The 56,686-nt window shown below is 58.2% G+C and carries 53 protein-coding genes and 1 tRNA gene (1 of these 54 cut by a window edge); 29 read left to right on the top strand and 25 right to left on the bottom strand.

All coding sequences use genetic code 11. The annotated features are described in order from the left end of the window. Positions 1-113: 113 nt before the first annotated feature. The 5 genes from QEH54_RS19955 to QEH54_RS19975 form a co-directional block, all read right to left on the bottom strand. Entirely contained in the window at positions 114-1,085 is a 972-nt protein-coding gene (locus QEH54_RS19955) for an ATP-binding protein (RefSeq protein ID WP_309020479.1), read from the bottom strand. 422 nt (positions 1,086-1,507) lie between these two features. Continuing rightward, a complete protein-coding gene (locus QEH54_RS19960; RefSeq protein WP_309020480.1) occupies positions 1,508-4,405 on the bottom strand; it encodes a glycosyl hydrolase 115 family protein in 2,898 nt (965 codons plus the stop codon). 191 nt (positions 4,406-4,596) lie between these two features. Further along, positions 4,597-6,027 (bottom strand): nucleoside hydrolase-like domain-containing protein, encoded by a 1,431-nt coding sequence (locus QEH54_RS19965; RefSeq protein ID WP_309020481.1) that lies wholly within the window; start codon positions 6,025-6,027, stop codon positions 4,597-4,599. 263 nt (positions 6,028-6,290) lie between these two features. Next, positions 6,291-8,522 (bottom strand): VWA domain-containing protein, encoded by a 2,232-nt coding sequence (locus QEH54_RS19970; RefSeq protein WP_309020482.1) that lies wholly within the window; start codon positions 8,520-8,522, stop codon positions 6,291-6,293. 17 nt (positions 8,523-8,539) lie between these two features. Next, positions 8,540-9,073 (bottom strand): sigma-70 family RNA polymerase sigma factor, encoded by a 534-nt coding sequence (locus QEH54_RS19975; protein ID WP_309020483.1) that lies wholly within the window; start codon positions 9,071-9,073, stop codon positions 8,540-8,542. Between the two features lie 187 nt (positions 9,074-9,260). On the opposite strand from QEH54_RS19975, the gene QEH54_RS19980 reads away from it, so the two are divergent. The 4 genes from QEH54_RS19980 to QEH54_RS19995 are packed head-to-tail and all read left to right on the top strand — an operon-like array spanning position 9,261 to position 15,298. Further along, entirely contained in the window at positions 9,261-10,046 is a 786-nt protein-coding gene (locus tag QEH54_RS19980; protein WP_309020484.1) for a ParA family protein, read from the top strand. A 33-nt stretch (positions 10,047-10,079) separates the two neighbouring features. Further along, positions 10,080-10,877 carry a ribonuclease III gene (gene rnc, locus QEH54_RS19985; RefSeq protein WP_309020485.1) on the top strand — a complete coding sequence of 266 codons (798 nt, stop codon included), beginning with the start codon at positions 10,080-10,082 and terminating at the stop codon, positions 10,875-10,877. Beyond that, positions 10,874-14,293, top strand: a complete 3,420-nt coding sequence (gene mfd / locus QEH54_RS19990; RefSeq protein WP_309020486.1) for a transcription-repair coupling factor — start codon at positions 10,874-10,876, stop codon at positions 14,291-14,293. Before rnc ends, mfd begins: the two co-directional genes overlap by 4 nt. 24 nt (positions 14,294-14,317) lie before the next feature. After that, entirely contained in the window at positions 14,318-15,298 is a 981-nt protein-coding gene (locus QEH54_RS19995; protein ID WP_309020487.1) for a peptidylprolyl isomerase, read from the top strand. 80 nt (positions 15,299-15,378) lie between these two features. Here the strand turns inward: QEH54_RS19995 and QEH54_RS20000 are convergent, their stop codons facing one another. Then, positions 15,379-16,125, bottom strand: a complete 747-nt coding sequence (locus QEH54_RS20000; protein ID WP_309020488.1) for a ThuA domain-containing protein — start codon at positions 16,123-16,125, stop codon at positions 15,379-15,381. A gap of 166 nt (positions 16,126-16,291) precedes the next feature. Between QEH54_RS20000 and radC the strand changes: the two genes are divergently transcribed. From radC to ilvB, 9 genes are all read left to right on the top strand, one after another. Continuing rightward, positions 16,292-17,008 carry a DNA repair protein RadC gene (gene radC, locus QEH54_RS20005; protein WP_309020489.1) on the top strand — a complete coding sequence of 239 codons (717 nt, stop codon included), beginning with the start codon at positions 16,292-16,294 and terminating at the stop codon, positions 17,006-17,008. Positions 17,009-17,076: 68 nt separating this feature from the next. Further along, on the top strand, positions 17,077-17,853 hold the full coding sequence (locus tag QEH54_RS20010) for a hypothetical protein (RefSeq protein ID WP_309020490.1): 777 nt from the start codon (positions 17,077-17,079) through the stop codon (positions 17,851-17,853). Between the two features lie 29 nt (positions 17,854-17,882). Beyond that, positions 17,883-18,485 (top strand): sigma-70 family RNA polymerase sigma factor, encoded by a 603-nt coding sequence (locus QEH54_RS20015; RefSeq protein WP_309020491.1) that lies wholly within the window; start codon positions 17,883-17,885, stop codon positions 18,483-18,485. Continuing rightward, positions 18,478-18,930 (top strand): hypothetical protein, encoded by a 453-nt coding sequence (locus tag QEH54_RS20020; RefSeq protein ID WP_309020492.1) that lies wholly within the window; start codon positions 18,478-18,480, stop codon positions 18,928-18,930. Before QEH54_RS20015 ends, QEH54_RS20020 begins: the two co-directional genes overlap by 8 nt. Positions 18,931-19,150: 220 nt before the next feature. Continuing rightward, a tRNA-Tyr gene (locus tag QEH54_RS20025) sits at positions 19,151-19,236 on the top strand. 70 nt (positions 19,237-19,306) lie between these two features. Then, positions 19,307-20,380, top strand: coding sequence for a tRNA preQ1(34) S-adenosylmethionine ribosyltransferase-isomerase QueA (queA, locus tag QEH54_RS20030; RefSeq protein WP_309020493.1), 1,074 nt, complete (start codon positions 19,307-19,309; stop codon positions 20,378-20,380). A gap of 58 nt (positions 20,381-20,438) precedes the next feature. Beyond that, positions 20,439-20,816 carry a tetratricopeptide repeat protein gene (locus tag QEH54_RS20035; RefSeq protein WP_309020494.1) on the top strand — a complete coding sequence of 126 codons (378 nt, stop codon included), beginning with the start codon at positions 20,439-20,441 and terminating at the stop codon, positions 20,814-20,816. A gap of 80 nt (positions 20,817-20,896) precedes the next feature. After that, complete coding sequence (locus tag QEH54_RS20040; protein WP_309020495.1) at positions 20,897-21,901, top strand: acetyl-CoA carboxylase carboxyltransferase subunit alpha; 1,005 nt, start codon at positions 20,897-20,899, stop codon at positions 21,899-21,901. A 45-nt stretch (positions 21,902-21,946) separates the two neighbouring features. After that, entirely contained in the window at positions 21,947-23,725 is a 1,779-nt protein-coding gene (gene ilvB, locus QEH54_RS20045) for a biosynthetic-type acetolactate synthase large subunit (RefSeq protein ID WP_309020496.1), read from the top strand. A gap of 104 nt (positions 23,726-23,829) precedes the next feature. On the opposite strand, the gene QEH54_RS20050 is transcribed toward ilvB, so the two are convergent. From QEH54_RS20050 to QEH54_RS20060, 3 genes are all read right to left on the bottom strand, one after another. Next, the gene (locus QEH54_RS20050; protein ID WP_309020497.1) at positions 23,830-24,366 is read right to left on the bottom strand and encodes a hypothetical protein; all 537 of its coding nucleotides are present in this window, start codon (positions 24,364-24,366) and stop codon (positions 23,830-23,832) included. A gap of 95 nt (positions 24,367-24,461) precedes the next feature. Then, on the bottom strand, positions 24,462-25,316 hold the full coding sequence (locus QEH54_RS20055) for a protein phosphatase 2C domain-containing protein (protein WP_309020498.1): 855 nt from the start codon (positions 25,314-25,316) through the stop codon (positions 24,462-24,464). Then, on the bottom strand, positions 25,294-25,740 hold the full coding sequence (locus QEH54_RS20060) for a serine/threonine protein phosphatase (protein ID WP_309020499.1): 447 nt from the start codon (positions 25,738-25,740) through the stop codon (positions 25,294-25,296). Before QEH54_RS20060 ends, QEH54_RS20055 begins: the two co-directional genes overlap by 23 nt. Before the next feature lie 187 nt (positions 25,741-25,927). Here QEH54_RS20060 and QEH54_RS20065 point away from each other — a divergent pair, with 187 nt between their 5' ends. After that, positions 25,928-26,947: a glutamine synthetase beta-grasp domain-containing protein gene (locus tag QEH54_RS20065; RefSeq protein WP_309020500.1), complete on the top strand. Its 1,020-nt coding sequence runs from the start codon at positions 25,928-25,930 to the stop codon at positions 26,945-26,947. 255 nt (positions 26,948-27,202) lie between these two features. Beyond that, on the top strand, positions 27,203-27,448 hold the full coding sequence (locus tag QEH54_RS20070) for a hypothetical protein (RefSeq protein ID WP_309020501.1): 246 nt from the start codon (positions 27,203-27,205) through the stop codon (positions 27,446-27,448). A gap of 49 nt (positions 27,449-27,497) precedes the next feature. Here the strand turns inward: QEH54_RS20070 and QEH54_RS20075 are convergent, their stop codons facing one another. Continuing rightward, positions 27,498-28,001, bottom strand: a complete 504-nt coding sequence (locus QEH54_RS20075; RefSeq protein WP_309020502.1) for a hypothetical protein — start codon at positions 27,999-28,001, stop codon at positions 27,498-27,500. A gap of 11 nt (positions 28,002-28,012) precedes the next feature. Continuing rightward, on the bottom strand, positions 28,013-28,495 hold the full coding sequence (locus QEH54_RS20080) for an acyl-CoA thioesterase (RefSeq protein ID WP_309020503.1): 483 nt from the start codon (positions 28,493-28,495) through the stop codon (positions 28,013-28,015). Between the two features lie 159 nt (positions 28,496-28,654). On the opposite strand from QEH54_RS20080, the gene QEH54_RS20085 reads away from it, so the two are divergent. Continuing rightward, positions 28,655-29,497 (top strand): HDOD domain-containing protein, encoded by an 843-nt coding sequence (locus tag QEH54_RS20085; RefSeq protein ID WP_309020504.1) that lies wholly within the window; start codon positions 28,655-28,657, stop codon positions 29,495-29,497. A gap of 49 nt (positions 29,498-29,546) precedes the next feature. Here the strand turns inward: QEH54_RS20085 and QEH54_RS20090 are convergent, their stop codons facing one another. The 5 genes from QEH54_RS20090 to QEH54_RS20110 are packed head-to-tail and all read right to left on the bottom strand — an operon-like array spanning position 29,547 to position 33,094. Beyond that, positions 29,547-30,197, bottom strand: coding sequence for a hypothetical protein (locus QEH54_RS20090; RefSeq protein WP_309020505.1), 651 nt, complete (start codon positions 30,195-30,197; stop codon positions 29,547-29,549). A gap of 47 nt (positions 30,198-30,244) precedes the next feature. After that, complete coding sequence (locus QEH54_RS20095; RefSeq protein ID WP_309020506.1) at positions 30,245-30,631, bottom strand: hypothetical protein; 387 nt, start codon at positions 30,629-30,631, stop codon at positions 30,245-30,247. 9 nt (positions 30,632-30,640) lie between these two features. Then, the gene (locus tag QEH54_RS20100) at positions 30,641-31,204 is read right to left on the bottom strand and encodes a GNAT family N-acetyltransferase (protein ID WP_309020507.1); all 564 of its coding nucleotides are present in this window, start codon (positions 31,202-31,204) and stop codon (positions 30,641-30,643) included. Between the two features lies 1 nt (position 31,205). Beyond that, positions 31,206-31,778, bottom strand: a complete 573-nt coding sequence (locus QEH54_RS20105; RefSeq protein ID WP_309020508.1) for a nucleoside 2-deoxyribosyltransferase — start codon at positions 31,776-31,778, stop codon at positions 31,206-31,208. An 11-nt stretch (positions 31,779-31,789) separates the two neighbouring features. Continuing rightward, positions 31,790-33,094 carry a nucleoside transporter C-terminal domain-containing protein gene (locus tag QEH54_RS20110; protein WP_309020509.1) on the bottom strand — a complete coding sequence of 435 codons (1,305 nt, stop codon included), beginning with the start codon at positions 33,092-33,094 and terminating at the stop codon, positions 31,790-31,792. Positions 33,095-33,525: 431 nt separating this feature from the next. On the opposite strand from QEH54_RS20110, the gene malQ reads away from it, so the two are divergent. The 4 genes from malQ (at position 33,526) to QEH54_RS20130 (ending at position 40,149) form a co-directional block, all read left to right on the top strand. Beyond that, a complete protein-coding gene (gene malQ / locus QEH54_RS20115; protein ID WP_309020510.1) occupies positions 33,526-35,076 on the top strand; it encodes a 4-alpha-glucanotransferase in 1,551 nt (516 codons plus the stop codon). Positions 35,077-35,424: 348 nt separating this feature from the next. After that, positions 35,425-37,710, top strand: a complete 2,286-nt coding sequence (gene pflB, locus QEH54_RS20120) for a formate C-acetyltransferase (RefSeq protein WP_309020511.1) — start codon at positions 35,425-35,427, stop codon at positions 37,708-37,710. 97 nt (positions 37,711-37,807) lie between these two features. Then, a complete protein-coding gene (pflA, locus tag QEH54_RS20125) occupies positions 37,808-38,596 on the top strand; it encodes a pyruvate formate-lyase-activating protein (RefSeq protein ID WP_309020512.1) in 789 nt (262 codons plus the stop codon). A gap of 38 nt (positions 38,597-38,634) precedes the next feature. Then, positions 38,635-40,149 (top strand): OFA family MFS transporter, encoded by a 1,515-nt coding sequence (locus QEH54_RS20130; protein WP_309020513.1) that lies wholly within the window; start codon positions 38,635-38,637, stop codon positions 40,147-40,149. 190 nt (positions 40,150-40,339) lie between these two features. Here QEH54_RS20130 and QEH54_RS20135 read toward each other — a convergent pair whose 3' ends face one another. Further along, positions 40,340-40,915 carry a crossover junction endodeoxyribonuclease RuvC gene (locus tag QEH54_RS20135; protein WP_309020514.1) on the bottom strand — a complete coding sequence of 192 codons (576 nt, stop codon included), beginning with the start codon at positions 40,913-40,915 and terminating at the stop codon, positions 40,340-40,342. Positions 40,916-40,918: 3 nt separating this feature from the next. Next, positions 40,919-41,668, bottom strand: coding sequence for a sulfite exporter TauE/SafE family protein (locus QEH54_RS20140; RefSeq protein WP_309020515.1), 750 nt, complete (start codon positions 41,666-41,668; stop codon positions 40,919-40,921). 159 nt (positions 41,669-41,827) lie between these two features. Between QEH54_RS20140 and QEH54_RS20145 the strand changes: the two genes are divergently transcribed. Continuing rightward, the gene (locus QEH54_RS20145) at positions 41,828-42,862 is read left to right on the top strand and encodes a Gfo/Idh/MocA family oxidoreductase (RefSeq protein ID WP_309020516.1); all 1,035 of its coding nucleotides are present in this window, start codon (positions 41,828-41,830) and stop codon (positions 42,860-42,862) included. Positions 42,863-42,888: 26 nt separating this feature from the next. On the opposite strand, the gene QEH54_RS20150 is transcribed toward QEH54_RS20145, so the two are convergent. The 5 genes from QEH54_RS20150 to QEH54_RS20170 all read right to left on the bottom strand — a co-directional run bounded on the left by QEH54_RS20150 (position 42,889) and on the right by QEH54_RS20170 (position 46,925). Beyond that, positions 42,889-43,860, bottom strand: coding sequence for a hypothetical protein (locus QEH54_RS20150; protein ID WP_309020517.1), 972 nt, complete (start codon positions 43,858-43,860; stop codon positions 42,889-42,891). A gap of 127 nt (positions 43,861-43,987) precedes the next feature. Continuing rightward, positions 43,988-44,758, bottom strand: a complete 771-nt coding sequence (hisA, locus tag QEH54_RS20155; RefSeq protein ID WP_309020518.1) for a phosphoribosylformimino-5-aminoimidazole carboxamide ribotide isomerase — start codon at positions 44,756-44,758, stop codon at positions 43,988-43,990. A 23-nt stretch (positions 44,759-44,781) separates the two neighbouring features. Then, positions 44,782-45,513: a lysophospholipid acyltransferase family protein gene (locus QEH54_RS20160; RefSeq protein WP_309020519.1), complete on the bottom strand. Its 732-nt coding sequence runs from the start codon at positions 45,511-45,513 to the stop codon at positions 44,782-44,784. Positions 45,514-45,613: 100 nt separating this feature from the next. Beyond that, positions 45,614-46,459 carry a glucosaminidase domain-containing protein gene (locus QEH54_RS20165; protein ID WP_309020520.1) on the bottom strand — a complete coding sequence of 282 codons (846 nt, stop codon included), beginning with the start codon at positions 46,457-46,459 and terminating at the stop codon, positions 45,614-45,616. A 58-nt stretch (positions 46,460-46,517) separates the two neighbouring features. Beyond that, positions 46,518-46,925 carry a hypothetical protein gene (locus tag QEH54_RS20170; protein WP_309020521.1) on the bottom strand — a complete coding sequence of 136 codons (408 nt, stop codon included), beginning with the start codon at positions 46,923-46,925 and terminating at the stop codon, positions 46,518-46,520. Between the two features lie 286 nt (positions 46,926-47,211). On the opposite strand from QEH54_RS20170, the gene QEH54_RS20175 reads away from it, so the two are divergent. The 5 genes from QEH54_RS20175 (at position 47,212) to QEH54_RS20195 (ending at position 50,668) form a co-directional block, all read left to right on the top strand. Then, positions 47,212-47,994 (top strand): ABC transporter permease, encoded by a 783-nt coding sequence (locus QEH54_RS20175; RefSeq protein WP_309020522.1) that lies wholly within the window; start codon positions 47,212-47,214, stop codon positions 47,992-47,994. After that, positions 47,991-48,707 carry an ATP-binding cassette domain-containing protein gene (locus QEH54_RS20180; protein WP_309020523.1) on the top strand — a complete coding sequence of 239 codons (717 nt, stop codon included), beginning with the start codon at positions 47,991-47,993 and terminating at the stop codon, positions 48,705-48,707. Before QEH54_RS20175 ends, QEH54_RS20180 begins: the two co-directional genes overlap by 4 nt. 12 nt (positions 48,708-48,719) lie before the next feature. After that, complete coding sequence (mlaD, locus tag QEH54_RS20185; protein WP_309020524.1) at positions 48,720-49,184, top strand: outer membrane lipid asymmetry maintenance protein MlaD; 465 nt, start codon at positions 48,720-48,722, stop codon at positions 49,182-49,184. Positions 49,185-49,310: 126 nt separating this feature from the next. Next, entirely contained in the window at positions 49,311-49,916 is a 606-nt protein-coding gene (locus QEH54_RS20190) for an ABC transporter substrate-binding protein (RefSeq protein WP_309020525.1), read from the top strand. 8 nt (positions 49,917-49,924) lie between these two features. Further along, a complete protein-coding gene (locus tag QEH54_RS20195) occupies positions 49,925-50,668 on the top strand; it encodes a VacJ family lipoprotein (RefSeq protein WP_309020526.1) in 744 nt (247 codons plus the stop codon). A 109-nt stretch (positions 50,669-50,777) separates the two neighbouring features. Here the strand turns inward: QEH54_RS20195 and QEH54_RS20200 are convergent, their stop codons facing one another. Next, the gene (locus QEH54_RS20200) at positions 50,778-52,748 is read right to left on the bottom strand and encodes a phospho-sugar mutase (protein WP_309020527.1); all 1,971 of its coding nucleotides are present in this window, start codon (positions 52,746-52,748) and stop codon (positions 50,778-50,780) included. Between the two features lie 153 nt (positions 52,749-52,901). Here QEH54_RS20200 and QEH54_RS20205 point away from each other — a divergent pair, with 153 nt between their 5' ends. Beyond that, positions 52,902-54,596 carry a putative manganese-dependent inorganic diphosphatase gene (locus QEH54_RS20205; protein ID WP_309020528.1) on the top strand — a complete coding sequence of 565 codons (1,695 nt, stop codon included), beginning with the start codon at positions 52,902-52,904 and terminating at the stop codon, positions 54,594-54,596. A 21-nt stretch (positions 54,597-54,617) separates the two neighbouring features. Here the strand turns inward: QEH54_RS20205 and QEH54_RS20210 are convergent, their stop codons facing one another. Continuing rightward, the gene (locus QEH54_RS20210) at positions 54,618-55,139 is read right to left on the bottom strand and encodes a chemotaxis protein CheX (protein ID WP_309020529.1); all 522 of its coding nucleotides are present in this window, start codon (positions 55,137-55,139) and stop codon (positions 54,618-54,620) included. A gap of 205 nt (positions 55,140-55,344) precedes the next feature. Between QEH54_RS20210 and QEH54_RS20215 the strand changes: the two genes are divergently transcribed. After that, complete coding sequence (locus tag QEH54_RS20215) at positions 55,345-56,109, top strand: putative 4-mercaptohistidine N1-methyltransferase (protein WP_309020530.1); 765 nt, start codon at positions 55,345-55,347, stop codon at positions 56,107-56,109. A gap of 44 nt (positions 56,110-56,153) precedes the next feature. Further along, positions 56,154-56,686 carry the 5' portion of a transporter substrate-binding domain-containing protein gene (locus QEH54_RS20220; RefSeq protein WP_309020531.1) on the top strand. It continues 265 nt past the right edge of the window, so 533 of the gene's 798 nt are visible here — the first part of the coding sequence; its start codon is at positions 56,154-56,156; its stop codon lies off the right edge, out of view.

Consider the following 56,686-nt stretch of genomic DNA (forward strand, 5'->3'; position numbering starts at 1 on the left):
ACGCTTCCTGACTCTCACCGGCAAACCGCTTCGATGTCTCGCGACTTCATAAAGTCGCTCGAGTGTCGCTGCGCTCGGTACCGGCCCACGCCTCCGCGTTTCACACAACCCTCCTACCCGGAGGGCTTTTCCGCCTTCCTCGATGAAGTGACGGAAACGGTCTCCTTGGAGCCGCCTCCTGCCCCATTCACCTCTACAGGCACGGGAAGCTTGATCTCCACGCGAGTGCCATCCGGACTGGAATCGATCCACATGCGCCCGTTGTGCTGACGCGTCACCCAGTAGGCCTTGGTCAATCCGAAGCCGCCTCCTCGCGTTGGCCTGCTTGAAACGTTTGCGCCGCGGTATCCGAAGCGAATCACATCTTCGATCTCATCCGGCGAGATGCCAATTCCGGTGTCCTCCACCACGTAGCGCAAGCTTCCACCACCGAAGTGCAGTCCACCGTTTATCTTGCCTCCTGGTCGCGTGTATTTTCGAGCGTTGGCTAAAATGTCGCGCATCACATCCTGGAACACAATCGGCATCCAGAGCGACTCGCCCTCTTCAGACGTGAGCTCGAAGTTTATTAGGTAATCGCGGTCGTGCTTGTCTGCCAGATTGCGGACGATGCGATAGCCGCCATGGCTATTCTTTTCCACCGCTTGCAGAAACTGGTCGAACCGAGACTTAAGATCGGAGATATCGTGCTCCACCCAGGCCCGCTTGGCTTCGAAACGGGATTGGATCTCTCCGGCTCGAACCTGGATAACCCGAAAAATGTTCCTGAGGTTTTCGCGGCGCGCTTTGACCTGCGCGATCCCGTGCTGCCCGCGCTGCAACTCGATCGCATCAAGGGCCGCCTCCAGCCTGCCAACGAATCCCTCTATTCCCGCCACAAGCAATTTCGACTGAGTGGGATTCTTGAGCATCTCGGCCGCGTCAGCCACCTCGTCCATGAGGAGATCAGCCTCGTCCGAAGCGTCGAGCAATACGCCGATTTCGAGTATCTCGAAATTCACTACGTTCAACACATTGAGAACGCTGTGCATGTCGACCAGCGACTCCTCTTCAGGCGATAAGATCAAAGGGACTGAAATCTCCATAGGAATTAGCTAGCGTAATAGTCATGCGTCCCGCTCAGGAGGCCAGCCTAAATGATCAAGCCAGCGACATTCATCCGTTTTTAAAACCCAGGGAAGGCCTCACTACAGGGAAAACGCTCATCACGCCGATGTGAGATCATTTAGCGCAAAGCGCTTCACATAGGGTCGAAAACCAAGATCCCGCTTTCGACGCTTAAATTCGATCATGAATCTCTTTCAAAAGACACGGTTCGAATGGCCGCCCTTCGTTTCCGACCGTTCGAAGGAATGAAGGGAAGCGAGTAACCTGAAACTGAATACGTTGCCAACAAGCCTTCAACTCGCATTTCGAGTTCCGCCAAAAGCGCCAATCAGGTGGTCTAAGCCTTCCACGATCGGACGGAGAAACAGGTCTCCAACTGAAGTCCGCCAACATCGCCGAACTACTTCAACGTCGACTCGGGGCCGTGATAGGAAGGTTTCAGGCCTCCGAGATCGATCAGGACCTTTTGAACAATCATACCTGGATCCTCGCAAAAGATCTTGAGCGTATGCCTGCCAGGCTCGTCGATGGCGACTTCGAAGCTATTGATCGCAGCATTGCGCATTACATTGTGCGCCCAGTCCATCGAGTACTCCTTAACGTCATTGTCGAAGACGCGATACTCCGTATCGTCGACCTGAATACCGTAACGCGTTCCATGTTCGCGATCTTTCGCGAATAGCGGCAGCATGAAAACCTTCACCGTCGCCGTACCGGATGAGAACGTATAAAAATCGTATTCGACGTACGAGCCGTTTCCTTCGTCCAGAACCGAACTGCCAAGCTGCAGCGCCTTGTTGCTATAACCCAGCCCTTCGATCACCTGAAACGTCACCTCGCCATGCTCCTCCTTGCGCTGGAAATCCGCCGGAGCAATGCTCACTACGCCCGCGTTTTCGACGAAGAGTCCCTCTAGATCAGCCGCGTTAGGTGAAGCGGGGTTGAAAACGGACACCTCGATTTCCCGGCGCTCTTCCCCTGACTCGATGACGATGGATCCGCCCACCGCTTCGCCCACCGGCGCTTGCTCCCAATCAATACTCACCGCGACACGATCCGTACCATAGGTTTCACCCTGGGTTCGGCTTAATAGAATCCATTCATTCGTCGCTTTCGCTGACCAGTGAATAGACTTGAGCGACTTGCTAAACACCTCGATAGCGTATTCAGACGGTGTATACTTGCTAAAGGTGGGAAGCTTAGGCTTCCCATTTTCATCCGAGCCTCCCTCTTCGACAAATACGTCCCACTGCGGCTCATCCGCGAGCGAGACAGTGTCAGTGAGCGGCAGTTGAGGTTCAGGCAGGAATCCGGGGGCGGTCATCATGCCTTTCCACTTGCCGTCCAGCAATGAGTTATATTCTTCCGTTAGGTGGGCGAGCGCTTGCTGCGACTGAACAATCAACGACACCAGACCATTTGCCGAAGCCCGGCCTTGCGTCGCGTACCAGCGATTCTTCGACCCCAATAGCATTTGGGAATTATAGAGCATGGCTCCCTTGACGGGATAATACACCAATTGGAAAAAGGCCGCTTTCTTTTCCGGCGGCAATTCCTCCAAAATACCTTCCGCCTTGTCGGCGATGCGCTGATACTCCGCTAGGCGATTCTCGGCTTCATCATAGCTCTCAAAGGAAAATCCAACATCCTTGATGTCCTCTTTTTCGAAGAGGCTGTTCCAGCGATAGTCACCTGTCATGAACTCCGGCTTGCGGAGAAATCCGTGATAGTAATAGCGATCGAATATATAAGCGAGATCCTCTGTGTACTTTTCTCCAAACAGCTGCGCGAGCTGCTTGGCCTGATAGTCGTGCGCCATCCCAAAATCGAAGGAGGAAAAGTCCCAAGCCATATCGAGAAACTGCTGCATCCCCATCTCGCCAGGCTTGATGTCCCCCACATTTAGCAACCAGTACTTGTCCGCGCCGAGCGAATACGCCCGCTGCAATTCGGAGTACATCAACGCAGGCGGTGTTGAGTTCAACCAAAGATAATCATTCGGCCAACCAAGGTATGAAATATGATAATACACGCCAGAGCCGCCGGAGCGTTTGCGTTCCTCGCTGTTGCTAAGCTTCTTGATGTATCCATAATTATCATCCGGCCACACAATGGTAATCTCTTCAGGCAGCTTCATGCCTTGCTCGTAGATTCCCAGCACTTCCTTATACGGCACGAAGATCTGCGGAATCTCCTCGATCGGCCGGTCGATGTGCTTCGCTAAAATACGCCTTTGATCTAGAGCAGCCTGTTCCAACACCTTCACCTTGCTCGAGTCCTCCACCCCAATCATACCCTCATCATGCATTCCTCGAAGGGCGATGGTGTAGATGTTCTCGTTGCCAGCGGCCTGAGCGACTCGCTCATCGAGAGAACGCACGATCTCATGCTTGTTTTCCTGATAGTTCCATTCGCCTTGGGTCGCCTTGTCCCACTCGCTGGCATTGTTGTAGAGCAGTGGCTCGCAATGGGAGGTCGTGATCATGATCCCGTAATCGTCCGCCATCTCCATGTTCCCGGGAACCGTGAAGAAAGCCTGCGTGCACTCATGCATGGCGGGCGCCACCATGTTAGCTTTCAAGCGTAACAACAATTCGAATACCTTTTCGTAGGTTCGCGGACCGATATCTCCGACCTCCGGCTCGAAGGTTTGCGCGGCCCATGGCTGCAATCCCCAATCCTCGTCATTGAGAAAGATTCCGCGATACCGAACCGTTGGCGCTGGCGAAACCTCACGCTCGCCTGTTACGAAAACGGCCGCCTTGCGCTCCACTGGCACATCCGCCCAGTAGTACCATGGCGAGACTCCCATGGCCTCCGAAATACTGAGAACGCCGTACGCGGCGCCGCGACGATCGCTGCCCACGATCACCAAAACTTGCTCCACACCTGGAAAGGGATTCGCTACGGTTTGCACGATATATCGCTCCCATTTTCCTTCGATGTCCGAGACGTCCAGTTTACCTGACTCCACGAGTTGACGAATCCGCTGGTTTCCATCGATGGTACCGATGAGGATCGATCGTTCAGGAAACGTTTGGGCCGCATCCACGACCTTTGCCTTTTGCCTAGTCACTCGTTCGATGTCCTGCGCGAACAGGCGAGCCACCTTATCGACGAGCGTGGCATCATGCGAATCCACCACCAAGCGAGCGGCCGATCCGTCATTGAATATAGGAAATCCACTTTCCTGGGCAGCGAGTTGCTCGACGATACGAACCTCGCCGAGCGCGGGCGAGGTAAACGCTAGGATGATCGACCAGACAGCGAATAGGTGGAGTTTGCGAAGCGATTTCATAGGGGTACGGTTTTGGTGTGAGGGCGAAGGGCAATCATGTTGCAAACAGAAAGCCGCGGCACAAAGCGGCTACGACTGTACGTTGATCTGACAAGGGAAGGTCGTGCTCCAGTCAGCCCCGCGGAGTTTTCTTCCGATGTGAAACCGGACCCAACTCTCCCCAGCGAATTCGCGTCAGTCAGCTTCAAAACTTATGGTTCGATCGTCACGATCACCCGCTTGTAGCGCGAGAGCGACGGCGTTCCCTTGTCGCTCACCCTCAGTACGAAATGAGCCGTGGCGGCCTCATCGACCTCCGGCGCGGTGAAACTGAATCGGTCGACGTTTTCCGCTCCTTCAACGTTGATCGGCTTCGTATAGGTTCCCGCTTCCGGATAGTTGAACCAAAGAAAACTAATGCTGTCGCCATCCGGATCGCTGCTTCCGTAGGCGTCTAATGTCACTTGTTGACCTGACTTCACGGTGAGCTCTTCCGCATGGTTCAAGCGTGGCGTTGGTGGATGGTTTGCCTCTTCATAGCTCGTCAAGCACCAGTCCATACGGGCGGCGAAATCTCTTTGAAAATCGTCCCGCCAACGCCAGAGAGTCACCGCGTTTCCGCTGTAGCTCTGTTCGCTTCGCTCGATGGCCCGCTTGTACTCACTTCTTCGATACGGATAGAACGTGTCCGACGTATCCGTCCATAGAGGACGCGTTTCCGGTTCTGGGACCACCACCGAGGCACCGTCTTCAAACGCATCGACATCAGGAATGCTCAACTCGTAACGACCTCCCCAGCCGCCCCAGTCTGGATGTTCTGGATCGCTTAGCCCGTTTGGGATGAGACCCAAAAACGCCGGCGTGTCGCCCTCCATGCCCCAAGCGGTATCCGGATAACTTGCTCCAAGCGGGCCATGTCCCTGCTGTATGTTTTCCGCCAGCCATGGATTGCTGACAAACGTATTGTCGCTGCCTTCGTGGTTGTTGTTGATCGCGATCCAGGTCGACTTTCCGTAGTCATCGGTAGGCGTCGCGATGTAGAACAGGTCAGGGAAGCGCTTTCTCATCCACATGGCGCTATCGTCCTGATCGGAAATGGTATACACGCGAAGCTTCGAGATCAGGCGTTTCGCTTCCGACTCGGATTTGGTTTTGTCAATCTTGTATAAGGCCTGAGCCAACACATTCGGACCGCCCCAGACGGAAATCCAAAGCGGACGCGCGTCGTCTCGCTCCAGAGACTCGATGATCCAATCAGACCCCTCCGAGTCCATCCCTTCGCCCACACCTTGCATCCCGTATTTCGGTATTCCCTTTTTAGATACGGCTCTCAGCTCATCGGCTGTCGGATAGCCAGACTCGTGCAAAAGCAAGTTCGGCTGAACCCTTTCGTAGGCGTGCAAAATGCTATGAATGAAATCCGGGCGGATCGCATTCTGTTGCCAGCAGGAGGTCGTCGCGACAAGACCTTCGATGTCGATCTGATTCGCGTACAGAAGCAGCCGTACCAACGATTGTTCGTCATCAGGATCGGCCCCCATATCCGTCAGTACGATCACGCGATGGCGTTGACTCGCGGTTTCAGCGGCGGCAGCGACGCATATCATCTGGAGCAGAGCAAAGAGTACTAGGAGGGTTTTCATAGTCTTGTGAATCGGCAACGGGAAACGAAAGGGGCGTATCCGGTTTCGGGGAGGGGTAAACGAGGCGGCCATCTTCGGGCGCCCGAAGCCCGATGTCCAGCCGTCCTCTTCGTTTTCGGGAAATTTCCGACTGGCGTTCCCAACCTCCTCTCCCCTCAAACCTCGCAGGCGCGCCGATCGTCCCCCTCCTTCCCTCCGCGCTCGGCAAGCTCCGGAGCGGCCTCGACTCCCGTGCTTTCGAGCGACAACCGATGCCAGCGGCGTCACTCGAGCGCTGATGCACCTTGCGGAGCGGCGTCTCGTTGCTGAGCCGCTGAGATTGATTTCGCCTTTCGCAGCGTATCCAGAAACTCTCGACGGTACCCGCCTCGGTCGGAACCGAGACTGCCGCTCGCCAAAGACTCCACCTCGGACAGCGAATACTCGCCCACATGCTCGGAGTTTCGCAAAACCATGCCAAAGGCCGCCACCGACGCGGCGAATCGGAGATCGTCGTTCGCGGATTGGAGGGTCTGTCCTGCATCGACAAAGGGGCGCTCGATGAGCTGGCTGGTATCCGCATCGGGCTGCTTGTAGCGCAGTTTCACCGTCAACAGCTCCTCGGAGCCCTCTTCGACCGTCGCGCTCTGATACTTCAACGGATCGACCATCGGCTCTACCGCCTCGCCTCCGGCAGGCACGATTTCATAGAGAGCAGTCACGCTGTGGCCTGAGCCGATCTCGCCGGCGTCCTTCTTATCGTCGTTGAAGTCACGGGCTGCAAGAGCTCGATTTTCGTACCCAATGAGTCGATACGACGCGACTTTAGCTGGATTGAACTCCACCTGAATCTTCACGTCCTTGGCAATGGTCATCAACGTGCCGAGCATATCTTCGACGAACACCTTGCGGGCTTCCGTCTCTCCATCGATGTAGGCGTAGTTTCCATTTCCCCGATTGGACAAGACCTCCATCATGTCGTCGCGGTAGTTCCCCTGCCCGAATCCGACGGCGGAGAAAAAGACCCCTGACTTGGCTTTTTCCTCGATCAGTCGCGTGAGGGCACCTTGATCGGAGATACCAACGTTGAAGTCTCCATCGGTGCAGAGAATCACCCGATTGATTCCTCCCTCTACAAAGTGACGTTGGGCGGTGGCATAAGCGGACTCGATGCCCGAAGCCCCGTTGGTCGACCCGCCAGAACGCAGATTCTCGATGGCATGCTTGATGGTTTCCTTGTTGTTCGCCGTGGTGGAGGGAAGAGCCACGCCTGAACTGCCTGCGTAGACCACCACTGCGATACGATCGTCATCCCGCATCTGGTCGACCAGCAACGAAAGCGCCTTCTGGGCTAGTGGCAGCTTGTTCTGCGACGACATGGAACCGGACACGTCGACGAGGAAAACCAGGTTCGCGGCAGGGCGTTGAGCTTGCGATACGACCTGCCCTTGCAGGCCGATGCGCACCAGTCGATGGGCTTGGTTCCACGGAGCGGAGGCGCTATCGACCGTGACTGAAAACGGCTTTTCGTCCGTCGGCAGAGGGTAGTCGTATCGAAAGTAGTTGATCAATTCCTCGATGCGCACCGCGTCCGTCGGCGGCAGCTGACCGTTGTCGATGAAGCGTCGCACGTTGGCATAGGACGCTGTGTCGACGTCGATCGAAAAGGTCGACAGCGGGCTGTCCAAGGGTGACGTGAATGGCGTCTCGTCGATACGGCTGTAGCCCTCGCGATTGGGAAGCTCCGCTCGAACCAGACGGTCGGGTTCGGGCAACCGAGGCTGTTCAATCGACTTGCTCAAGGCCAGCGTCCTCGGCTGAGCCATTGGAACGCCCTGCCCCCTCGAGGATGTCGCAACGCTGGGACCGAAAGCGACGGCCCCATCGTCGCCAAGCGCCAGCGGCTTGGCATCGAAAACTCGCATCTCCTCGGTCTGCGCTAAGGAATCATTGAGGCTGATCGCCAGATCCTTGTATTCAGAACCGGACGACGCTGGAGCGTTGATCAGCATCTCCAGTTGGTTCAACTGCATTGGTTGCGAACTTCCCGTAGATCGGGTGGGTTCGCTGAGGGGACGAGAATCCTGATTCGGCCGTTCGGTCTTCCTCTCTTCAGGCGGAGCGGCCGGTTCCGGGGCCTTCTCGGCCACTGCCGCCACCTCGACCGGGAGATCGGCGATTTCCAGCGAATCACGATTCGTCCAGACCACCAAAGCCGTGATAGAACCCATGGTGAAGCAGGCGGCCACCGCGGAAAACCAGCCAGGGAAGCGCAAGACGGCCGTTCCCCCTTCGCTCCGTTGGACTGATTCCTTGAGGTCTTCGAGTCGCCGCTCTCCGATGTCGTCGTCTCCGGCCGGCGCCTTCAGGTCTCGACTGAGCTGTTCGGAAAACCGTTTCAACTCCTCGAACTCCGCCCGATCTTCCGGAGCGATCGCGCTCGCATCCAATTCCTCACTACGCTCCCCCAAAGCCAGAGCGGTGAACTCCGGATCGTTTTTTCCAAATTTCTTCATGGTTTCTTCCCTCCTCTTCATAGCGGCTGACTCGCTTGCCAGCGGCTTTTCAAATCCTTCAAAGCGTGATGCAGCAGGTAGCCCACATTGCTCACGCTCAGTCCCGTAATCTCGCTGATCTCCTTGTAGGTAAGATCCTGCTGAAACTTCAGCAGCACCACCTCGCGCTGCTTGCTCGGCAAGGCGTCCGCCAGCTCCAGCAAGCTTCCCGCCCGTTCCCGGCGATCCTGTTCCCGCGCCGCTCCATCCCTATCGCCCGCCAGGCGCTCCATGGAATCCGGCTCCTCCACATAACTCATTCGCTTTTCCTTTCTCGTCACGTCCAGAGCGAGATTTCGCGTCACCCGAAAGAGCCAAGCTTGCAGATGCCCCTCCACCTCTTGCCAATCCTGCCGGCAAAGACGGATAAAAGTCTCCTGCACCACGTCCTTGGCCCGCTCGCGATCCTTCACGATGCTTGCGGCGTAGCGAATGAGCTTGGCCTGATGCTCATCGACCGCTTGCGACACGCGCTCCCAGCGTTGCCCGTCAGCCCCTTGCTTCGTTTTCATTCGCTCCGTTTCGGTTTCCCATATCTGGACTTGTTATCACCTGTTCAAAAGGACAACGCGAGCCGTAGGGGTTTTCTTAGAAGAAAAACGAAAAAACGCGCCCGCCCCTCTCTCGTTTTCCATCGACACGACACCGCCTATTCCATTGCCATTGAGGAAAATTGCCTCATACAAGGCCACAAATCCTATGGCTTCCACTACCGTCTTCACCATCGCCAATCAAAAGGGCGGCGTCGGCAAAACAACGACAGCCGTCAATCTCGCCGCCGGCCTGGCCGACCTGAAAATCCCCACCCTCCTCATCGACCTCGATCCGCAGGCTAATGCCACCAGCGGACTGGGCTTCGAAAAGGAGGAAGGACGCAGCGTCTACCCCGTGCTGATGGGCGAAGGCTCCATCGAGGAAATGGTGATCGAAACCGGGCGGAAACACCTGCACCTGCTGCCTTCGGAAGTCGACCTGGCCGCCGCCGAAATCGAGCTCGCCCAGAAGGAGGATTACCTGCTGCAGCTCAAGGCGGCGCTCGCTCCCCTCTTCGACTCCGGCGACTACCGAGCCGTCATCATCGACTGCCCGCCCGCCCTGGGCATGCTTTCCATGAACAGCCTCGCCGCCGCGGACCACCTGCTGGTCGCCCTGCAATGCGAGTACCTCGCTCTCGAAGGACTAGGCCAAATCCTTTCCGTGGTCGATCGCTTGCGCGACGCTGGAGTGAATGACCACCTCGATGTGGGCGGCATCATCATGACCATGTTCGACGTTCGTACCAACCTCTCGCGCGAAGTCGTCGAGGAAGTCCGGGCCAACTTGCCGGAAAAGATTTTCGACACCGTGATCCCCCGCACCATCCGTCTGAGCGAGGCCCCTTCCTTCGGCCAAACCATTTTCGAGTACGACAAGATGAACCCCGGCACCACCGCCTATCGAAATCTGGCCAAGGAAATCGCCAAGCGCTTCGGCTTGAAAAAGTAACGAGCGTCAACTCCAGACTCGCGAGCTTGCCCCATGGTCGCATCCAAACTTAAACGCTTCATCAAATCCGTATCCAAAGATTCTGACAAGGCGAAGGCGAAACGTGGTTCGAAAATCACATCTCTGCCGGACAAGCAGGTCAAGCAGCTGGAGAGCAAGTTAGGCTACGTCTTCAAGGACAAGGGTCTGCTCGCCCAGAGCATGACCCACCCTTCCTTCCTGCTCAACACCCGCGACCAGCTCAAAAACAACCAGCGACTGGAGTTTCTGGGCGACTCCGTCATCCAGCTGGTGCTCACCGAGAAGCTCTACGAAAAGTATCCGCGCCATCGGGAAGGCAAGCTCACCTCCATCCGCTCCGGGTATGCGCGCAGTGAATACATGGCCATGATCGCGCGTGAGTTGGCTCTGGGCAACTACCTGATTCTCAAACCAAAGGACCGCCAAGCGGGCGTGGCGGAAAATGACTCCGCCCTGTGCGACGCCTTCGAAGCCCTCATCGGAGCCGTCTACCTGGACTCCGACTTCGATACCTCGCGCAAGATCGTGCTGAGCCTTTATAACTACCTCGACGATGCTCCTAAGCCCGTTGGCGGCGTCACCAACCCCAAGGGCAAGCTGCAAGAGCTCATCCAGCCGATCCACGGCAACAACGCCGTGCGCTACGAAACCACCGCCCAAAGCGGCGAAGCCCACAACCGCGAGTTCGAGGTCACGGTATACTGCAACGACCAAAAGCTTGGCGTGGGCACCGGACGTACCAAAAAGGAGGCCGCCGAACAGGCCGCCCTGCAGGGCTTGGAGACCTTTAAGCCCGAAACTGAAAAATGAGCCAACGCGCTTCAGTCTTGCTTCCGAGCGGACTCGAACGATGGGAGCAGCGCATCGGAGTGAACGACGAGGCGATCGCCCCGATCGTTGAAGATTGGATACACGCCTCCAATCGCCCGGTATTCATCGTCATCGCAAAAAACGACCGCATCGCCGAACAGCTTCGCGCGGATCTGGAGTACTTTCATCGAAAGGTCAGAGGCGACTCCACCGCCACGCGCTTTCTCTATTTCCCCGAGGAGCAGGAGTTCGATGACAACGATTCCCCGAGCGAACGATTCGAGATCGGCAGCGAACGCATCGCCACGCTCGCCGCTCTGCAAAATGCGCCTGAAAAGAGCGTGGTCACCGCGAGCCTCAAATCGCTCACCCAGCCCGTCCCCTCCCCGTCCGCCTTGCAGCGTTCACAATTGGTCCTGACCGTAGGCGAGACGCACTCCTTCGAGGGCTTGGTGGAAACGTTGCAAAGCATCGACTACGACGCCGAAGGCCTCTGCGAAGCCCCAGGCCAGTTCGCCCGCCGCGGAGGCTTGATCGACGTGTATCCAACATCCGCTGACAAGCCCTATCGCATCGATTTCTTCGGAGACGAGATTGACGCCATCAAGGAGCTCGACCCCGTCACCCAACGCTCCGGAGCGAGCGTGCAAAGCATCGTCATCGACGCAGCTCCCAGTCTCCAGATGGAGGATGCGAAAAACGGTTTCGCCGAGTACCTGAAAGCGGAGGTAGCCTGGGGCATCATAGAACCGGATCAGATCATGGAGCTCTTCGACTCCGCGCTGGAGCAGGCCTCCGGCAACGAGCTCGGCAAAGCCTGGGTCGCCCTGCGGGACAATCGATCGAAGGCGAACGACCTATGGTCGACCTTTTCCGATCTCGACCTCGCGACCGACGCCGATCAAAGCGCCGAAAGTTTCGTCTACGAAGGTGAAACGCTTACCTACTACAGGCCGATTGCCGACAGCGGCAAATTCGCCGACGAGCGCCTAGCCGACGAGCAAAGCGCTCGTATTCATTTTCTGGAACAAGCATTGAAGTGGCAGAAAAACGGCGAGCGACTGTTCGCCGTGCTGCCCAACGAGAGCGACTTCAAACGCGTACAGGAAATACTGCAAGAGTCGGAGTCGCTTAAGCAGCTCAAGCTCGAGTTCTGGAAGGGCGATCTCAACCAAGGCTTTCGCTTTCACTTCCGTCCCCAGCTGGAACGCCTCAACTGGCCCCTGCTCAAAGCAGCCAAAGGCTGCGTGCTCATCACGGAAACAGAGCTCTTCGGTCGGCGCCGTCATCGCAAGCCTCCAACCCGCGAGCGGGCCTTGGTCAGCCAGTCCCAAGTCGACCAGCTGCTCGACTTCGCCGAGCTGGTCGACGGAGAGTTCGTGGTCCATCTCCAACACGGCATCGCTCTCTATCGCGGTATCACAAAAGTGGATATGCAAGGACAGATGCGCGAGGTGCTGTCCTTGGAATTCGACGACAATGTCGTATTGCACGTGCCGCTACAGGAGTCGCACCTGATCAGCCGCTACGTCGGCATCTCCAAGACCCGCCCCAAACTAGGAAAAATCGGTTCGAACCGCTGGGCCAAGACCCGCGAAGCCGCGGAACGGGCTACGCTTGATCTCGCGGCGAAGCTGCTGGAGCTGCAGGCCAAGCGCGACTCCGGCGGCGGTCACGCCTTTGGAAACGATACCGAATGGCAGCTCGAATTCGAAAACGCGTTTCCGTTCAAGGAAACCCCCGACCAGCTGAAAGCCATCGAGGCCTCCAAGGCCGACATGGAAAAGCCGACGCCCATGGATCGTCTGATTTGCGGCGACGTCGGATTCGGCAAGACCGAAGTCGCCATTCGAGCCGCGTTCAAAGCGGTCATGGACGGCAAGCAAGTCGCGCTCCTGGTTCCCACCACAGTTCTTGCCCAGCAGCATTTTCTCAATTTTCGCGACCGCATGGCCAGCTATCCGATCGTGGTGGAGCTGGTCAGCCGTTTTCGCAAGCCGGCGGAGATCAAGAAGATCCTCGCTAGCGTCGCCGCGGGCAAAGTCGACATTCTGATCGGCACGCACCGCATCCTGCAGAAGGACGTTTCCTTCAAGGATCTTGGTCTGGCCATCATCGACGAGGAGCAGCGCTTCGGCTTGAAGCACAAGGAGGTCTTCAAGGAATGGCGGGCCACGGTGGACATCCTGACCATGAGCGCCACCCCGATCCCCCGCACCCTCTACATGGCCCTCACCGGAGCCCGCGAGCTGAGCGTCATCGAAACCGCTCCGGTAGAGCGAAAGCCCATCCAGACCATCGTCAAGAGCTACGACGACGCGTTAGTGGCGGAGGTCATCCGGAGGGAGATTTCGCGCGGCGGCCAAGTGTTCTACTTGCACAATCGTGTGCAAACCATCGATACGGTGGCGGCTCGTTTGTCCCAACTGGTGCCAGAAGTATCCATCGGCGTAGGACACGGGCAGATGGACGAGAAACGCCTCGAGCGAGTGATGCTGGATTTCGTCAACCAGCAGTATCAGGTGCTGGTCTGCACCACCATTATCGAGTCCGGCCTGGATATCCCGAACTGCAATACCATCATCATCGAGGGAGCGGATCGCTTCGGGCTTTCCCAGCTTTATCAGCTTCGCGGACGCGTGGGACGTTTCAAACGGCAAGCCTTCGCCTACCTGCTGCTGCACAAACACAAGCGGCTGGTCGACGTGGCCCGCAAGCGCTTGCAAGCCATCCGCCAGCACAACCAGCTGGGAGCGGGCTTTCGGCTGGCTATGCGCGACCTGGAGCTGCGCGGAGCGGGCAACTTGCTGGGAAGCGAGCAGAGCGGTCACATCGTGGGCGTCGGCTTCGAACTCTATTGCCAGCTGCTGCGACAAAGCATTTCGCGGCTCAAGGGAGAGGCCTCCGCCATGTCCATCCGAGCCAACGTGAAGCTGGATTTCATTTACCAAGGCGAAGGCGACATGACCTCCGCCAACCGCCACGAGGACGGGTACACCGTGCTCAAGCGACTTGACTTGAAGGAAGGCGAATGTCCGCCCATGCAAGCCCGCATCCCCGCCACCTACATCAGCGAAACCCGTTTGCGCATCGACATCTACCGACGCCTGGCTCTCGCGGAAACTCCCGCCGAAGCACGCGAGCAAGGCACCGCTCTGGTGGACCGATTCGGAAACTATCCCCCAGAAGTCGAAGCGCTTCTGAAACTCACCGAGATCCGCTGCCTGGCGGAACAAAAAGGGGTGCATTCGGTCGAGTCTCAAGGAAACCGCCTGAAATGTCGCCGCTATCGGGGCAAAACCTCGGAATACATAAAACTCGGCAGCAGATTTCCCCGGCTTCGCTCGACTAATGCCTTGAAGCGGCTCAACGAAATCATTGTGTTCCTGAATAACTTGGTTAGCAACCCCTCCTAAGCGATACGCGCCTACACTTATCTTATGTTCAAGACAGCGACTCTCTTTTTCGGAATTTCCGTACTCACCCTCACCTCTTTCGGCCAAAAGGAGCCCAAGGAAGGTCGACTGGCCAACAGTATCGCCGCTATCGCCGAGGATAAGATCATCACCGTTGAGGAAGTGCGACGCGAGCTGCAGCCCTACCTGCCGCAAATCCAAGCCGATTCCAATGGCGATCCGATGAAGTTTCGCAAGCTCATCGAGGAGATGGAGACGGAGATCATTCAGAATCTCACCGACAACGTGCTCATCGTGAAGCAGTTCTACGAAGACAAGGGGCAGATCCCACCGAGCTTCGTCGACAACGAGATCGAGGAGATGATCATCACCAAGTTCGAAGGCAAACGCTCCCTCTATCTCGACTACTTGAAGTCGATCGGCAAAACGCCCGAAGAGCACCGCGTGATGATCAAGGAGGACATCATCGTGAACTACATGCGCAGCAACATGCGCAAGTCGGCCACCATCGTCAGCCCCGTGCGCATCGAGGAGTTCTACAAGGAATACAAGCAGGAGTTCTTCCAACCGGAAGCCCTGCACCTGCGCTTGATCCGACTCACCAAGCTGGCAGATGAAGGCGACGAAGTGCTGGAGCAAACTGCCGACGAGATTCTTGAGAAATTGGAGATGGGCTTCGCTTTCGACGAGCTGGCCGCTCGCTACAGCAACGACGCCAAGGCCAAAAAAGGCGGCGACTGGGGCTGGGTCACCCGCGGGGCCCTCATCGATGAGCTCGCCCAAGTGGCCTTTTCGCTCAAGGAAGGCGAATACAGCGAGCCGCTGAAAATCAAAAACAACCTTTTCATTCTCTACTGCGAGGAGTACCGCCCCGAGGGCTACATGCCGCTGCAGGACGTGCGCGAGGACATCGAGGATATCCTCGTCTCGCAAATGGCTCGCGAGGCGGAAGCCAAGTTTTTGGAACGCCTTCGCCGCGACGGCTACGTGCGACGCTTCAACTAGCCGCGACCTCCCCAGACCGGGCAACTTCACCAAACCGCTTCCGTAGCGAAGCGGTTTTTTGATGCCCAAACCTCAAGCCTTCAACGCGATTTGCCGATCGGCTCGCGCGGTTCGGTCACGTTTGGGCATTCGTCCACCCAGCGTCCGCCAGCCGGCGCCGCCCAGCGAGCCGCGTTGGCAAGCGCACGCTTGATTTGCGGATCGAAATAGGTCGGGTAGGCCTCGTGTCCGGGACGGAAATAGAAGATCCGCCCGTTTCCGCGATAGTAGCAGTTTCCGCTGCGAAACACCTCGCCTCCCTCGAACCACGAAATGAAAACCTGCTCGTCCGGCGCCGGGATGCCGAAGGGCTCTCCGTACATCTCCTCACGCTCAAGCTCGATGCAGCGATCGATGCCCCGGGCGATGGGATGCCCGGGATTGCAGACCCAGAGCCGCTCCCGCTCGTCCGCCTCGCGCCAGGTCAAGGAGCAGGTGGTGCCGAGCAGTCGCTTGAAGATCTTCGCATAGTGGGCGGAGTGCAGGGCCACCAGTCCCATGCCTTCCAGCACCCGCTTCTGCACCCGGTCCACGACAGCGTCCGCGACCTCGCCATGAGCCATATGCCCCCACCAGAAAAGGACATCGCACCGCTCCAGCCTCTCTTCGCTCAGTCCATGCTCGGGCTCGTCCAAGGTCGCCACGCTCACCTCGAGGTCCGGGTCCATCTCCTGCAAGCCGCTGGCGATGGCGGCGTGAATGCCCTGCGGATAGACCTCGCGGATGCTTTCCTCGTCCCGCTCGTGTCGAAACTCATTCCATACGATTACACGTAGCCGTTCGCTCATGCTTCCCTCCTAGAAAAGCGATGGAGCAGTTGCAAGGATCCAACGCGAATCGCCGCCAAACCAGCTGGATTTCGCAACGGTCCACCATTGAACCCCGAGGAAAAGCTCCTTTTGCTGTCTTCCGTTACCCTTAATCGGATCTCCCTAGATCCCACCTCCTCTTGATATGACCACTTCCTACCTCACCCCACGGCTGAGCGATCTCTCCGCGGCCGAACGTCCTCAGGAGCGCCTTGTCGCCCACGGGGCCAGATCCCTCAGCGACACCGAACTGCTCGCCATGGTGCTGCGCAGCGGCTGCCAGGGCCGCAACGTGCTCAGCGTGGCCTCCGAAATCCTGCAGCAAGCCGGCTCCCTCAACGGGCTGCTAAAGTGGAACGACCGCGAGTTCCGAAAGATCAAAGGCGTCGGAAACGTGAAGTCGCTGCAGCTGCTCACCATCGTGGAGATCTGTCGACGCGTGCGCGACCGTTCGCCCGCTGTCCAGCCGGTCTTCGACAGTCCGGACACCGTTTTCGCCCACATGAGCAACCATTGCCGAGACTTGGAGGTGGAAAAGTTCTGGACCCTCTGCCTCAATCGGAAGAACCGGCTGATCAAGGCAGTCGAGGTCACCAGCGGCACCGCCAGCAACAGCCTCGTGCACCCGCGCGAAGTGTATCGAGAGGCCATCCGCCACGGAGCGTCAGCCGTGATCTGCGTGCACAACCACCCCAGCGGCGACCCCGCCCCCAGCGCCGCGGACATAAAAGTCACCCGCCAACTACGAGGCGCTTCCGAGGTCGTCTGCATCGATCTGCTCGACCACATCGTCATCGGATCTTGTGAAAACGATCCCAAAGGCCTCGGCTACTACAGCTTCCAGGAAGCAGGCCTGCTGTAGGAATTCTTTCTCCACAAAAAAACGAAAAACAGCGAGGGGTACGCTAGGCGACTCGCGTAATTCCAGCAATGAAATCCAATCCCCATTTCCTCCGCCTCGCTTTCGCGACAATCATCATCGCCTTCGCAGGCCCCGCTCTGCTGCAGGCCGATCAGACAAGCTCCGATCCCGGCCCAGCCCGCTTCGACTTTAGTTTCGAAGGGGGCACGGCGCGCGACTTCCTCAAGGCTATCGAATCGCAAACCCTCAATTTCATCGTCCCCGAGATGGCGGACACGGTGAAGATCCCGCCGTTTTCGGTCAAAAACGTCACCCACGTCGAGCTCCTCTCGGCCTTGAACCTGCTGCTGGAAGATGCCCACCCCGAGTTCGACATGGCCTTCAAACAAGCCCAGCGCGATGGCATCTGGGTGCTGCAGATCCAACGCAACCCTGCTGTCGTGCGAAGAGACAACGCCGACATCGAGGCCAAGAACCTAGAGCGGCTTTCCAAAGTCAGTAAAGAGATCGAGGAGCGCCGGGAACAGCGTCGCGAGCGTTTGCAAACAAGTACCCCGGAGCCCGAGCCCGAGCCCGAGAAATACGTCACCCTCCCGGTCAACATTTCCCGACACCTCGAACACAGCTCCATCGAAGGAATCTCATCAGTCATTCAATCCGCTGTGGCCGCTCACTCCGCTTTGCTGCCGGAGAGCTCGGAGAAACTAAAGATCGATATAAAGTTTCAACGCGAAACCAACATCCTGATCCTCTCCGGACATCGCAAAGCGGTCGAGCTCGCCCAAGACACCCTGCTCCAAATCTACCTGACACCCTCCTCCAAGAAAGCCCCCGAGTCCCGCTAGCCCGATCTCACCTCCAAACGCGCCGCGCCTTGGCTCAACTCCACCTCAACGCGCTTTCCGCTTCCCGAGCAAAGGATCCCAGCCCGGCTCTGGACGTTTCCCAGCTCACTTCCGCCATGAGCAAGCTGGACGAAGCGGCCTACCGAGACTTCTTCCAGAACTACTACCGACGACTCAGATCCTACCTGCAGGCAGTGGCAGGAGGCGACGAACGACATGTAGAGGACGCCCTGCAGATCTCGTTTTCCAAAATCGCCCGAAACGTCCGGCGCTTCGAGACCGAATCCGCGTTCTGGAACTGGCTGAGCCAGATCTGTCGCAACACGCTCATCGACATCTACCGCAAGGAAGGAACGCAGATTCGAACTCGAAACGCGCTCGAAGAAACTGAAGAGAAAACCAATCCCAAACCTGCCAACACCCCGTCCACGCGCCTCGAAACCCTGGCCCGCTCGCTGGAACGTCTCCCGGCCGAAGACCAGGCGCTGGTGCGATTGAAGTACTTCGATCAGCTCACCCACGCTGAGATAGCGACCCAAATGGGAACCACGGAAAAAGCCATCGAATCCAAGCTCTCCCGCATTCGAAGGAAACTACGACAACTCATACGGAAGGCGCCCAATCATGTCTAGCCCCAAAAACAACGGCTACCAATCGCTGCTCCGCGACATCGAGCACGACCGCGAATCAGAGGCCCTCGACTCGCTGCTATCCTCCGCGCGCAGGCGACGCTTCGTCCGTCGCGGGAAACAGGCGATCGCTGCGGCCGCGGTCATCGCCATAGCCGTCTTCGCCTTCGTCTTGCCGCAGGGCGACGCCCCGCAACCCGCCGCCGCATACACGGAAATCGCCGAATCGGGAAACTGGACGCTCGTCGATTCAAGATCAGCGTACACCGAGATCGAAACGGCGGCCGAGCCTCTTTTCTCGCACATCGAAACCAAGGCGCTTCCCGCGATTCAACGCATCGACGAGCAAGGTCTGATCGAGCTCTTCGAGAACCGTCCCATCCTCATATCGCAATCGCTCGAAACGCAGCAGAAGCGCTTCTGGCTGCTCGAGCAGCCACCTTTTTGAAGATCCGCTCTGAAGACGAGAAGCCCGCGAACGAGACGGCGAAACGCAGCCGCGACCTCGACCGACTCCGAAAACTGCGACAATCCACCGTGGAAGGAATCAGCCACTTCCCGCCAGTCCGAAACCCGCCAAACAGGAGCGAAACGTCGTCGGAATTTTTCTCAAATTTACACTTGATCTTTGAAACAAAACTCGGACTCTAAGCGGCCTTTCCTCGGCTGGTGGGATACTCAAGCGGCCAACGAGGGCAGACTGTAAATCTGCTGGGGAAACCCTACACAGGTTCGAATCCTGTTCCCACCACCACTTCACTTTCCATAAGGACCGCTCGCCGGTCCTTTTTTAGTGTCTGCTTGGCACGAAACGAACGCCTTTCATGGACGCCTCCCTTTTCGACTATCACCTTCCCGCCGAACGCATCGCTCAGGAGCCCGCCGCCCGCCGCGACGCGTCGCGTCTGCTGGTGGTTCATCGAGAAAGCCGCGCCATCGAACATCGTCGCTTCAGCGACATCGTGGACTATCTGGGCGAAAACGATCTCCTCTTTCGCAACAACGCCCGCGTGCTGCCGGCCCGCCTGTTCGCGGAACGGGTTTCCGGAGGCAAGGCCGAGTGCCTGCTGCTGCGTCCGGCAACCAACGATGGCTCCGATTGGTGGTGTCTGCTACGCCCCGGCAAGCGCCTCAAACCAGGAGCGACCTTCTCGCGACCGGGATTCTTTTACGCCACGGTGCAGGAGAAAAACGAAAACACCGAGTACCGCGTGTCCTTCGAGCTGGAAAGCCATTCCTCGGTGGCCGAGATGGCGGACGAGCTGGGAAAAATGCCGCTGCCACCCTACATCGCCCGGGAATCCGACGACCAGCGAGACAGCGCGGATAAGGAACGCTATCAGACCGTCTACGCGGCAGCGGAAAAATCCGTCGCCGCCGCCGCTCCCACCGCAGGGCTTCACTTCACGCCGGAGATCATCGCTCAGCTCGAAGCGAAAGGCGCCCGCTTCCACGATCTGGCGCTGCACGTCGGCATGGGCACCTTCAAGCCGCTGCAAACCGATAACATCGAGGACCATCAGATCCATCGCGAGATCTACGAGATCTCGGAAGCCACGCAACAGGCCCTACGCTGCGGACCTGACAAGCGAAAGGTCTGCATCGGCACCACCAGCGTGCGCAGCGTGGAAGACTACCTGGCGAAAACTTCGACCGTGATCCCTGGACAGTTCACCGACGAAGCCGGCCTCTTCATCTACCCGCCGCGGGGCTTTCGTGGCGTCGACGCCATGGTCACCAATTTCCACCAGCCGAAATCCACCCTCATCTGCCTCGTTTCCGCATTTCTCGACCCGGAAGGAACCAGCGGAATCCAGTGGCTGAAAGACATCTACGCGGAAGCGATCGAGCGCCAGTACCGCTTTCTCAGCTACGGCGACGCCATGCTGATCCTTTGACAAGGCCCAAGTGTTCCTGTACTCTAGCCGCGTTTTCCAAAAACACCCGAACCCTGCTATGGGAGAAGAAAACCACGACCCGATCGCCGACATCGTCGAAGACGCCACTTTCGACTTCACCATGGGAGACGCCGAAAGCGCCATCTCCAAGCTCCGCCAGACCGTGGCGGAGACCCCGAACGCGTTCCCAGCCTGGCACGCCCTCTGCGAGATCCTCTATTCGGAAAAACGATACGACGAGGCCCTCGAAGCAGCAGAGAAGGCCCATGCCCTCAAGCCTGACGACCTATTTGTAAACACCAGCCTCTCGCGCATCTGGCTCGAGAAAGGATCCAAGGAAAAGGCCGAGAGCTTCGGAGCTCAGGCCCGCATGGCCAGCTGGAAGGATCAGCTCGCCAACCCGGACTCCATGGAGTCCGCTCCCGATCTCTCCTGAGGCCGCCGCCAAGCGGACCTTTAAGCCTCGACATTGATGCGATAACTCCCAAATTCCACCCCTTTTCACGGGACAGGCCTATGGACAACAAATACGCGCTCGACTTCGAACAGCCGCTACGCGGACTCATTGACCAGCTGGATCACCTCCATCAGCTGTCCAACGAGAACAACATCGATCTGTCCAAAGAGATTCGGGCGATCGAGAAGAAGATCTCCTCCACCAAGAAGTCGATCTACACCAATCTCTCCCCGTGGCAGCGCGTCCAGCTCGCCCGCCACCCACAGCGTCCCTACGCTCTGGACTACATCGAGCGCGTTTTCACCGGCTTTCAGGAGCTGCACGGCGACCGCGCCTTTCGCGACGACCGAGCCATCGTGGGCGGCACCGCTTACCTCAACGGCGAAGCGGTCATGGTCATCGCCCAGCACAAAGGCCGTACCACCCGCGAAAAGCTGGCCCACAACTTCGGCAGCCCCTACCCGGAAGGATACCGCAAGGCGCTGCGCCTCATGAAGATGGCCGACAAGTTCGGCCTGCCCATCATCACGCTGGTGGACACCCAAGGCGCCTACCCGGGCGTCGCTTCCGAAGAGCGACACGTTTCCGAAGCGATTGCCGTCAACCTGCGCGAGATGGCGACCTTCGGCTGCCCGATCGTTTCCGCCGTGATCGGCGAAGGCGGCTCCGGCGGCGCTCTCGGCATCGCGGTCGCCAACAAGATCCTCATTCTGGAAAACGCCTACTACTCGGTCATCTCTCCTGAAGGCTGCGCCGCCATCCTCTGGAAAGACCGAGCCAAGGCCCCCGAAGCCGCCGAAGCCCTCAAGTTCGGGGCCAACGATATCCACAAGCTCGGCGTGGTCGACGGCGTCATCCCCGAGCCCATGGGCGGCGCCCACAACGACCCCGACACCGCCGCGAAAAACCTCAAGGACGCCATCGTCGCGGAACTCGACCAGCTCAAGAAGCTCAGCCCGGAAGAGCTCATCGAGCAACGCTACCAACGCTTTCGCAACATCGGCGTGGTGGAAGAGGAATTGGCCGACGGAAAAATCGTCCCCATCAACGAAGCCGCTTCCTGAACGCCGCCCCGAGCCCACTTTCGAACCAATTGCCGACACTAGCCCATGAGCTCTAAAACCGAAACCAAAACGCCTGCAGCCCCGGCCGCCACCGGACAGGAAATGCAAGGCGCCGACATCGTCATCGAAGGCCTTATCCGAGAAGGCGTGGACGTCATATTCGCCTATCCAGGCGGCGCCTCCCTCGAGCTGCACCAGGCCCTAGCCAAGCGCAAGGCCGACATCCGCACCATCCTTCCTCGCCACGAGCAAGGCGGCTCCTTCGCCGCCGAAGGCTACGCTCGCGTCACTGGCAAGGCCGGCGTTTGCATGGCCACCAGCGGACCGGGAGCCACCAATTTGATGACCGCCATCGCAGACGCCTTCATGGACAGCACCCCGCTGGTCTGCATCACCGGCCAGGTCTATTCCAAGTACATCGGCAAGGCCGCCTTCCAGGAAACGGACTTCTTCGGCATGACCCTTCCCGTGGTGAAGCACAGCTACCTGGTGCTCGACGTCAACGACCTGCCGAAGATCATCAAGGAAGCCTTCAAAATCGCCACCACCGGCCGCCCGGGCCCTGTGGTCATCGACATTCCCAAGGACATCCAGCAGGCCAAGACCACGCCCAAATGGCTCTCGGACGAGGAAGTGCCCTACCGCCAGGACAAGCTTCCCGCCAAAGCCGCGGACCGCGAACTGGAAAACGTGCTCCGCCTCATCGAAGACGCCAAGCGTCCCGTCATCTACTTCGGCGGAGGCGTCGTGGCCGCTGAAGCCCATAAGGAATTGACCGCATTCGCGGAAAAAACCGGCATCCCAGTCGCCTCCACCCTCATGGGCGTAGGCTCCTTCCCCGAAACGCACGAGCTCTCCCTGAAATGGTTCGGCATGCACGGATCCGCCTACGGCAACTGGGCCGTTCATCAAAGCGACCTGCTGCTCACCTTCGGAGCCCGCTTCGACGACCGCATCACCGGCGACGTCACCAAGTTCGCCCCGGAAGCGGAAATCGTGCACATCGACGTCGATCCATCGGAGCACAACAAGAACAAGATCGTCCACCATCCCATCGTCTCCGACATCAAGCACGCCCTAGGCCGCATGGTCGAGCTGATGGACAAGGGATTCAAGAAGCCCGACCTGCAAGCATGGCAAGACCAGTGCGCCGAGTGGAAGCGAGACTATCCATTCTCGTACGCGGATAGCGAATACATCCTGCCGCAACACGCAGTGCAGGTTCTCTTCGAACTCACCCAAGGCGAAGCGATCATCACGACCGGCGTAGGCCAGCACCAAATGTTCGCCGCCCAGTTCTACAATTTCAACCATCCTCGCAGCCTCATCTCCTCACTTGGACTGGGATCCATGGGCTACGGCTATCCCGCCGCTCTCGGAGCCAAGGTGGCCTCCCCCGACCGCCATGTCATCGACATCGACGGCGACGGCTCCTTCGCCATGAACGTGCAGGAGCTCGCCACCGCCAAGATCGAAAAGATCGCCGCCAAGGCCATGGTGCTCAACAACCAGCACCTCGGCATGGTGGTGCAGTGGGAAGACCGCTTCTACAACAGCGTGCGCGGCAACACCATCCTAGGAGACGAAAACAACATCGGCTCGCCCGACAACCTCGAAGGCCTCTATCCCGACTACGTCAAGATCGCCGAGGGCTTCGGCCTCCCCGGCCGTCGCGTGCACCTGAAGAGCGAGCTCAGAGACGCTATCCAGGAAATGCTCGATAGCGAAGAAGCCTATGTGTTGGACATCATCACTCCGTACAGCGAACACGTCCTGCCGATGATTCCAGCAGGCAAGACCGTCGACCAGATGATCGTTCGCTGATGGCGTAACCAATCCGCGAATACAGAGTTTTCATTTGAAAGGCGTCCCTGCGGGGGCGCCTTTTTCGCAGGGCTCGCCTCGGGTGACACCAGCGCCCTTGTCGCCTAATTGTCGAGCGGTTTGGCAGCCCGCTGGATCGCGGCCCGCGTTTCGATAAGACGTTGCTTGAGAAACAGCTCGATTTCGTCCGCTCCTTTCGCTTCCAGCGCTTCCAAGCGCTGGATCTCCTCTACCGTTTCCCGCGTGATCCGGTGGGCCAGATCCCGAACGCTCGAATCGAAGCCTTCCACGCGATCCGCCTCCAAGGTCACCAACTGCATCTGGTTGATGTAGTTCAGAACGATGTGGTCGGACGCTCGCACCGTGCTGCGAAAAATCTCCCTCTTCGCCATCTCGGACCGTTTCAGATCCCGAAAGGCCCGACGCATCAGAAAATAGAGCAGCAAGGTGGAGGCGATGACGAACAGCCAGCCCTTGATCGTCTGCAAGTAGTTGAGAACCGCCTTGTTGGGAGCGATCGCCGCGACCAGCCAATCCGAGCCTGCGATCCAAAGAACGCCCAGCACCAGGTAGACCAACGCTACCCTGACATAGGGCAACGTCCACATCTGCCTCACCTTTGGTCGCGATCCTGCGTTCATCACGATGCAGAAAAGCCCATCGCCACGGAATCGCAAGACGCCCGGAACATTGCAGTAAACAAACTGGGATAAAACGCCGGGATCTCCCAGCGGCCCTAGGCCACCTCGACCACGAGCGCCGTGATGTTGTCCCGTCCGCTTTCTTCCATGGAGTCCTTGATCAGGCGCTCGGCCGGACGAAGCTCCGCGAACCGCGGTGGCGGCTGGCGCAGCAGCTCCTCGATGCGACGATCCCAAACGCCATCCATCACCCCGTCGCTGCAGAAGAGGAAACGATCTCCCGGCTCCACCACCACCGATCCGACTTGAGGCGCGATCTGGCGGCACTTTCCACCGAGCACCTGCTGCAGCTGGTTGCGCTCAGGATGGTTGCGAGCCTCGCGCTCGTTGATCTGACCGCTTCGCTGCAACCAGCCCACATGGGTATGATCCTCGGTGATCTGCTTCAAGCCACCCACGCTCGGCAAATAGTAGATGCGACTGTCGCCTATATGGCAAAAATGCATCATTCCCGGGGAAAACCATCCCAAGCTCAGCGTCGCTCCCATGCCTCGGCACTCCTCGTAGTAGGCGGACATCTGCGTCATCTCTTTATGGATACGCTGAAAGAGCTCCACCAGGATGTCGGAAAAGCCGCGGTCCACGCCCAGCGCCCCGAGATTGAAGCTCTTCGGCAGCAGCTCGGTGATCTTCTGCACCGCGATGCGACTGGCGAACTCGCCGGACTTGGCTCCGCCCATCCCGTCGCTGACCGCGAAGACGAAATCCCCGGTCTCCGTAGCCGACTCCCCCGACTTGCCAAGGTAGCGCACCTGCAAGGCGTCGAAGGTCAAGGCCAGGAAGGCGTCCTCATTGTTTTTGCGGAAGCGCCCCGGGTGGGTCATGCCATCCCATCGCAGCTCCCCGATTGGAGAAGGTTCAGACGAATCAGTCGTCTTTGAGTCGCTCATAATTTCCAGCTCGTTCTTCTACTGCTTCCTTTAGCGTAAGGCCCTCGCCCGTTTCCAAGATGATGGCGAATTCAAAATCGATCACGCAAAACTTCCCTAGATGCGGGCTGTAGGTAATATTTCTTTGGAAGGCGTCGTCATGCTTCACTCCAAAGCGCTCCAGCGAATCGAAAACCGCCTTTTCCTTTTCCTTGGAGATTCGCGAAACGATGTGCCCGCAGTTGGTGGTGACGATGTAAAGCTCCTCGGGATGCTCCTCCAGGAGCTTGGGCACGAAGTCGCAGCCCTTCTCCTCCAAGTATTTGAGAACTCTAACTTCGTTCTCGTAACGCTTCTCGGCGAGCGGTCCTTTATAGCGCTTGTGCACGCGACCGTCGAAGCCGATTCGGACCGCGGCGCGCTGCGTATCTTTGATCTCTTGCATGATCGATATTGAGCGTTGTTCTCTAAAATGTGAGCCGAATCGATAATTTGGAAGGTAAAAGTAAAAGGTGTTGAAAACAGGCGCATCTTTTGCTCATGTCGGCACCCGTCGCTGAGGCGAGACGCTCTCCTTGGTACTCTCACAATCCTCTGGGACATCCAAACCCTAATTGTTAATCAGATTATCTATGGCTAAATTCAAATTCGAATACATCTGGCTCGATGGCTACACCCCCGTGCCAAATCTTCGTGGAAAGACCCGTCTCGGCGACAAGGCTCCCGAGAGCATCGACGACCTCCCACTTTGGGGCTTCGACGGTAGCTCGACCAAGCAGGCGGAAGGCAGTAGCTCTGACTGCGTGCTCAAGCCAGTAGCATTTTACCCGGACGCGGCTCGCGGCGACAACGCCTACATCGTGATGTGCGAAGTCATGATGCCAGACGGCGAGACCCCTCATCCGTCCAACCACCGCGCCACCATCGAAGACGACGAAGATACCTGGTTCGGTCTCGAGCAGGAGTACTTCCTCTTCCAAGACGGTCGCCCTCTCGGCTGGCCCGAAAACGGCTATCCGTCTCCACAAGGTGAATACTACACCGGCGTCGGCTACCAGAACGTGGGCAGCGTGGCTCGCGAAATCGTGGAAGAGCACCTCGACCTCTGTCTCGCAGCCGGCATCAACCACGAAGGCATCAACGCCGAAGTGGCCAAGGGCCAGTGGGAGTTCCAGGTATTCGCCAAGGGCTCCAAGAAGTGCGCCGACGACATTTGGGTCGCTCGCTACCTCCTTCTCCGCCTCTGCGAAAAGTACGAGATCGACGTCGAGTGGCATTGCAAGCCCTTCCAAGGCGACTGGAACGGCTCCGGCATGCACTGCAACTTCTCCACCAAGTACATGCGCGAAGTTGGCGGCAAGGCCTACTTCCTCAAGCTCATGGACGCGTTCGAAAAGAACAAGGACGAGCACATCGCAGCCTACGGTCCAGACAATCACCTCCGCCTCACCGGTCTCCACGAAACGCAGTCCATCGACAAGTTCTCCTGGGGTGTTGCGGACCGCGGCGCTTCCATCCGCGTGCCACACAGCTTCGTCAAGAACGACAAGTATCAGGGCTACCTCGAAGATCGCCGTCCGAACTCTCAGGGCGACCCGTACCAGATCTGCTCCCGCGTTCTCAAGACCATCGCGGAAGTCCCAACGACATAAAGCCTCACGGCCTAGGACGTCAGACTCTTCTCTTTCGAACGGCTCCCTCGGGAGCCGTTTTTTTATCGCCCGATTCCGAACCCCAAGGCTCGGTCGCCGACAAACGTCCAGCCGCTCCTCGCAACTATTTTTTGCAACGTTGCAAAAATCGGTTGCGCACGCATCGAGAGGGAGCGTCGTCCCAGTCTGCCCTATTCTGGTTGGCCACTTACTTTTGCGTTGAGCAGCGGTGAAAGCTCTGACTGAACTCTCGATATGCCACGACCTATTGGATGGATCAAACGCGACCCGGAACTGGGAAAACTGAAGATCGAAGCGCGCATCTTCGGCAACAAGCTCACCTTCCATAGACAATCCGGCCGCTTCGAGAACTGGGAGGAGTTCACTCCACTGGAAGAGGATTGGGACAAGCTCAACGAGCTGGCGGCCAACAAGTTCCAACGCGGAAAGGTGCAGGCTCAGCACTTGAAGATCGTCCAAGCTCGCGGCCGCAAGATCTAGAGCCGAGCGACTCGGACCGGGCGCCGATCAGGCCGGTCGACGTTCCCCGCTACGAAGGCTCCTCACCTCTCTCAAGCCAGGCGCGCCCTTTGTTCAAATAATAAAACGCCATCCCGACGCAGCCGAGCGCTGCGATGGTCAGAGCGAGGACGTAAACGGCTCGCACGTAGCCCGGCAGATTGTCCCGGAGCATCTGCGCGGTTTCCGCAGGGTACAAGCTGAGCAACTCCTGGACTGAAGGCTCATCCAAAACAGTCGCCACCGCTTCGGGGTCGAAGATCCAAAGCTGCCAGCCGATATAAGTTCCCACGCTCACCGCCAGAGCGATCTGATTCCAAAACAGGCGCCAGAGAAACCTCTCGCTCCCCTGAGCGAAAAACTGCGATCGAGCGCCCAGCTCGATAGATCCATGCGCGATGAGGGCCACCCCCACAAGAAACCCAGCGAGAGACCAGCCGAGAGCCGCCATCGCAAGGGAGATCAGTCCAAACAGCGCCAGCGACGCGCCGCTCAGGGCCGATACGAAACCCAGCATGCCTTTTGCCCGACTCATGTCGCTTCGCCTCACTCCCCCGGCTGCAGGCGCCTGAAGCGGGCCGCTTTCATGGCCTCGGGACTGGCCACTTCGATCTTCTCTAAAAGCGCTTCCTGCAAGTCCAAGGCCTTCATGGACTGCTCCGGTACGTCAAACCCCGCATACACGCTGGTCATCTCGCCCTTGGCGAGCGGCTCCATTTCGCCACCATCTAGGCGTTTGCGAAAGCGAAAGAAATATACCACCGCCTTAGGCTTTATCTCCTTCACAAACAGATGGCAATCGAAGCGCTCACCATAACGAATGGGGCTATGATACTCGCAGCTGGCTCGCACCCGCGGCCAGCCCCAGAAACGCTCGCCCTCCTGCACGACCGGAGCGACCCCCAGCGACTTGAGAAATGCGTGCTCGGTCATCTCCATCCATCGAAAGAAGTTGGAAAAGTGGGCGATGCCCGCCATATCCGTTTCGTGGAAAGCCAACTCCTTCTCTAGCGTAAAATCCGATGCCATCGCCCAGCATCATTCCGAGCCACTTGTAAAATACAAGCGGGATCCTGCGAGAGCCCCTCTGCAACACCGCGAGCCGCCCTGAAAATTAGCCTCCAAACCCGCGACCGCAACCTACAGTCGCCCGCTGCAAAACCGATTTATCCGCTTAGAAAAACCACTATGAACACCATTTCGCCCATCGATCTCAAAAACGCCGCGAAACAGCTGCCCCCCTCCCCGCGCATTTTCGGCAAATTGGGCAGACTCCTCAAGGACCCCGAGACCGACCTCAACGACATCACCAACCTGGTAAATGCCGACTCCTCGCTGACCGCTCAAGTGCTGCGCCTCAGCAATAGCGCCATGTACTCCATGGGCATGTCCGTCGACACCTTGGAGGAAGCCATCAATCGCATCGGCTTCCGCGAGCTCTACAAGCTCGTAGGCATCGCGGCCAGCAGCCAGATTTTCTCCGAACACAACGCCACCTACAACATCTCCGGCGCCGCCTTGTGGGAAAACTCCCTCGCCTGCAGCATCGGCATGGAGCTGCTCGCCCGCAAGACCGGCATGGACGAGCAGGAGGCCTACACCATCGGCCTGCTGCGCAACATGGGCAAGATGGTCATCAACCACTGCGTTCAGGACGACGAGCGCTTCCCGCGCTACGAAGCGAGCAACACCCAGCCGCTCATCGATTGGGAGGAGAGCAACTTTGGCATCACCAACCCATCGGTCGCCGGCTTCATTCTCGTATCCTGGAACTTCACCGAGGAAAGCTCCCAAACGATTCAATACCAGTACACTCCCGAAGCCGCTCCGAGAAAGCTGCCGCTCATCGCCCTGCTCAACCTCTCCAACTGCCTAGCGGAGCGCATCGGACGCGGTATCCGTGGAGAGTCCGTGTACTGGGCCAATTGGCAGGAACAGCTGCCCCGCACCGGGCTGTCCACCGAGGAGCTTGATGAAACGGAAACCGAGCTAGTGCAGACCTTGGAAAAAGTGGTGCACGCCTTCGACTAGGATCTGGGCGAATCAGCGCGATCCCCGAGAGGACCGTGGCTGCCACGCCTCACTTTTCCTCCTCGTCCTCCTCGGATTCCTCTTCGTTCATCTGACGAATCAGCTCGCTCGGGTCGACGTCGTCATCCCCGCCGGCGTTCGCCTGGGCGAAAACGTCCTCCGGGTTGAAGCCCATGTCAGCCTCACTGTCGTCGTCGCCCGCCAGGATGCCCGAAGTGTCGATGTCTTCGTAGTCGTCGTCCTCGGATTGAGGCTCCGAGTCGCTTTTGGAGCTTGGCGGAGGCTCGCTTCGCGCCGAACCGCCTTCTAAGCTCGGCCCACCGCCTTCGATAGCGCCCCCGCCTTCGTTGATTTTCAGCAGCAAGGTGTCGCGCGAGAAGTTGAGCACCTTGTCGGCCAAGGCGGGCAGCTTCCAGATCTCCGGAGAGACCACGACCTCTTCCATTCGCTTGTCAGAACCGACGATGTTCACGAAGTACTGGATGCACTCCCCTTGCTCGCTTTTCATCACCGCTTTGATGCGCACGATCATCCAGGGAGGCGTGTCCTTTTCCGCCTTGTACACGTAGAGATCGGTCTGCTTGCCGCCAAGGTCCACGAAGCGGGTGAAACGCATCGGATAGCCCCCACCCCAATCATCGATAAACTTCTTGAGCTCTGATTCGATCGCCGCGGCGATCTCGATCGTGTGTACTTTCATAGAGAAAACCTTCTCGGACCCAACAATGACTCGCAGGCGATTGCAACCTAGGATTTGCGAGCGCGCTTAGCGTCCATCTCCGCCACGAAGCGACTCACGATATCCGCCGAGAGCTCCATCAGGTCCACCTCGGATTCCATCTGAGAAACCTTTTTCGGGCGCCCGTGGATCGCATATCCAATATTGAAACAGCCGACCAGCACCGGCGTGAAGGAAATGGCCATGTTGCGAAGTTCCGTGTGCGTCCAGATTCCAAATACAGTGAATGCCAAGCCGATCACCACGTAAAACCACTGCAGCGGCGGCGATATGGTTCTGACCTTGAGCGAGCGCAAGTCGTCGGCCGTGATGGGCGTACCCTTTTGATCAATACGTCGCTTGCAAAGATCGATGCCTGCCTTGACTATTCGTTTCTCGATGTAGGAGCTGCCCATAGAAACCAATCAATAGCCTGGACCTCGCAAGTCAACTCGACCTTCCAGCCATAGCTCCACCTCTCCATAGACCATGACGTACGCATCCCACCATGGAGACGCTTCCGGATCCTGACTGGAGAAGGAATTAACAAAGCGATTCTGGACCAGTTTCGCTCCCAGTTTCCGATAGAAATCCGGAACGCCGGTTTGGAAGAGGCACCAGCGAAAGCCATCTTCCCGCATGCGGGCGAACGCGTCCTCCACCACCAGGCGGCCGTAGCCTTTCCCTCTCAGAGCCGGATCGCTGCAAACGCTCGCCAAAGCGAGCACCTTTTCCCGGCGTTCGCCGTCAAGGAACGCGATCTCGCGGGCGAAACTTCGGCTGACCGCCGCCAATTCGCCATGCAGCTCCACCAGATGAAACGCTTCGCTCTCTCGTTCTCCCGGCGTGGGCGACCATCGATCCGCGAAGCGCTGCTCAAACGAGCGCTCCGTGGCGCCCTTCTGAGGCCAGACGCTCTGCCAGAGTTCCAAGACCGCAGCCTTGCGGCGGTCCGAGAGATCAGTCGCTTCGAGACGCGCGAGCTTCATGCTACATGCCCAGCAAGCGCTTGAGGGCCGTTTTTCGATCCGCCTCGAAGTCCACCTCCACCGGATCCATCGCGATCGCTTCATCCAGGGCCTCTATGGTCATCTGAGCCAGTTCGTCGATCGCCAGCTCCGACGCCTTGACGCCACCGATCGATCGATGATCGCGCTTGATGTAAAGCGACATGGCATCGACCACCAGAGAGCTTGTCCTAGGATAGAAACTACACATCAGATTCCACGGCTCAGCGTTTCGATCGCCACCGCGACGAAAGTCCGTACGCAACAGCACGCTTGGGATATCGGCGAACTTGGCCGCCATGAACTCGGCCACCGTGCCGGAATCCAGCTCCGAGCCATCGAATTGAAAGACTGCGGCGTCGCAGCCGAGCAAGCCCTCGAAATCGCTATCTCGGATCGATTTCGCATCCAGTTCCGGCGGCTCGTAGTCCTGCGGCAAATACATAGCGTAGCGACCTTCGGATCGCTCTTCTATCCTTTGGCCCAACAGGGCGTTTCCCGCCAAATGTCGCAGGTCGAAGAGACAGCCTGCCAAATAAACGTTTTTCGTATCCATGAGATGAATTCCTAATAGATGCCTGATTGGATCGTCGAGGCGATGATGGCGGTGAGGTAGCAGGCGACCATGCCGCCGACCAGGGCGCGAAATCCGTAGCGTAGCAGGTTGCCGCGCTGGCTCGGCTCCAAGGCCGATATTCCGCCAACTTGGATGCCGATGGATGCGATGTTGGCGAAGCCGCAAAGAGCGTAGGTCAGAATCAAAATCGACTTTCCATCTTCGAGCGCTCCACCGCTTTTAAGCTCCGCGAAATGCAGATAGGCGAAGAGCTCGTTGAAGACAAGCCGCTCCCCAAGCAACTGCCCCACCACCAGAAGATCCCCGTTGGGCACCCCAAGCAGCCAGGCGAACGGGGCGCTCGCCACGCCGATGATGAAACTGAAGTCGAAGGCGTCGAACTTTCCATCGGTCGCCGAAGCGACCCAGGCATTGAGTCCGGTCCACTCGCCGATCCACGACCCGATGGCGTAATCGAGCAAGGCGACCAGCCCGGTGAAAGCGATCAGCATGGCCGCCACGTTCAGAGCCAGCTTGAGGCCATCCGAGGTCCCCTTGGTGGCGGCATCGAGCAAATCGTCGTACTCCTTTTCCTTGGGAAAGGCGACCTGTCCATCCACGCTTTCCGTCTGCGGAGCGATGATCTTGGCCGCCACCAGGGCCGCCGGAGCGCTGAGAATGGAAGCGGTCAGCAAATGCTTGCCGAAAGCCTCCACCTGAGCCGGGTCATCGCCCCCTAGGGCCGACATGTAGATGGCCAGCACGCCTCCCGCGATCGTCGCCATCCCGCCCGTCATGAGCGAGTTGATCTCGGAACGCGTCATGTTTTTCAAATACGGTCTCACCACCAGAGGCGCTTCGGTCTGCCCGATGAAAACATTGGCTGCAGCGGCCAGACTCTCCGCCCCCGAAAGCTTCAAGGCCTTGCTGAGCAGCCAGGCGAAGACGTAGACGATCACTTGCAGGACCTTCAAATGATATAGGATGGCGGAAAAGGCGGAGAAGAACACGATCGCCGAAAGCACCGTCCAGGCCATGCCGAAGACCGGTACGTCGCTCGGCATGCTGCCGAAAACCATCTCCGCCCCATCGTCGCTGAATCCGATCAAGCGACGGAAGAAACTGGATACAGCCGCCACGCCCGCGTGAATGAAAGGCACCTTCAGTATCAGCAAAGCCAGTACAATTTGCAGGGCGATTCCCGAACCCACCAGCTTCCAGTCGATGCGACGCCGATCCTCGCTAACGAACCAGCAAAGCGAGAGCAGCCCCGCTATTCCAATCAGTGCCCGAAGAAGCGTCAAAAGCGTATCCATCGGGGCTCCTTTCTGTTCGGGCCCAGACCTATCCGCAACCTCAAAACCCCGTTCCATACAGAAAGCTACGGGATTGACGGCGCCAGCTCCGGAAACAGGCGAGCCGGTCGATCGAAACGACCGCCGGCTCGAAGGGTCGACTCCCGGAAACTCCGCTTTCGAAGAGTGTCGGTAATCCGTTTTTTTCTAGTCTAAAGGTCCTTGAGTCTGACCAAGGACTACATCGGCAATTCCACGCGCTTTCTTGATCGTTTCGTGGCATCTTCCTTGCTCTAAGGGACCGGTATTAGGCGTTTACGCACGAATCAGCGCCATTTCTTATACTACTGGGTGACGACCAGCCAAATCGCTGAACGGCATCTGATGCGTGCTTGTTATTTGAAGAGACAAGCGCTTCCTTTCAGACACGTTTCGAACCAAACGCAATCACCGTGAAAGATCCATTGTTCAACTGGCTCGACCATCGAGCTGCTGGCGTTCTGCTGCACCCGACCTCGCTCCCTGGCGAATACGGCGTCGGCACCTTCAACAATCATTGCTTCGAGTTCATCGACTTCCTCGCCGAAGCTGGTTTCAAGTACTGGCAGATCTGCCCGCTCGGTCCCACCAGCTACGGCGACTCCCCCTACCAGTCCTTCTCCTCCTTCGCGGGAAACCCGTATTTGATCTCGCTCAACGCCCTGGAAGCCAAGAGCTTGCTGGACCACGAGATACTGGAGGAGCTAAAGATCCTGCCAAACGGGTTCGTGGACTACGGTGGATTGTTTATGAGCAAATGGCCCGTTCTGGACGCGGTCTACGAAACGTTCGTGCGCGGAAAGAAGAAAATCCGTCCCTACGGATCCTTCTCCGCCTACAAGAAGAAAAACGCCGATTGGCTGGAGCCCTACGCCTACTTCCAAGCGTTGAAGGGCCACTGCAAAGGCCAGCCCTGGTACCACTGGCCGGAGGACCTTCGCTCCTTCGCTTCAGCCGTAAAAAGCCCGCTACGCAAGAAGTTGGAGCGCGCGGTCGACGCCCAGATGTTCTATCAATACCTCTTCGAGGGCCAATGGAAGCTAGTGAGACGCTACGCCGAGACGCATGGCGTTTCCATCATCGGCGACATCCCCATCTTCGTAGCCCTCGACAGCGCCGACGTCTGGCAGAACCCGGAGTACTTCCAGCTCGATGGCAAAACCAGTCTCCCCACCGCGGTCGCGGGCTGTCCGCCAGACTACTTTTCCGACGACGGTCAGCTTTGGGGGAACCCGCTCTACGATTGGGACACCCTGGCCAAGGACGACTACTCCTGGTGGATCCGTCGCTTCAAGCGCTCCTTCGAGCTCTACGACGTGGTACGCATCGACCATTTCCGCGGATTCGATTCGTATTGGAGCATCCCCTACGGCTCCGAAACCGCCCGGACGGGCGAATGGGTAGCCGGACCAGGCATCGATTTCTTCAAAGCCATCAAAAAGAAGATTCGAAACTGCAAGCTCATCGCAGAAGACCTGGGAGACCTCACCGACGCGGTGCGCGAGCTGCGCCGCGACACGGGCCTGCCGGGCATGGCCATCCTGCAATTCGCTTTCGGAGGTGAAGGCGACAATTTCTACCTGCCTCACAATCACCAGGCCAATTGCGTCCTGTATCCAGGCACTCACGACAACAACACCACCCTCGGCTGGTACGCGGAAGCTTCCGAGGAGGTGCGAGACCACGTGCGCCGTTACTTCAACATAGACGGATCCGAAGTCGGCTGGGACCTGCTGCGAAGCTGCTACAAGAGCGTCCCCCGACTGGCCATCGTACCCTTCCAAGACATCCTCAGCCTCGGCTCGGAAGCTCGTTTCAACACGCCAGGCAACGCAGGCGGAAACTGGGGCTGGCGCTACCTGCCCCATCAGATCCGTGAGGTAAGAGGTGGCACGGCAGCCTATTTGAAAGAACTTTCAGAACTCTACTACCGCACCGGCCTGCCCGCGGTGAATACCATCTAGATTCTCCTGACGGAGGCGAAAATCGAAGCGTTCGAACCGCTTCAGTATTAGATACGCTTTTTTAGAATCTCTCGGCGGCGAAAGCACCTGATAGATCCCGATCGACTCGAAACGGCGCTTCCTGCAAAAAGCGTCCCTTTCGATTCCGTCTGTTATTAGGGTCAGAACCCTAGGTTCGTCATTAGCTGCGGCGCTGGCATCATTAGATCAGATAATTAATTACCCTTTTGTATTTTTTATCATCGTTATGTTCATCATTTTCCGCACACAGGACCGTATAAATTAATCTTATGCCACAAGCGCACTCTTGCCAGTGGCACGAAGAAGTAAATGAGAGCGGAGAGAACTATGTCTATCATAGAAAAAAATCAGTCTAAATCCGAAGTGGCAAAGGGCTCCTCAGGCCAAAAAGCCTGGAGAGATTTCAAGTCGGGAGAGTGGCAGGACGCCATCGACGTCCGCGACTTCATCCAGACGAACTACAAGCCCTACACCGAGGACTATTCATTTCTATCGGGCCCGACAGCCCGCACCGAAAAGCTCTGGGAGGAACTCAAGGTTCTTCTCAAGCAGGAGCGCGACGCGGGTGGCGTTCTCGATGCGGATGACAAGGTCGTGGGAACCGTAGCTTCCCATGGGGCTGGCTACATCAACAAGGATCTGGAGCAGGTCGTTGGCGTGCAGACGGACAAGCCGCTCAAGCGCGCCATGCTGCCCTACGGCGGCTACCGCATCGCCCAAAAAGCCTTGCAGGCCCACGGTCGCGACATGGATCCCGACACCCTCGAGATATTCCAAAAGCACCGCAAGACGCACAATGATGGCGTCTTCGCGTGCTACACCGATGAGATCCGCAAGGCTCGCAGCGCCGGCATCGTGACCGGTCTACCCGACGGTTATGGCCGCGGACGCATCATCGGCGACTATCGTCGCGTGGCCCTCTACGGCGTGGATCGTCTCATCAAGGACAAGATGGATACCTTCAAGTCCTCCGACAGCGAAGACTTCAGCGAAGACTGGGTGCGCGAACGTGAAGAGATCCAAGACCAGATCAAGGCCCTCAAGGATCTCAAGACCATGGCGGCCGCCTACGGATTCGACATCTCGAACCCCGCCAAGAACGCTCGCGAAGCCGTCCAGTGGACCTACTTCGCCTATCTCGGCGCGGTGAAGGACCAAAACGGAGCCGCCATGTCCTTTGGCCGCACCGCCTCCTTCTTCGACATCTACTTCGAGCGCGACTTCGCTGAAGGCACCCTCACCGAAGAGGAAGCTCAGGAGATCATCGACCACTTGGTCATGAAGATGCGCATCGTGCGCTTCATCCGCACCACCGACTACGACGCCCTCTTCTCCGGCGACCCGACCTGGGTGACCGAAAGCATCGGCGGCATGGGCGAGGACGGACGCACCTTGGTCACCAAGAGCAGCTTCCGCGTTCTGCAGACCCTTTACAACCTCGGCCCGGCCCCCGAGCCAAACCTCACCGTGCTCTGGTCTGAAAGCCTTCCTCAAGGCTTCAAGGACTACTGCTCCAAGGTCTCTATCGAAACCAGCTCCATCCAGTACGAAAACGACGACCTGATGCGTCCGTACTGGGGCGACGACTACGGCATCGCCTGCTGCGTTTCCGCCATGCGTATCGGCAAGCAGATGCAGTTCTTCGGCGCTCGGGCAAACCTGGCCAAAGCCATACTCTACTCCATCAACGGCGGCGTTGACGAAAAGAGCGGCAAGCAGGTCGCGCCTCCGAGCGAGCCGTTCAAGGGCGACTACCTCGAATACGACGATCTGGTCGAGCGCTTCGACAAGATGATGGACTGGCTGGCCAAGACCTACGTCAAGGCCCTCAACATCATCCACTATATGCACGACAAGTACTCTCCGGAAAACATCATGATGGCGCTGCACGACCGCGTCGTCTTCCGGACCATGGCTTGCGGCATCGCCGGTCTCTCCGTCGCGGCCGACTCCTTCTCCGCGGTCAAGAACGCCAAGGTCAAGGTCATCCGCAACGAGCAGGGCATCGCTGTCGACTACGAAGTCATCGGCGACTACCCGAAGTATGGCAACAATGACGACAGCGTCGACGCCATCGCCAACAAGCTGGTGGAAACCTTCATGGACAAGGTCCGGGCTCAGCCGACCTACCGCAACTCGGTTCCCACCCAGTCCGTTCTGACGATCACGTCCAATGTGGTCTACGGACAGAAGACCGGCAGCACTCCTGACGGTCGCAAGGCGGGCGAGCCCTTCGCTCCTGGAGCCAACCCGATGCACGGCCGCGACACCAAAGGCGCCGTCGCCTCCATGGCTTCCGTAGCCAAGCTCCCGTACGAGCACTCGCAGGACGGGATTTCCTACACCTTCTCCATCGTGCCGAAGGCCCTCGGCAAAACCTCGAGCGAACGCATCAGCAACCTAAGCAACCTGCTTGACGGCTACTTCGCCGAAAAGGGACATCACATCAATGTGAACGTCTTCGAGAAGGAAACGCTGATGGACGCCATGGAGCATCCGGAAAAGTATCCGCAGCTCACGGTACGCGTATCTGGCTACGCGGTGAACTTCATCAAGCTGACGCGTGAGCAGCAGCTGGATGTCATCACCCGCACCTTCCACGAACGCTTCTAATCTCCCCGCACTCATACCTGTCCTGCCGGCTCCCAGAGCCGGCGGGTCAGACGTGGAGCGGAAACTCACGCCATAAGACAGCGCCACACACCAAGTCATGTCTTCAACAGTCTATTCCCCCTGCCAGAGCTGCCAGGCGCCGCCCAACGACGGAGCATTCATGGAAGCCCTCGGCAACATCCACTCCATCGAAACCTGCGGCACCGTGGACGGCCCCGGGCTGCGCTACATCCTATTCCTTTCCGGATGTCCCCTGCGCTGCCAGTACTGCCACAACCCGGACGCCCAAGGCCGACCGCGCGGCGAGCTCAAGAGCGCCAGCGACGTGCTGGCCGATGTGGTTCGCTACAAGAACTTTCTGCGAAAGGGCGGCCTCACCATCAGCGGCGGCGAGCCCTTGATGCAGCCCGACTTCCTGCATGCCGTCTTCAAGGGAGCGAAGGAGGCTGGCATCCACACCGCCCTCGACACGTCAGGATTTCTTGGATACAAGGCCTCCGACGAGCTACTGGAAAACGTCGACCTGGTCCTGCTCGACATAAAGAGCTGGAATCCCAGCACCTATCGCGAAGTGACCGGCGTCGATCTCAGCCCGACCCTGGAATTCGCCGATCGGCTCTCCGACATGGGCAAGCCGGTGTGGATTCGTTTCGTGCTCGTGCCCGGCCTCACCGACGCTGAAAGCAACATCGATGGACTCGCCCAATACGTTTCCACCCTGGAGAACGTCGAGCGCGTGGAAATTCTCCCCTTCCACAAAATGGGCGAGGACAAATACAAGCGCCTCGGCCTTCCCTATCAGCTTGAAAACACGCCCACTCCCTCCGCTGAGGAGGTCGAACGCGCCCGCTGCATCTTCGCCCGCTACGGAGTCAAAGCCATTTAAAAACCCTCCCGGAGCCGATCGCTCCTACCCAAACAGCCATGAAGAAAGAAAAAAACCGCTGGCTCATCGCCGCCTCCGCTGTAGGCGTGCATGTCTCAATCGGCTCCGTCTACGCGTATAGCGCCTGGAAGATGCCCCTGGAAAACACCTTTGGTTGGACATCCACCAACACCTCGGTCGCCTTCAGCATCGCCATCTTCTTCCTTGGTCTATCGGCCGCGTTCCTCGGGCGATTCATCGAGCGCAAAGGTCCGTCCAAGGGCGGACTGCTTTCGGCGGTCTTCTTCAGCTTGGGTCTGCTGGGATCCTCGCTCGCATGCTATCTGGAAAGCCTTTGGCTGTTCTACCTCTGCTTCGGCGTGATAAGCGGCATCGGTCTCGGACTGGGCTACATCTCCCCGGTCTCCACTTTGGTGAAATGGTTTCCCGATCGTCGTGGCCTAGCCACTGGACTGGCTATCATGGGCTTCGGTTTCGGAGGTTTGATCTGCGCTCAGCTGATCGACATCTTCGTCCCCACCCAGGACGAAATCGTTCTTAGCGACGAAATCAGAACCTACGACTACCTGCAGACCTTGGAAAGCGATGCCGCCGCAGCCGCAGCAATGGTCGCTGGCGCTCCGAGCGTCGCCGATTTCAAGGAAAAGAGCCACCAAGCGGCCGAGCTTTTCCGAGCGGAAAAAACCGACTCTGCCGAGTACAAGGCTCTCAAGGCGGAGACAGAGGGCTATCGCTCCACCCTGATCTACAACAAGAGTTCCATAACCAAGGCCTTCCTCTTCCTCGGCATCATCTACCTCTGCGTGATGGTTCCCAGCGCCCTCTACATCGCCCCTCCTCCAGATGGCTACGCGGAGAAGTTCGCCGCCGGCGATCCCGCCAAGGCCAAGAAGATCAAGTCAAACGGCGAGATGACCGCCATGGAGGCGATTCGCACCCCTGGCTTCTACGGACTTTGGATCATGCTCTTCATCAACGTGGCCTGCGGTATCGCAGTGATCGCCACCGCGAAGAAGATGGGCTACGAGATGGTGCGTCTGCCCGTGGAAATGGCCAGCTTGCTGGTCATGGGCATCTCCCTCTTCAACGGCCTCGGTCGCATCATATGGGCTTCCTTCTCCGACGTCATCGGCCGCTCGAACACCTACGTGGCCTTCTTCGTCATCCAAATCATCGCCTTCCCCTTGCTCGCGAATCTGACCGGTTCCCCTATCGCGTTCATGGCCGTCACCTTTCTGGTCCTGACCTGCTACGGCGGCGGATTCGCCAGCATCCCGGCCTACATCTCCGACCTTTTCGGACTCAAGGAAATGCCCACCATCCACGGCTTCATCCTGACCGCCTGGTCGCTGGCCGGAGTGGTTGGCCCCACCTTGAACTCGTACGTCTACGAAAAGACCCATAGCTACCAGCAAAGCCTCTACGTCTTCGGCGGGGCCTTCGTAGTAGCCCTGGTCGTCTCGCTGCTGATGAAGCTGGAAATCAAACGTCTGGATCGCCACTACAGCAATCAGGACGTCGAACTCGCCCGCCCTCATTTGCACGGCGAATAACCGCCCTCCCGGGCCCTCCTCACAAAGTTCCCCCCTAACGCCGGCGTCACCGCCAGCCCTCAAAAGGGTCACTTTTCGAAGTGACCCTTTTTGCTGCCGGCTTTGAGCGAGAAACGCATGGAAAAAACACGCTCCTTTCGCCAGATCGTCTCGAACCGCTTTCGGACGGTATTCGCCGCACCGGTACAGCTCAATGAGCTCCAGTGAACGCGTGGGTGAAGGCCACCGCCGCCGCGTCGGATTCATCGAGCGCCAGCGTCGCCCCATGGCCCAGCAAGCTTCGAATGGTTTTTGCGACCTGCTCCTTGCTCGCTCGCCCGTGCCCTACCACCGCCTGCTTCACTCTCAGCGGAGGGTATTCGAATACCTCCTTGCCGCGCATGGCGGCGGCCGCGATAGCGGCGCCTCGCGCCGCCCCTAGGATCTGGGCCGTTTGAAAGTTCTGCACGAAAATCGTCTGTTCGAGGGCGACTATATCGATCTCTCTCGTATCCAATATCTGGAGCACCTCTTGACATATCTGACCGAGACAGCTCGCCATGGACAGGCTTGGCTTGAGCTTCAGGGTCTTGCTATGCAGCAATACGGCCCGCCCGCTATTGCCAAACTCGACCACCGCGAGCCCCGTGCCGCGCAAGCTCGGATCGATGCCGAGAATGGCGCCCTCGAATCGACGTTTCGCCAACGGGACCGAAATCGGAGCGCCGCTTGTGGATCGGCCTTCGACCTTGTCTTTCCAAAGCTGTCTGACGCCTTTGCGTGCCATCGACTAGAACGAGAGGTAGAGCATGTAAGCCACGGCCACTACCGTTAACCAAAACGCGATGCGCTCAAACCAATTCTGGCTAATCTTTCGAGCGAAGAAATAGCCGAGCAGGCTTCCCGCCGCCACGAATGGGGCCAGCTTGAGGTTGGCTTCCAAACTGCCCCAGTTGACCAGCCCCTGCTGGTGGAGAAACGGCACCTTGAAGAGATTGAGAAAGGTGAAGAAATAGACGCTGGTGCCCATGAACGCCATCTTTGGCAGACGCATGGCGAGAAGGAAAAGGATCATGATGGGACCGGCTGCATTTGCCAGCGTAGAGACGAACGCGGCGATGACTCCAATCGACGCCGCAGCCCCATAGCTATGCGGCAAGGCCTCGCTGATCAGCTTCGGCCATCGCTGTCTGGCGGCATGAAGGGCCAGCATGGCCGCCAATACCAGGCTGATGACCAATCGAGCTTGCGAACCATCCATTTTCCCAAGAGTGAACCACCCTGCGATCACCCCGATCACTGCCCAGGGCACCAGCCTCAGCACATGCTTCCATTCGGCATGGCGACGATAGATTAGCAACGAGCAGAAGTCTCCCATGATCAACAGCGGCAGACCAAATCCCACTGCGTCTTTCGCATCCAACAGTATTTGAAAAATGGCTACATTGAGGATTCCCAGGCCCGGCACCCCGCTTTTGCTCAAACCGATGATCAAAGCGGCCAAGGCGAACATGCTCCAGCGCCACAACTCGAAATCCATGCCACACTGGAGGCCATTGGCAGACCCTTTGCAATCGCAAAGCCGTTTCGCAAACGAACGCGAAACCCGTGATTTCCGGAAATACTCCTTGTGCCTCGAGCGGGAGTTCGCGAATGATACTGGCCTCGCTTCGTTCCCATCCTCAATCAATCTGTCACCATGGAAAAACTACGCTGGGGCATCCTCGCAACTGGGTACATATCGGGCCGTTTCGCCCACGGGCTCAACCATTCCCATTCCGGGAAGCTGCTAGCGGTCTCCAGTCGCAGTCAAGCCTCAGCCGCGACCTTCGCTCGCGAATTCGATGCCGGACGGGCCTACGGCAGCCATCAGGAGCTGCTGGCCGATGAGGAGGTCGAGGCCGTCTACATCGGCTCGCCCCATCCCTTTCATGCCGAGATGGCCATCATGGCAGCGAAAGCGGGCAAGCATGTGCTTTGCGAAAAGCCGCTCAGCATGAATCTGCGCCAGGCGAAGAGCGTCGCGGAAGCCGCGCGAAAAGCCGAGGTGCAGTTGATGGAGGCGTTCATGTACCGCTGCCATCCCCAGACTGAAGCGCTTGTCCGTCTCATTTCCGAGGGGCGAATCGGAGAGGTTCAGTTCGTGCAAGCGAGCTTCGGTTTCAAAGCGAACTACGATCCTCAAGGGCGCCTCTTCGACAAGAGGCTGGGAGGAGGCGCCATACTGGATGTAGGCTGCTACCCGCTATCCTTCGCGCATCTCATCGCCCAGATCGCATCTGGAGAAACGAAACTCCGCGGCTCGCTGAGCGGACTGAAAGGCCAGCTCGATCCTCATACTGGAGTGGACACCTTCGCCCTCGCGACCATGCGATTCGAAAACGGACTCGCGGCCCAAATCGCTACCGGAACGCTGGGGGAACTGGAAAACACTGCGCGCGTCTTCGGATCCGAAGGCTGGGTCGAGATTCCCGTGCCATGGATCATCGCCCGCTTGGGCGGCGAATGGGAGCTCCGTCTGCACCGCAACGGCCAAGAGGAGATCGAGCGAATCAGTGGATACGATTCCCGGCCAATCTACGCCATAGAAGCGGACCATTTTGCGAGCCTGGTTCGCGCCGAAAAGCCAAGCGCTCCGGGAATGACTGTCGAAGATTCGCTTAGGCTGGCCCGCGACCTGGAGGAATGGCGCAGCGCCATCGGCGTCTCCTATCCCGCAGACGCGGAAGACTAGAAAAGACCGCCCCCCCCAGAAGTCGGTTATCTGTCGGAGCGAAACTTCTCTAAAGAGGAAGCCTTCTTTTTTTCCTTGGGCTTTTCGACCACCGGAGCGCCATCGCGGCCACCCTTCATCCAACTTCCCGCGTAGTACACCACATCGTGGTCCTCGTAGACCTCGAATTCGGTGAGACGGTAGCCGTCATTGCTGTAGAGCGCGTTCTTGTTGTAGAACTCGTCCGCCAGCAGATCGAAGGCGAATTGCGTGGACTGGGTTTCCGCCATGCGAACCCATTCTCCAGCGAACACGAAGTCGCCTTCGTATTGGTAGCCCTCCACGTCGATCAAGCGAAATCCGGCCTCTCTCATGGAAGCGGCCACCTCGCCAAAGGTGTTCTTCGGTATAGCCCGATAGAAGCGAACCTCCAGCTGCTCGTCGTTCTTCATCCAAACCGCGGAATGGCGATACTTGCCGTTGGATTCGTAGGCTTCGAAATCGACTAGTCGATAGCCTCGGTCCGCCATTTCGCCGTATCGATTGGAAAACTCCAGACTCTCCATGCCGAAGTAGAACTCCGTATCGAGCCCCTCCTCCGTCTTGAGCCATACGCCCGAGAAATGAAGCGTAGCGCCGGTGCGGTCCGCCTCGAATTCCACCAGCGAGAAGCCTTCATCCTGATGCTTCTTGTGAGCGTCCAGAAATTCGGTGATCGGCTTGGACATCACGATGCGCCACTCGTCCTTGGGGCCAATCTTGGTCCATATGGTGGAAACCGTGTTCGAGCGCCCCAGGCGGTAGCTTTCGATGTCCGCGATGCGAAAACCGTCTTTGGTCAGCTGGGTGAACGCCTTGGTGAACGATTCGCGATCGAGGCCGGACTTGAAGCTCCAGTCCAGATCGGCTTCCGAGTAGTCGGATGCGAAGGCTGCAGGAATAGCGAGGACCCCGCAAGCGAGGCTGAGCGCCCGGAAAACGTGTTTAAGGAAAGGGTATGCGCAAAGGTGAGAGTTCATAATAGATTCCTCCAAGGAGACTCTAATAGGATCGGCGCCTAGCCGCCACTCTCAAGAGCGGATGCCCTCTATTTTCGTTCTAGGCCATTTCCACAGTTCCCCCGAGGAAACCCGTGAACTGGCCCTCTCAACCTTGATTCTGATGCTTATGCCAAGCGACCACCTCGGCGTACGGGACCGAACCTCCGAAAAGGTCCAAGGCGCTGCCAATGGTCAGGTCCACGTTTCCCTTTCCTAGGATCCTCACGCGTTCCAGATCTTCCATGGAGCGAGCTCCGCCAGCATAGGTCACCGGCACCGAACACTCTTCCCCAAGCATGGCCACCAGCGGCTCTTCGATGCCAGCCATCCTGCCCTCCACGTCGACTCCATGCACGAGAAACTCGCAGCAATAGGTCGAAAGCTCGCCCAAGGTCTGGCGATCCAGCTTGGTGTCGGTAAAGCTCTGCCAACGGTCCGTCACCACCCAGTAGGCGCCATCTCGCAAACGGCAGCTCAAGTCCAGCACGAGACGGTCGCGCCCGATAGCCGCCAACAACCCCTGCAGGCGCTCGAAGTCGATCCGGCCCTGACGAAAGACGTAGGAGGTCACGATGACCTGCGACGCGCCGGCATCGAGGTAGAACGCGGCATTGTCCAGGGTGACGCCCCCCCCATACTGCAAACCGCCGGGATAGGCGCCCAAAGCCTCCAGGGCCGCTTCCTGATTTCCGGGGCCGAGAGCGATGACGTGCCCGCCCAGCAAGCCGTCCCTCTGGTAGCGCTTGGCGTAGTCGGCCGGGCGAAGGTCCGACTCGAAATTGGTGGACAATCCCGAGTCGTCCGTGTCGGAGAGCGTGCCTCCCACGATTTGGACGACTTTGCCGTTCTTGAGGTCGATGCAGGGTCGAAAGCGCATGGGATGAACTGAAATGGCTTAAACTAGAGGCATGGCAACCGTTCTCTGGCGCCCTTGGCTTTCCTCAGCGGCGCCTCCGCCTGGCGTCCGAGCTCATCCAGAACGCTTTCCAGATTCTGGCGGTCGCGCTCCAGCTGCTCATCGTCGGCCCGCCGATCGATGACGAACTCCTGGCCCACCACGACTTCGATACGGGCGAAGGGCTTGGGGATGATCATGCGATCCCATGACCGGATCCTCCAGTAGCTGCTGGCCCAGCAGGAGGCGGGCAGGATCGGCTTGCCGGTCATCTTGGCGAGGGCCACGGCGCCGACCTTGGCTTTGTAGACGGGGCCTTTGGATCCATCGGGCAGAATGATGATGGAGAGCTTCTGCTTCACTATCTTGCGGTAGAGCGCCATCAAGCCAGCGGCGCCGCGTCGGGAGGAGGATCCGCGCACGACGTTCATGCCCGCCAGCTTTCCGATGGTGGCGCCGATCTCCCCATCCTTCGAATCGCTGGACATCATAGCCATGGAGAAGTCCCGCTGCCGGAGAAGGTAGCGGTACATGTAGGTGGCGAAATAGAACATGCGGTTGTGCCAGATCGCCAGAATCAACGCGTCCTGACGTTGCTTGAGCCCCAGCAAGGCCTGACGATTTCCGCGGATTCGAATCCGGTAGGTGAAGCTGAGCAGGCGAATGATCAGGTAGATCAAACGGGCTAGAAAGAGAGCCTTGGGCGGGATGGTCTTTGCTTCGTCTTTGGAAATCATAGGAGGAGGACGCCGCCGTCGCGACGCGCTGCCCCCCTTCTGTCTCGGTTACCCGCTCTTTGGCAAGGCTTTCGAAACCTCGCCGGGAATTGTCCGAGCGCTAGGTCCGGCTATCGAGATTGTTCTGGGAGATCATGCGGCGTACCTTGCCCACATATTCCCAACGCTCCTGGGAGTAGCGCACCAATCCTTCCGCCAAGTCGTGTCCGCTCGGCTCGCGACTGGCGTCGCGAAACGCAGCCCGAATTTCGCGAAGCGCCGCGTAGGAATCGTTGGTGTTCAAATTGGTCAGGTAGGCGTAGAACGACTGACGGGGCGATTCGTAGGCCGCCACCTCGTAGGTGCGACCTGCCGGTCGGCGCTTAGGCACGATGCCGCAGCCGGGATCGTAGCACCACATGCCGAAAAGGTTGTTGCCTTGCCGAGCGAAGCGAGAGGTGCCCCAGCCGCTTTCTATCGCCGCCTGAGCCAAGGCGAGCGAAACCGGGATGGTGTCCACGCGAAGGAGCAAGCGCTCGAACGTGCGCTTGGAGGCGGTCTCCACCGGCTCCAGCTTGTAGCGCTCGAGGTAGTCGTTCAGGGCTTCCAATCGGGATCCGCTCAACTTCTGGTGGCGTTCGAAGTACTGCTGAAGCTTCAGGACCTCGGCCCGTTCCTGGAGGATTTCGCGATTGGCCTCCGCCACGAACGGCTCCAAGAAGTCGAAAAACGCCTGCTTGCGCGCCCGCACGTCGCCGATGCTGGCGAAATCCGGCAAATCGACATGTTCGATGCGTCGCTCCTGATCCTCCATGATGACTTCCTCCACCACGTTGAAGAGCGAATAGGCAGCGATGAGGATGAGACAGATGCCGGACGCGGCCAGCATCCAGGTCTGGTAGTCGCCTCGATTTCCGAAGGTCACCCCGCGGAGCAAAGACAGATTTGGTGTGCGTTTTGGACTCATTTTCCCTTCCAGTAGATTTCAGCCGACGCGCGTCCCGTCGCGGCCGACCGATGCGTGATCAATCGACTCTCTTCAGATGGAGAAAGACGTCTCCATCCATCCAATACTCGATATAGTTGCCCGCCGTGTTCACGTGGTCGGTCCACCCGTACGGCGTCTTTCCCTGATTTGCCGGAGATACCAAGTCGTACTCGCCATGCCACCACTTGCGGTAGCCAGCGAAGTACTCGTTTGAGATCTTCACGATGAGCTCCTTCTCCTTGTACTCTGGCAGCAGCTGCAGGTAGACATTCCCATCCTCCGTGACCTTCACGTCCCGCAGGATGCGTTCGTTGAAGGTCAGAGCTTCGTAAGGACCGAAGCGGCGCGGCTGGGCGTCCGACGCGTCCGCTCCCCCCTGGGCGAAGACCGCAGGCCCCAACCCGCAAAAGGCGAAAAGCAACGCAGATACAAGAAGTCGGCTCATGATTCCGTAGCACTGAATAATAGAGCTCGCAAGAAGTCAAAAACCTAAGGTCCTGAGCGTTTTCTAATGGATCGCCGGATCGCCTTCGGCGCTACTACTCACTTGCCCCATAAGCGCTTTCCGAAAGCGGACGAGCGGGGCCTACCGACGATTGCGACGCGAAACGACCGCCTCGCGACCGGTCAAGCGCTCGTTTCAAGGCGCAACATCCTCGCATTTTGAATCTTGCGCAGCACGCGGCGCGAATCGAGTATGCGCCCCATACGTCCTTTATGGGAATCCGCGCATGATTAGCAAACTAGGTAGAGAGTCCATCCGCATCGTGGGAGAGTTCGGGGAACTGACACGTTTCTCGGCTCGAGCCAGCGTAGCTCTGCCCAAGCAGCGCCACATCCTCGAGAAACTGGTTCGGTCCATCTTCGAGATCGGCGTTCGCTGCGTGCCCATCACCCTGATCGTCGGCCTCTTCACTGGTCTGGTGCTCGGCCTGCAGCTCTTCTACGTGCTGACCAAGTTCAGCTCCGAGAGCCTGCTGGGACAGGCGGTCGCGCTGTCGATCATACTGGAAATCGGTCCGGTCTTCACCGCCATCATGATCGTGGGACAAGCGGGCAGCGCTCTGTCGGCCGAGATCGGCATCCAGCGCAACGCCGAGCAGATCGACGCCTTGAAGACCATGCAGATCGATCCGATCGGCTTTCTGGTCTCGCCTCGACTCTGGGCGGCCATGATCTGCTTTCCCATTCTTACCTGCTTTTTCGACATCGTCGGCATCTTCGGCGGCCACCTGACTGGCGTGGAGCTGCTGGGCGTCGACCAAGGCGCCTACTGGAATCGGATCTACGAGGCGGTCAGCTTGAAGAACATCGGCGACGGCTTCCTCAAAGCGGTGGTCTTCGGCGTCGTGACGACTCTGATCTGCTCCTTCCAAGGCTACTTCACCCACCTCAAGGCCAGCATTCCCGGCGCCCGAGGGGTTTCTCAAACAACCACCCGCGCCGTGGTGTACTCCAGCATCGCCATCCTGATGTTCGACTACCTGATAACCTCCTTTCAGATGACCCGATGAGCGAAGGTAAAACCCTGCAGATACGTGGACTGAGCAAGGCCTTTGGCGAGCAGGTGGTGCTCGACGCCATCGACATGGACCTTGACCTAGGCTCGCACACCACGGTGATCGGCAAGAGCGGCATCGGAAAGTCGGTCCTGCTCAAATGCGTGTCGGGACTGCTGGTGCCGGACGCGGGAAGCGTCACCATCGATGGCCAAGGCTCGACTCCGCCGTGCAGCTACATGTTTCAGCAAAACGCCCTTTTCGATTCCATGACGGTTGAGGAAAACGTCGCTCTACCGCTTCGCGAAACTGGAAAGGCCAAGCGGAGCGAGATCGCCGAGCGCGTGCATTCGCTGCTCGAGCAGACGGATATCGCCTCATCCGCCAAAAAGTACCCTGGGGAAATCTCCGGCGGCATGAAAAAACGCGTCGCCCTGGCCCGAGCCCTAATAACCAACCCGAAAATCATTCTCTTCGACGAGCCGACCACCGGTCTCGACCCCCAGCGCAAGTACGCAGTTTTCGACATGATCCGGGAATACCGCAAGCGCTTCGACTTCACGGTGCTCATGGTCAGCCACGACGTGCCTGAAGTGTTCGAGATCACCGACAAGGTCGCCTGGCTCGACAGCGGCAAGATCCGCTTCTGGGGCAGCCCCGAGGAGCTGGAATCCGATCCGCCCGAAGGCTTGAAACCGTTTCTCAATCCGCAACTCACTCTCGCCTAAGGCGCTCCTTCTATGAACAGCAAGAAAGTCGATTTCTCTGTCGGTCTCTTCGTCCTCATCGGACTGCTCGCCATCGTGTACATGGCCGTTCAAATCGGCGGCAGCCGTTTCCTGGGCAGCGATCTGAAATCCGTCACCGCGATCTTCACCAACGTCGGCGGACTCAGTTCAGGCAGCAATATCATGATCGCAGGAGTGAAGATCGGCACCGTGGGCCCGATCACTCTCAATCAGGAGTCGCTCAAGGCGGAAGTCGAGCTGCGCATCAACGACGACATCGAATTGTTCGACGACGCCACCGCTTCCATAAAAACCAACGGCCTCATCGGCGACAAGTACGTCTCCATCTATCCGGGCACGCCCGACTTGGGCCTCGAGCTGTCGGGACCGATCGTGGACACCGAACCCGCGATCGACATCGAAGGGCTGATCAGTCGATTCGCGTTCGGCGACGTGACCAAGGAAGAAGGAAAGTAACCCTCTTCCCTCCAGCCGTGTAGGCTCGACAAGCTAAACGTATTACGATTAAGGCGAAACAAACTCCCGGCAGGCGCAATCCTAACGACTGCCGCGTCCGTTTGAAACTTCCAACCTATCCTTTCCATGAAGGTCCGTATCGCATTCGCATTTCTGACTACCTTATTTTTCGCATTGGCTCCCGCGCAGCTTCAGGCCGCCGAGGAAACGCCGGAGGCATTGCTGAAGAAAACGGTCGACCAGGTGGTCGACATCCTGCACGAAGGCGACGCCTCCAGCATCGAGGACAAGCGAGCTCGGATTCTTGACCTGCTGCAGTCGCGCTTCTCCTTCGACATCATCATTCGTCGCGCTCTTGGGAGAAACTGGAACGAGTTCAACGAGGAACAGCAAAACCGCGTCACGCAGCTGATATCCGATTTGCTGATACGCTCCTATACGAGAGAGCTGAAGAACGGCCCCAAGCCGAACATCACCTTCGTCGGCACCGACGATCTTTCCGACAACAAGATCGAAATCAAGTCGACGGTGACCTTTCGCGACAATCTGGTGGCGGTGAACTACCGACTGGCAAATATTCGCAATCGCGGATGGCAGGTATACGATGTACTTATCGAAGGCGTCAGCATGGTCAGCAACTATCGCAAGCAGTTCGACGAGCACTTTCAGACCAAGTCCGCCTCCGATCTTCTCAAATTGCTGCAAAGCAAGCTCGATAGCTTCGACACCTAGCCACTTTCATGAAGGCATCCACACTCTCTCTTTTCGCAGCCACGCTTATCGGCCTACCCGCTTCCCTCGTCGGACAGGACGACGGACTCGATATCGACGAGCTTTTCCAAGACGACTTCGAGGCCGAACGGCAGGTATCGATCAACGACCCGCTCGAGCCGGTCAACCGTGCGATCTTCAAGTTCAACGACGGCCTGTACAACAAGGTCGTGCGCCCCTTTTCCAAGGCCTACGCCCGTGTGATGCCAGACCCGGTGGAAAAAGGCATCACCAACGTCTTCGAAAATCTGGAGTTCCCATCCCGCTTCACCAGCAACCTGCTCCAAGGACGCGTCGGCAACGCCGCCAAGGAAACGGGTAAGTTCCTGGTGAATACGACTGCCGGCATCGGCGGCATCATACGCGTCTCGGACGAAATCGACGGGTTGGACATTCCCGATGAGGACATCGGCCAGGCCTTCGCGTCCTGGGGCGTTGGCCACGGCTTCTACCTGGTGCTTCCCTTCATGGGACCGAGCAGCGCCCGGGATCTGGTCGGAGATTTCGCAGACGGAGCGGTGGAGCCGATTCCAACGCCGTGGTCGCAGGTGGACGATTCCACGGACCGCCTTATCCTTCGCTCCATCGATATCGTCAACGATCTCCCTCGCTTGATGGACGTTTACGATTCGATGCAGCGCTCCGCGATCGACCCGTACGCGTCGGTGCGCGATGGATACGCCCAGCGCAGAGCCAGGCAAGCGAGCGAATAGGCAAGCGAGCTTCCGAGACGGACCATCTCTTCACTAGAAAGAAAAACGGCTTTCAGGATTTCCCGAAAGCCGTTTCGCTATTCTAAATTGAAGCGCCGCCGAAATGGGGCTAGCTTTCGGCCCGTTCGCGAGCGTCGGCGAGAATCGCTTCCTTGAGCTTTTCCAAGGTCTCCTTGGTCTTGCTTTTGGTAGCTTCCAAAGCTCCCGCGTCCGAAACCTCCTCACGTCCAAAGAGGTAGAACTTGATCTTGGGTTCCGTACCGCTGCCACGAACCGCGTATCGGTATCCATTTTCCAATTCCACGAAGTAGAGATCCTGCTTAGGCACCTCCTTGCCATCCGGATCGATCACGTCCTCCACGCCGAAATCGGTGAACTTCGCCACGTCGCTGCCGAGGAAACGCTTTGGCGGGTTGGCCCGGTAGGTCTCTAGGATGCGCGCGATCTTCGAAGCGCCAGCCGCGCCCTCGTAGACCAGCTGACCGAGTCCTTCGAGGAAGTATCCATTTTTCAGATATATCTCATCCAGAAACTCCAGAACGGACTTTCCACGCGCCTTCAGGCTGGCAGTGATTTCGCAAATCAGTGCGCAGGCCGCGTTGGCGTCCTTGTCGCGCACCGTATCGTTCGGCAGGTAGCCATAGCTCTCTTCGCCGCCAAATACGTAGTAGGTGCTGTACTTCTGCAGCAGCTTTGCCCGCTCCTCGAGCGAAAGCTTGTCGTAGTCCAGCTCCTCGCCCGTTTCCGCCTTATGCTTGGAACAGGCCTCGGCCTGGTAGATGCCCAGCTTTTCGCCGATCCACTTGAAGCCTGTGAGCGTATTCACGACCTTGATACCGTGATTTTTCGCGATGGTGTCCTGCAGCGGCGAGGTCACGAACGTTTTCACCAAGGCGCAGTTCTGTCCGCCCTCCTGAGGGATCCAGCCCATTTCCTTAAGCTTTGAAATGCGATACTCCGCCATCATGGAGCCGATCTGGTTTCCGGTCACCAGCGCCATCTTGCCCTTCGGTCCTTTGACAGCGATGCCCATGCGATCCGCATCCGGGTCGGTAGCCATGAGCAGGTCGTATCCGTTTTTCTCGGCCAGATCGATCGCCATCTGCAAGGCTTCGGAATTCTCCGGATTCGGCGACTTCACCGTGGGGAAATTGGAGTCGAACTCCAGCTGCTCCTTCACGATCAAGGGATCCAGTCCAAGCTTCTTCAACGCAGGTACCGTAGCCACCGCTCCGGTGCCGTGGATGGGGGTGAACACCACCTTCAAATCGGCCTTTTCGAAGACGGACGGATCGACCACGCAATTGGCGACGCAGTCCGCGTAGGCGTCATCCAGGTCGCTTCCGAGCACCGTCACGCCATCGAGATCGACGCCGATGTAGTCCTGCAGTCCCGCGAAGGGCGTGGCATTCACCTGCTCGATGATGCCCGAATCGTTGGGAGGCACCACCTGGCCGCCGTCGGAAAAGTACGCCTTGAACCCGTTGTCGTGAGGAGGGTTGTGGCTGGCGGTGATCACTACACCGCAAGTCGCTCCGAGGTGGCGAACCGAAAAGCTGAGCTGAGGCGTGGAGCGCGGCCCGTCGAAGATGTAGGCCTTGCCTCCCTTCTTGGTCCAGACCGAGGCGGCGAGCTCGCAGAAGAAACGGGAGAAGTGCCGCACGTCATGGGCGATGACAAAGCTCGGCGCCTCCACGATGCCCTCCTTGTCGTGGTAGGCCTTGGCGTAAGCGAACAAGCCCAAAGTGGCGCGCACCACGGTGTATTCGTTAAGCATGTTGGACCCCACACCAGGATGAGCCGGCTTGCCGCTGGCATCCATATCGCCCTTCTCCAAAGACGAGGGCGTCATGCCAATGGTACGGCCTCTCATGCCTCCCGTGCCAAAAGCGATTTCGCGATAAAATCGATTATTTAGCTCGTCCGCATTGCCGGCATCGAGCAGCTCGCTTAAGCTGGCCAGCGACGTTTCTGACAAAAACCCGCCCTCCAGCCAGGTCTTGATGTTTTTCGCTGCGGCGGGAAGGAGCCCGCCATTCTCTTCCAATGAAGCCACTTTCGCGATAAGTTCCTGAATCATCGGGGTTCACTAGATTCGCAAGAGCCGCTCGCTTCAACTCCTTTTGTTGCCGCGGCGTCACGAACAGGATAAAATGAGGACAGTCCGACCGAAATTCTCATTTGTCTATTGCCCGGTATCCGTTTGATCTCATCGTCTTTGTAAAATTCACTTATGCCTTCCGACTCGACCCACGAAATCACCTACGTGATCGGCCATAAGAATCCAGACGCCGATTCGATTTGCTCCGCTATCGCCTACGCCAATCTGAAATCACTGCAGGGACAACGTGGCTTCATCCCCGCTCGCTGCGGCAATACCAACGCCCGCATCGACACCATTCTCTCCAAGTTCAACCAGCCTACGCCGCTGTTCGTGGGCGACGTATCGCCAAGGGTGAAGGATATCATGGTGAAGAAGGTGGTGAAAACGCGCCAGAACGCCACCTTGTCCGAAGCTCTCCAGCTCATCGACGAGCACGACGTGCGCGTGCTGCCGGTGGTGACCGAGGACAACATTCTCAAAGGGTTCGTCTCCATCTTCCAGATGGGCGACTACTTCATCCCGAAGTTTCGCGAACCTCGCTCCATGCGCCATGTGTACACCAGCATCAACGACGTGGCCAAGGCCTTGCAGGCCGACGTGAAGTACACGCGGGAACCGGACTCGCTGGAAGACATGTACGTCAAGATCGGCGCCATGGATATTCGCTCCTTCGGCAAGTTCAACGGCTCCGACGCCATCCAAGCCAGCCAGACGATCATCATCGTGGGCGATCGCTGGGACATCCAGCAGCGCTCCATCCAGATCGGCGTTCGGCTGTTGGTCGTCACGGGCGGTCTCGGCATCGACAACGAGGTGCTGGAGCAGGCCAAAAACGCCGGCGTCTCGCTCATCGTCAGTCCCTACGATTCCGCCACCACCGCCTGGGCCATCCGCACCGCATCGAAAATCGAGCGCCTGATCGAGACCAACTACACCTCGTATTCGGCATCGGATCGGCTTTCGCGGGTCAGCCGACGCATCGCTAGCTCCAACGCTCAGGCCTTTATGGTCACTGACGACGAAGGACACCTAACCGGCATTTTCACCAAGACCGACGTGCTCAAGCCCATCAAGACGAACCTGGTGCTTGTCGACCACAACGAGATGGGACAGGCCGTGCCCGGAGCCTCGGAAGTCAATATCAAGGAGGTCATCGACCACCATCGCCTCGGCTCCATGAACACTCAGCAGCCGATTCTCTTCATCAACGAACCAGTGGGCTCCACCTGCACCATCGTGGCGGATCTCTTTCGTCGCAACGATCTCGAGCCCTCGCCCGACATCGCCGGCATCATGATGAGCGGCATCATCACCGATACGCTCAACCTGAATGGCCCGACCTCCACCGACAAGGACTCCGAGATCCTGAGCTGGCTCGAGTCCATCGCCGGCATCAAGGCCGACGACCTCGCTACGGAGGTTTTCAGCAGCGGATCAGTCATCCTCTCCCTCAGCCCAGATCAAGCCGTCGTGGCCGACCAGAAGTTCTACGAGGAAAACGGAGTCCGCTACTCCGTGTCGCAAATCGAGGAACTCGGCTTCCAGAACTTTTGGAAAAACTCCGACGAGCTCTCCCTGGCCTTGGAGAATTTCGTGAAGAAGGAGGGGGTCAGTTTCGCCTGCATGCTAGTGACCGATATCAACCGCCAGAACTCCTTGCTACTGGTGAAAGGCGACCCGGAGTTCATTGATCGAATCCCCTATCCGCCGGTCGAAATCGGCGTCATCTACGACCTGCAGGGCGTGGTCAGCCGCAAGAAGCAGCTCATCCCATTCATCTCCAGCGCCTTGAAAGGCTCCCTGACCAGCCGCGAAACGGCTTAGGGCACGCTTCCGATTGGGCGGTCAGTCCTTAGGGTCGGCCAGAACGAGGTCCGCCACCACCTCGTCGCCGTCCGCGAAGAAGTTGAGACGATGGTGCTTCACCACGCCCATGGTGGAGATGTACAGCTCGTCGCCGCTCAGGACCGTTGGGATAGTGAGGACCGAGGAATAACCGCGGTCCGCGAGGCCGTTCTTGAACGATCCCGCAAACACGTTGGTCAACTCGCCGCAGACGTCCGAGGTGATTTCGTAGTCCAGACCGTCCTTATCCAGACCGGTGATCTTAGCCGCGGATCGCTCCACGAATTTCGACTTCATGTAGAGATAGACCACACCGTGAACCTTTCCCACGAAGCCGACCGAGCCCACGTACACCATGCTCATCTCCTCGCCGCCGAGATCAGGTACGGGCGCTTTCACTCCCGAGAAATCCTTGCTGCTTCGATACTCAAGGCCGAAGCCCAGCATCGTCTTGAAAACGCTCTCAAGGGATTGAGAGATCATCTGGTCTAGTTCTTCGTCCGGGATATCGGGTAGGCTCATCTTGGATCTGTTTCCTGAATCGAATCGTCTTAAAACTCAACGACTTGAGAACTTGCTCGGCACAGTCGAGCAACATGGCGCGAAATCGGTTTTTTGCCAAATAATTTCAATTTTCAGCTACGCAATCCCGCGGGGACGCCCCTCGTTGGTTGAACCGAAGACTTTGCCTTTGCCACCCGCCTTAACAGCGAAAACAATGCCCATCATGCCTGCTGCCACAGAAAGCTTCTACGAAACCGACAAGGCCATTTCCGAATACCTGTTCTTCCACTATGGACGTGCCGAGGACTTTCTTTTCGAAGGCCTCGGTCCGGCAGAGGCGCTGGATTTCGCGAAACGCTGCGCGGAGCTCGCCTTGCGCCACCCCCTGGAGAAGGGACGCGCCCTCGATCTCGGCTGCGCCGTCGGACGCAGCGCCTGCGAGCTGTCGGCCCTCTTCGAGCAAACCATCGGCATCGACTACTCCCACGGCCTGATCGATGCCGCCAATCGCTTGCTGGAAAGCAAACGGGTCGAAATCAGCATCGCGGACGAAGGAGAGCTCACCAAGGCGATCGAAATCGAGATTCCACCAAACGCCCGTCCGGAAAGAGTCTCCTTCCGCCAAGGAGACGCCATGGATCTGCCCGGAGAGATCGGCGTTTTCGATTTCGTGCTTATGGCGAATCTGATCGACAGGCTGCCGGATCCTAGGCGATGCCTCAGCCGGATAGGCTCCTTCTTGAGCGCCGGGGGCATCCTGGCCATCACCTCGCCTTACACCTGGCTTGAAGAGTACACCCCAAAGAAAAACTGGCTGGGCGGCTATGCCGTAAATGACGTTCCCGTTCGCTCCTTTCAAACCTTGCAGCAGATTCTGAAAGCGCAGTTCGATCTGATCGAGACGGCGAATCTGCCTTTCCTCATTCGAGAGCATGCTCGAAAAAACCAATACAGCATCGCCCACGCCTCCCTCTGGCGAAAACGCTAGCTCCCACTCTTCCCGCCTTTCTGCTATACTTCTATCCTGTACCGATGATCTCACTACGCCGCATTCTCGGTCTTCTCGCCACCCTCCTATGCGCGCTCGTTCTCGCGAGCTGCGCCGAAACGGAGCCCGACAACACATTGGTCGTCGGCATGGAGCTTTCCTATCCGCCTTTCGAAATGTCGGACGAAAACAACCAGCCGACAGGCGTGAGCGTGGATTTGGCCAAAGCGCTCGGGGAACATCTCGACCGACCGATCCGCATCGAAAACATCGTATTCACCGGACTGATCCCTGCACTGAAGACCGGCAAGATCGATTTGATTATCTCCTCCATGACCGCTACCGAGGAGCGAGACCAGTCAATCGATTTTTCGGACCCCTACCTGAAGACCGGACTCTGCCTCCTCGTCGCTAAAGACTCCCCCATCCACTCCATCGAAGACGCCGACCGAGAAGGCCTTTCCATCGCGGTGAAACAAGGCACGACCGGGCACCTCTACGCGATGAACGAAATCGCTCAGGCCAGGGTGCTCACCTTGGAAAAGGAATCCTCCGCCGCCCTAGAGGTAGCCCAAGG

This window comes from Pelagicoccus sp. SDUM812003 (assembly GCF_031127815.1).
Taxonomy (GTDB): Bacteria; Verrucomicrobiota; Verrucomicrobiia; order Opitutales; family Opitutaceae; genus Pelagicoccus.

Bases quoted from the DNA above. Each gene is read 5' to 3' on its own strand.
- QEH54_RS20215 (WP_309020530.1), top strand. From the start codon at position 55,345: ATGCCTGCTGCCACAGAAAGCTTCTACGAAACCGACAAGGCCATTTCC.
- QEH54_RS20010 (WP_309020490.1), top strand. From the start codon at position 17,077: ATGAAATCCAATCCCCATTTCCTCCGCCTCGCTTTCGCGACAATCATC.
- QEH54_RS20165 (WP_309020520.1), bottom strand. From the start codon at position 46,459: ATGAGTCCAAAACGCACACCAAATCTGTCTTTGCTCCGCGGGGTGACC.
- QEH54_RS20170 (WP_309020521.1), bottom strand. From the start codon at position 46,925: ATGAGCCGACTTCTTGTATCTGCGTTGCTTTTCGCCTTTTGCGGGTTG.
- QEH54_RS20105 (WP_309020508.1), bottom strand. From the start codon at position 31,778: ATGGATACGAAAAACGTTTATTTGGCAGGCTGTCTCTTCGACCTGCGA.
- QEH54_RS20195 (WP_309020526.1), top strand. From the start codon at position 49,925: ATGAAGGCATCCACACTCTCTCTTTTCGCAGCCACGCTTATCGGCCTA.
- QEH54_RS20085 (WP_309020504.1), top strand. From the start codon at position 28,655: ATGAACACCATTTCGCCCATCGATCTCAAAAACGCCGCGAAACAGCTG.
- QEH54_RS20000 (WP_309020488.1), bottom strand. From the start codon at position 16,125: ATGAGCGAACGGCTACGTGTAATCGTATGGAATGAGTTTCGACACGAG.
- QEH54_RS19970 (WP_309020482.1), bottom strand. From the start codon at position 8,522: ATGAAGAAATTTGGAAAAAACGATCCGGAGTTCACCGCTCTGGCTTTG.
- QEH54_RS20035 (WP_309020494.1), top strand. From the start codon at position 20,439: ATGGGAGAAGAAAACCACGACCCGATCGCCGACATCGTCGAAGACGCC.
- mlaD (WP_309020524.1), top strand. From the start codon at position 48,720: ATGAACAGCAAGAAAGTCGATTTCTCTGTCGGTCTCTTCGTCCTCATC.
- ilvB (WP_309020496.1), top strand. From the start codon at position 21,947: ATGAGCTCTAAAACCGAAACCAAAACGCCTGCAGCCCCGGCCGCCACC.
- radC (WP_309020489.1), top strand. From the start codon at position 16,292: ATGACCACTTCCTACCTCACCCCACGGCTGAGCGATCTCTCCGCGGCC.
- pflB (WP_309020511.1), top strand. From the start codon at position 35,425: ATGTCTATCATAGAAAAAAATCAGTCTAAATCCGAAGTGGCAAAGGGC.
- QEH54_RS20020 (WP_309020492.1), top strand. From the start codon at position 18,478: ATGTCTAGCCCCAAAAACAACGGCTACCAATCGCTGCTCCGCGACATC.
- QEH54_RS20135 (WP_309020514.1), bottom strand. From the start codon at position 40,915: ATGGCACGCAAAGGCGTCAGACAGCTTTGGAAAGACAAGGTCGAAGGC.
- QEH54_RS19955 (WP_309020479.1), bottom strand. From the start codon at position 1,085: ATGGAGATTTCAGTCCCTTTGATCTTATCGCCTGAAGAGGAGTCGCTG.
- QEH54_RS20070 (WP_309020501.1), top strand. From the start codon at position 27,203: ATGCCACGACCTATTGGATGGATCAAACGCGACCCGGAACTGGGAAAA.
- QEH54_RS20130 (WP_309020513.1), top strand. From the start codon at position 38,635: ATGAAGAAAGAAAAAAACCGCTGGCTCATCGCCGCCTCCGCTGTAGGC.
- pflA (WP_309020512.1), top strand. From the start codon at position 37,808: ATGTCTTCAACAGTCTATTCCCCCTGCCAGAGCTGCCAGGCGCCGCCC.
- QEH54_RS20175 (WP_309020522.1), top strand. From the start codon at position 47,212: ATGATTAGCAAACTAGGTAGAGAGTCCATCCGCATCGTGGGAGAGTTC.
- QEH54_RS19965 (WP_309020481.1), bottom strand. From the start codon at position 6,027: ATGAAAACCCTCCTAGTACTCTTTGCTCTGCTCCAGATGATATGCGTC.
- QEH54_RS20090 (WP_309020505.1), bottom strand. From the start codon at position 30,197: ATGAAAGTACACACGATCGAGATCGCCGCGGCGATCGAATCAGAGCTC.
- QEH54_RS19980 (WP_309020484.1), top strand. From the start codon at position 9,261: ATGGCTTCCACTACCGTCTTCACCATCGCCAATCAAAAGGGCGGCGTC.
- QEH54_RS20065 (WP_309020500.1), top strand. From the start codon at position 25,928: ATGGCTAAATTCAAATTCGAATACATCTGGCTCGATGGCTACACCCCC.
- QEH54_RS20100 (WP_309020507.1), bottom strand. From the start codon at position 31,204: ATGAAGCTCGCGCGTCTCGAAGCGACTGATCTCTCGGACCGCCGCAAG.
- QEH54_RS20040 (WP_309020495.1), top strand. From the start codon at position 20,897: ATGGACAACAAATACGCGCTCGACTTCGAACAGCCGCTACGCGGACTC.
- QEH54_RS20205 (WP_309020528.1), top strand. From the start codon at position 52,902: ATGCCTTCCGACTCGACCCACGAAATCACCTACGTGATCGGCCATAAG.
- QEH54_RS20180 (WP_309020523.1), top strand. From the start codon at position 47,991: ATGAGCGAAGGTAAAACCCTGCAGATACGTGGACTGAGCAAGGCCTTT.
- QEH54_RS20075 (WP_309020502.1), bottom strand. From the start codon at position 28,001: ATGAGTCGGGCAAAAGGCATGCTGGGTTTCGTATCGGCCCTGAGCGGC.
- QEH54_RS19960 (WP_309020480.1), bottom strand. From the start codon at position 4,405: ATGAAATCGCTTCGCAAACTCCACCTATTCGCTGTCTGGTCGATCATC.
- QEH54_RS20200 (WP_309020527.1), bottom strand. From the start codon at position 52,748: ATGATTCAGGAACTTATCGCGAAAGTGGCTTCATTGGAAGAGAATGGC.
- queA (WP_309020493.1), top strand. From the start codon at position 19,307: ATGGACGCCTCCCTTTTCGACTATCACCTTCCCGCCGAACGCATCGCT.
- QEH54_RS20160 (WP_309020519.1), bottom strand. From the start codon at position 45,513: ATGATTTCCAAAGACGAAGCAAAGACCATCCCGCCCAAGGCTCTCTTT.
- QEH54_RS20150 (WP_309020517.1), bottom strand. From the start codon at position 43,860: ATGAACTCTCACCTTTGCGCATACCCTTTCCTTAAACACGTTTTCCGG.
- QEH54_RS20055 (WP_309020498.1), bottom strand. From the start codon at position 25,316: ATGAGCGACTCAAAGACGACTGATTCGTCTGAACCTTCTCCAATCGGG.
- QEH54_RS20095 (WP_309020506.1), bottom strand. From the start codon at position 30,631: ATGGGCAGCTCCTACATCGAGAAACGAATAGTCAAGGCAGGCATCGAT.
- QEH54_RS20140 (WP_309020515.1), bottom strand. From the start codon at position 41,668: ATGGATTTCGAGTTGTGGCGCTGGAGCATGTTCGCCTTGGCCGCTTTG.
- QEH54_RS19995 (WP_309020487.1), top strand. From the start codon at position 14,318: ATGTTCAAGACAGCGACTCTCTTTTTCGGAATTTCCGTACTCACCCTC.
- QEH54_RS20110 (WP_309020509.1), bottom strand. From the start codon at position 33,094: ATGGATACGCTTTTGACGCTTCTTCGGGCACTGATTGGAATAGCGGGG.
- QEH54_RS20060 (WP_309020499.1), bottom strand. From the start codon at position 25,740: ATGCAAGAGATCAAAGATACGCAGCGCGCCGCGGTCCGAATCGGCTTC.
- hisA (WP_309020518.1), bottom strand. From the start codon at position 44,758: ATGCGCTTTCGACCCTGCATCGACCTCAAGAACGGCAAAGTCGTCCAA.
- rnc (WP_309020485.1), top strand. From the start codon at position 10,080: ATGGTCGCATCCAAACTTAAACGCTTCATCAAATCCGTATCCAAAGAT.
- QEH54_RS20050 (WP_309020497.1), bottom strand. From the start codon at position 24,366: ATGAACGCAGGATCGCGACCAAAGGTGAGGCAGATGTGGACGTTGCCC.
- QEH54_RS20190 (WP_309020525.1), top strand. From the start codon at position 49,311: ATGAAGGTCCGTATCGCATTCGCATTTCTGACTACCTTATTTTTCGCA.
- mfd (WP_309020486.1), top strand. From the start codon at position 10,874: ATGAGCCAACGCGCTTCAGTCTTGCTTCCGAGCGGACTCGAACGATGG.
- QEH54_RS20145 (WP_309020516.1), top strand. From the start codon at position 41,828: ATGGAAAAACTACGCTGGGGCATCCTCGCAACTGGGTACATATCGGGC.
- QEH54_RS20210 (WP_309020529.1), bottom strand. From the start codon at position 55,139: ATGAGCCTACCCGATATCCCGGACGAAGAACTAGACCAGATGATCTCT.
- QEH54_RS19975 (WP_309020483.1), bottom strand. From the start codon at position 9,073: ATGAAAACGAAGCAAGGGGCTGACGGGCAACGCTGGGAGCGCGTGTCG.
- QEH54_RS20080 (WP_309020503.1), bottom strand. From the start codon at position 28,495: ATGGCATCGGATTTTACGCTAGAGAAGGAGTTGGCTTTCCACGAAACG.